Source organism: Kibdelosporangium aridum (assembly GCF_900176515.1).
GTDB classification, from domain to species: domain Bacteria; phylum Actinomycetota; class Actinomycetes; order Mycobacteriales; family Pseudonocardiaceae; genus Kibdelosporangium; species Kibdelosporangium aridum.
In genome coordinates, this window is record NZ_FWXV01000019.1 from 57,672 (window position 1) to 99,975 (window position 42,304).

Consider the following 42,304-nt stretch of genomic DNA (forward strand, 5'->3'; position numbering starts at 1 on the left):
GGATCCGAAGCACCCCGAGCCGCCTCGCCCAGACTGTTCAGCACCTCGATCTCGAACGTCCGGTTCGACCACTTCCGTGCGATCTCCAACGCCTGTGTCAGGTACTCGCGTGCCTCGTCATACCGCTCAAGCTGAGTAAAGGTCCGCCCGAGGTTGTCCAGCGCATGCCCTTGCAGGTAAGGAAGTTCGTCCCGCGCGATCGCCAAGGCCCGCTTGTAGTGGTGGATCGCTGCCTCGTGATCGCCAAGCCCGGCCAGCTCGATGCCGAGATTGTCCAAAGCGAACACTTCCAGGACCCCGGTTCCGGTCTCCCGTCCGATCTCCGCGGCTTGCCGGTAGTACGACATCGCCTTCTGACGCCGGCTGAACCACGAATGCGCCACGCCGATGCTGTTCAAAGCATGGCCTTCCAGTTGCCGTGCCCCGGTTTCACGGAAGATCCGCAACGCTTGTTCGTGGTGTTCAACGGCTTCCGTGTAACGTCCGAGCCGCTCAAGGCACATTCCCAAGTTGCACAAAGCTTGTCCTTCAAGCACACGTTCACCGGACTCGCGTGCCGCCGAGACAGCGCGCGTGTGCAGCGTCAGAGCCTCGTCGTGGTGGCCGCGGATATACAAGAACCGCCAGAGGATCGCCGACAACAGCGACGTGAACCTTCCGTCCCGCACTGCCAACAGGTTCGTCCGCTCCGATTCCAGCCATGCGGCGGCTTCCTCATATCTGGTCAACGTCGGAATCGGGGTGTCCGAGGACGGGACCGTCGCACGCCGGTGCCGTTCCTGAGGCGCGATCAAGTCCATCGCCACCGACGCGGCGTGCAGGTAGTAGTCGTACAGCTGGCCCAGCGCCGACGTGTCCTTCGCCAGTTGCGCCGCGTACGCCCTGAGCAGGTCGTGCATCCGGTATCGGCCGGGACTTGGTTGCTGCAGCAGGTGGACGTCCAGCAAGCCTTCCAGCAACCGGTCAGCCTCTGGCAGAGAGATATCGCCGAGTGCCGCCGCGGCGTGCACGTCGAAGTCCGGACCTGGGATCAGGCCGAGCAAGCGGAACAGCCGCTGGTGCGGTGAGTCGAGATGCTCGTACGACAGGCTGAACGCGGTCGCCACGCTACGGTCTTCGGCGTGCAATTCGGCCAATTGCCGTTGGTCCCGCAGGCGTCCTGCCAGGTGGGCGACCATCCAGCGAGACCTGTGCCGTAATCGGGCCGCCGCGAGCCGGATCGCCAGCGGGAGATACCCGCACAACCGCAGGACCTCCTCCACCGCGCCCGGTTCGGCGATCTGCCGTTCTTCGCCGATGATCCGGCCGAAGAGTTCCTTCGCGTCCCGCGGTGGCAGGACGTCCAGCGACAACACGCGCGCGTCGTCCAGGCCTGCCAGCCGCTGCCTGCTCGTGATCAGCACCAGGCATTCCGGCGTTCCCGGAAGCAGCGGCCGGACTTGTGCCGTGTCGGCCACGTTGTCCAGCACGATCAGCATTCGGCGTCCGGCCAGGCGCGATCGCCATAACGTCGCTCGTTCGTCGACGTCGTCGGGGATCGCGGAGACGCCGATCGCCCGCAGCACTTTGTCGAGCGCGGCGGCGGGGGAGAGCGGTGCGCTACCAGGCGTGTACGCGTGCAAGTCGAGGAACAGCTGGCCGTCCGGGTACTGCGGCGCGAGTTGATGCGCAAGCCGTACCGCCAACGCTGTTTTGCCGATGCCTGCCATGCCGTCGATCGCTGCGACACCGTCGGCATTCGTCAGCAGATAACGCAGTTCCGTGGTTCTGCCGGTGAACTGGGTGACGTCCCTCGGCAACTCGAACCGAGCTGCGGGCGTCGCGCTGTTGGTGAGGATCTGCTGACGGGTCCTGGTCAGCTCCGGGCTCGGGTCGATGCCCAGTTGCGCGGCCAGCGCGCGACGGGTTTCGTCGTACACCGCGAGCGCGCCGGACTGCCTGCCGGATTGGTGCAGCGCCAGCATGAGCTGGCCGGCAAGCCGTTCGTCCAATGGGAATTCCGCGGCCCGCGCGGTCAGCTGGGGGATCCGGTCGACGCTCAGTTCCAGGTCGTTGCGGTCCAGTTCGGCCGCGAGCCGTTCCCGGTTGAGAGTTTCCCGCACGTCCGCGAGCCACGGCGTGTCCAGACCGGCGAATGGCTCGCCACGCCACAAAGCCAGCGCTTGGTCGAACAACCGCACGTCACCGGTGTCCCGTGCTTCGGCGGCCAGGCGGCGGAACCGGTGCAGGTCCACCAGATCGGGATCCACGCTCAGCACGTAACCGCCGGACCGGCGCACGATGTCCACGTCCGGCAAGATCTGCCGCAGCCGGGAAAGGTAGCTGTAGAGCGAGTCACGGGCTCTGGTCGGCGGGCGTTCGCCCCACACCCGGTCGAGGAGCTGGTCGACCTGCACCACCTGGTCGGCCTCGACGAGTAACGTGACCAACACGCATCGTTGCCTGGCATGCCCGAGATCGACCAGCTGACCGCCCTGCTGCGCCTCGATCTCGCCGAGAAGCCTGAACTCCACCACGCGTATGGTCGCCTATTCAAGGTCTGTTCAAGGTTTCTCCATGATGGCACGGACAGCCGCGCGGCACTGGGGAATTGGGCGTGCGAGTGGCCCGCCGCCGCGTGGTGCGGTTAGCTGGTCGGCATGCGCGTGATCGTGGTCGGTGGCGGCATTGTCGGTGCTGTGGCGGCGTATCGGCTGGTTGCCGAGGGTGCGGAGGTCCTGCTCGTGGACGCGGGACACGAAGGCCAGGCAACGGCGGCGGGCGCGGGCATCGTGTGGCCGTGGCCGATCGGCGAGCCTTCGCTGGGCACTGCGGACTTCTGGTGGGCCGCGGCGGCGCAGTACCCGGTTCTGTTGAACCAGTTGGCCTCCGACGGCGAACCGGAGCCGGGTTACGCGCAGGTCGGCGGAATCACCATCACCGACGACGAGAGCGGCCTGCCCGAAGCGGCCACGATGATCCGCGCCATCCAGGAACGCGACTCGTCCGTCGGCGAGTTCGAAGTGCTGCCCACCGGGGAACCCGCACGGCGTTTTCCCGTTCTGCGCCAAGATCTCGCTGGTCTGTACGTCAGCGGAGTCGGGCGTGTCGACGGTCGCGCGATGCGGGATTCGTTGCTACGTGCGGCCGAACGGCGTGGCGCGCGCCAGATTCGTGGCGAGGCCAAGCTTGTCCGTGCACTGTCCCGGGTGACCGGTGTCGAGGTCGGTGGTGAGGTGATCGGCGCGCACGCTGTCGTTGTGGCAGCGGGTGCTTGGACGGCCACGCTGTGTGAGGAGATCGGTGTCGAGGTCGCGGTCGAGCCGCAGCGCGGCCAGATCGCGCACCTCCGTCTGTCCGGAGTGGACACTTCGGAGTGGCCGGTGATCCGCTCGATGAGCGATCACTACCTCGTGGCGTTCCCTGGCGGGAAAGTCGTGGTCGGGGCGACGCGGGAGACCGGATCCGGGTTCGGCTTCCGGCAGACCGCCGGCGGCGTGCACAAGGTCTTGTCGGACGCCCTCGGTGTGGCGCCGGGACTTTCCGACGCCACGATCGAGGAGATCCGGATCGGCTTCCGGCCGTTGAGCACCAGCGGCCGTCCGGAGATCTCGTCGCCGGCTGACGGCCTGGTCATCGCGACCGGGCTGGGTCCTAGCGGGCTCACTTTGGCTCCGTTGACCGGGACCATCGCCGCCGAACTGGCGCTTGGTCGTCAGAGTTCCTTGGCCAGCAGCGAGACCAGGTAGGTCCCGCCCTTGGTGCGTTGCTGGCCGACCTCGACGAACCCGATCCGCTTGTGGAACCGCAGGCTGCCGGGGTTCGGCGGCTCCAGGTTGACCTCGCACAGCACGCGCGGGGCGTCGTGTTCCTTGGCGTACTCGCTGACGATGTCGTAGAGCTTGACGCCGATGCCGCGATTGCGTGCCTCTTCGCCGACCACAATCCGGTCAACGTAGATGAACCGGTCGTAACGCTCGCTGAAGAAGCGGTAGTTCTCGCTGGCGTAGTCCACGCCCGGCGGCAGCGTGAGCACGAAGCCGAGCACGGTGTCGCCGTCCTTGAGTGCCACGGTCAGCTCGGACATCTCGATCAACGCGGCGAGTTCGGCCTCGGTGGCCTCGTTCACGTTGGGCACCGCGGCGTTGTTCATCGCCAGGATCATCCCGGCGTCGGTCGGCTTGAGCATCACGCTTTCCATGGCGCGATCTTGGCACATGGGTGATTGCAAACGTTTGCAGGCGTCCTGACCGGCTCGCGCTCACAGCGGCCAGGCAGAATAGACGGTTGGAACGGTTTTCGAGGAAAGGGCGACGGGGTGGCACTGGGTGATTTGCGTGGGGTTATCGCGCTCGACGGCCCCTCCGGCACCGGCAAGTCCACCGTGGCGCGGCGGCTGGCCAGCACTCTGCGGTCCGGCTACCTGGACACGGGTGCGATGTACCGGGCGGTGACGCTCGCGGTGCTGCGTACCGGCGGTGACCCGGCCGAGGTCGCCCGCACCGCGCGGGTGGAGATCGGGACCGACCCGGTCAGCCCGACGGTGTTGCTGGACGGTGCCGACGTCGCCGCCGAGATCCGTGGCCCCGAGGTCACGCTGGCCGTGTCCGAGGTGTCGGCCGTGCCCGAGGTCCGGCGGATTCTCGTCGAGCAGCAGCGCGCGATCATCGCCTCGATCGTGAACACGCAGGGCGGAATCGTCGTCGAGGGGCGTGACATCGGCACAGTCGTCGCACCGGACGCCGAACTGAAGGTGTACCTCACCGCGTCGGCCGACGCGCGTGCCCAGCGCCGTACCCGCCAGGACGCTGCCGCAGGGCGTACCGCGACCGTCGAGGCGACGCTCGCAGATGTGCAGCGACGTGACGACTATGACTCCTCGCGCGCGGTGTCCCCGCTGCGCAGGGCCGACGACGCGGTCGAGCTGGACACGACCGAGCTGGACCTGCCCGGCGTGCTGACGTCCCTGTTGGCCATTGTGGACAGCCGAGGGCTGCGCACCGGCCAGGCGGTGAGTCCGTGAGCAAGGCCTCTGACCTGCCCGAGGACGCGATCCCGTGGTTGCACGAAGTGGGCAGGGTGATCGGCCGGTACCTGTACCGTCCCGCGTTCCGGTTCCGGGTGCACCACATGGACCGCATCCCGATGGACGGTCCTGTGGTGCTCGTGGCCAATCACAGCTCGATGATCGAGCCGCAGGTGCTGTTCGGAATACTGCCGCGACGGTCGGTGTTCCTGGTCAAAGGTGAGCTTTTCAAGGGGATAGCGGGCCACGGCCTGCGGGCGATCGGGCAGTTGGCCATCCGCAGGGGAGAACCGGACCGCAAACCGCTGCTGGCCGCCGTGCGCGTGTTGCGCGGTGGTGGTCTGATTGGCGTGTTCCCCGAGGGAACCCGTGGTGAAGGTGACGTGCTGAACGCTGAGCAGGGCGCCGCATGGCTGGTACGCCAGTCCGGTGCGACCGTGCAGCCGGTGGCCGTGCGCGGAACCCGCCGGCCCGAGGGATCGGGCAGGCGCTTGCGGCCGGTGGTGGACGTGCTGGTCGGCAAGCCCTTCGAGCTGACCGTGGGACCTGGCCGTTCCGGGCTTGCCGCCGGAACCGAACAGATCAGGACCGCATTGGCGGACCTGGTCGGTGAACTGGATCGAATGCGAGACTTGCGATGACTGAGCTGGACGGTACCTGGGTTGATGAGTCCGATTGGGACATCAGCCCTGGCGCCGATGATGAAGCCGAGGGTGCGGCGTCACAGCCGGTGCTGGCGGTGGTGGGCAGGCCGAACGTCGGCAAGTCGACGCTGGTGAACCGGATCCTGGGGCGCCGCGAAGCCGTGGTGCAGGACGTGCCAGGCGTGACGCGCGACCGCGTGGCGTACGACGCGTTGTGGAACGGCCGGAAATTCACGGTCCTGGACACCGGAGGCTGGGAGCCGGACGCGGCAGGACTGCAGAAAGCCGTTGCGGCCCAAGCGGAATACGCGATGTCCACAGCGGACGCGATCCTGCTCGTCGTCGACGCGTCGGTGGGCGCGACGGCAACGGAAGAAGCGGCGGCCCGCATCCTCCGGCGTTCGAAGCGCCCGGTGATAGTCGTAGCGAACAAAGTGGACGACGACAGGCTGTACGCGGACGCGATGGCCCTGTGGAACCTGGGTCTCGGCGAACCGTTCCCGGTGAGCGCATTGCACGGCCGAAACTCCGGAGACCTGCTCGACAAGATCCTCGAGGTGCTGCCGGAAACGCCGCGAGACGACTTCAACAGGGTAGGCGGACCCCGCCGAGTGGCCCTGGTGGGCAAGCCGAACGTAGGAAAGTCGTCCTTGCTGAACAAACTGACCGGCGAAGACCGCGCGGTGGTCGACTCGGTAGCGGGGACAACGGTGGATCCAGTGGACTCCATGGTGACCCTCGACAACGAGGTCTGGCGCTTCGTAGACACCGCGGGCCTGCGCAAACGCGTGAACACCGCAAGCGGCGCGGAGTACTACGCCTCCCTGCGGACAAAGGCAGCGATCGACGCGGCCGAAGTCGCGATTGTGTTGCTGGACGCCTCGACCCCGATCAGCGAGCAGGACCTCCGAGTCCTGACAATGGTGGTGGAATCCGGCCGAGCCTGCGTGATCGCAATGAACAAGTGGGACCTGGTCGACGAAGACCGCAGGCACCAGCTAGTGCGTGAACTCGAACGAGGCCTCGTCCGCATCCCCTGGGCAGAACGCGTGAACATCTCGGCCCTAACAGGCCGATCAGTCCACAAACTAGCGCCCCACCTAAGGACAGCGCTGAAGTCATGGGACACCCGCGTCCCAACGGGACAACTGAACTCCTGGCTGAGCGACCTGATCGCGGCAACACCCCCGCCAGTGCGCGGAGGCAAACAACCCAAGGTCCTCTTCGCAACCCAAGCCCAAGCCCGCCCACCGACACTGGTGCTGTTCACCACCGGCTTCCTGGAAGCAAGCTACCGCAGGTTCATCGAACGCAAGTTCCGCGAAGAGTTCGGCTTCGTCGGTAGCCCCGTGAGGCTGTCGGTGCGGGTCCGCGAGAAGCGCAAGAAGTAACCCGGTGTAAGCCGCCCGGGGGCGTACGCTAAGCTTCTCCTCGCACCGGGCAACCGGATGCGACCGGGACGTGGCGCAGTTTGGTAGCGCACTTGACTGGGGGTCAAGGGGTCGCAGGTTCAAATCCTGTCGTCCCGACGGTCGCAACAAGCCCGCTGACTCTGGGTGAACATCCAGGTCAGCGGGCCTTTTTCGTTGCGCGGGTTGATCTTGTGTGATCGTTGTCGTGGTAGGTGTTGATCGAATATGGGGTGAATATGGGGCACGGTGCCCCATATTCGATGTTGGTGTTGTGGCCTGTATCTGGTATTTGCGCTGGTCAGGGGAACCGTGTGGCTCGTGTGGTGGGGGTGCTCCTTGAGGGTGCTTGCGGGGTTCAGGGTGTGGTGAGGTGTCGTCGGATGTAGCCAGTGCGGGGTGTGACGGGCGGCGGTATCGGTTGCTGGGCGAGGGTGTGTCGGGCGTCGAGCCAGGCGTGTTTGAGCGCTGTCTGGATGTGGGTTTCGATCTGGTCGGCGATGTGGCTGTAGACCTCGGTGATGCGGTTGTCGAGGCGGTGGCCGAGTCTGCGTGCTTGGGCGATTTCGGGGATGCCGGCGGCGATGAGCCAGGTTTTGTGGCTGTGTCGCAGTTCGTGGAAGGTGAGTCCGGGGCGGATGGGGGATAGGCGGACGGTGGGGTGCGGTTGATCGTCGTTGCCGTCGAAGGCGGGGTTGAACACGCGGGTGCGCCAGGTGTGGCGCCAGAGGAAGCTGCCGGTGTCGCTGGCGAACACGGCGGGGTGGTCGTGGCTGGCGAGGTGGTGTTTGAGCAGGACAGCGAGAAATGCGGGCAGGGTGATAGTGCGCGCGCTGGCGGGTGTTTTGGGCGGCCCGAGCCACTGCCGGTGAGCGGTTTCTTTGAGCGCTCCGGTGTCGGGGTCGATGACGATGGTCCGGTCGTCAGCGTGGGTGTTGTGGCGTTGGAGGGCGGCGAGTTCGCCCCATCGGCATCCGGTCCACGCGGCGGTGATGATGAGCAGGGCGCTGGTCCGGTTATGGAAGAGCTCCGCCTGTCGCGCGCCGCGGAGGACTTCTTCGGGTGTGGCCCAGAGCATTTCGTGGTGGATGCGGAACGCGCGAGTGCCGCGGTTGCGGTGTGGGTGGATGGGGTTGGCGGGGATGAGGCCGTCTTCGACGGCGTCGCCGAGGATGCGGCGGAACAGGCTGACGATGCCCACGATGGTGGAGTGCTGGTAGCCGGCGATGTGCAGGTCGGCGGTCCAGGTGGTGATGTTGCTGGCGCGCAGTTCGCCAAGTGGGATGTGGCCGAAGCGGGGGGTGATGTGGGTGTGGATGAGGTAGTGGTAGTTCTCGAGGGTGGTGTCGTCGAGGGTGAGGGTGGTCCACCAGCGTGGTAGCCACTGGTCGACGGTGGTGTGTCCAAAGGTGGGGTCGTAGAAGGTGCCGCGATGTTGGTCGACCTCGATCTCCTGCGCGCGGGTATGCGCGGCTGTTGGGCTGATGAAGCCACCTTCGGAGGTAACGGTGCCGTCAGCGTGGCGGTAGCGGACTCGCCAATGTTGACCGCTGGTGTGTTCGACCCATGCCATGACCGACCTCCCGCCCACGAAACTCAGGCGAGGCACACGGGTCGAATTCCATGTCCGAGGGACCGATCGGGGCCGTCGTGCGCTCGGCCTGCTTCCAGTGTGTGCCTTCTGGGCGGCGAACGCGATCCGAGACCTTGTGCGCTGGTGCTCGTGGGAGAGGTGGCTTGCATAGAGCACAGCTGTGCCGCTTGACCTGCAGCGATGAGTTTTCGAGCGGCACAGCCACGTTTGCTGCGCTGTGGGCGAAGGCCCATGGGATCAGCGATGGCCTTCGCGGTGCGCGCCCGGTGGCCAAGGACATCTTGCGCGACCCGAACTGGTTCGTGCTCGGCGCCGTGTCGAGGTGCACGGCGACGGTGGTGACCCGGACTGCAAGGAGTACCGGTTCTCCAGCTTCGCGAACGAACTGTCGTCCGCTGACGTCGGTCGCGAAGTGCCATGACCGCTTACCAGACCAGGAGCGGGAAGCCCACGACGACCTTCTATCCCTCGAAGCAGTTGGCGCAGAACGATCTCGGCATGCTGCTCGGGTTCTTCGGCTCGGCGGTGCTTGCCATCGGCGGGCCGATCGCAGTGTGGCCGCGCCGCCGGAAGTCACTGGACGGCGCTCCGCTCAACACCTAGGTTCGCCACGCCGTCGGCGGCACGGCCGACTGCGTCGCGTGCTCCTACCACCGACGACAGGTCTGGTTTCGGTACTCTCGAACCGCCTGACGGAAGGACACGGGTGGACGACTCGGCAAAGGTCGGTAGGCATGCTCGCGCGGTGCTGGCCGCCGCCAAGGCGTTCCGCGCCGAGGCAGCAGGGGTGCGCGCGGAACCGGATCGGCTGCTCGCGCTCGCCGCCGCGAAGTACCAGGAGGTCCGGGACTCGCTGGTGGCCGACCAGCTCCGGGACATGCCGGTGGACAAGCTCCGGGACACGAAGGCGAACCTGCGGCTGAGCACGCTGAAGGCCGCCGGGTACCGGACCGTCGCCGACGTCGCCAAGGCGCGCCCGGAACAGCTCGATAGTGTGCCCGGAGTGGGCAGGCAGTCCGCCGAGCAGATCGTGCGGGTCGCCCGCGCCGTCGTCGATGGCGTCGCGCGCGACACGACGGTCCGGCTGAACCCCGACCGTGCTGACCGTGCCCAGACCGAGCTGCTGCAGCTGCTGTCCAAGCTGCGCAGGGCGAACCAGCTCGTCGGTCCGCTGCGCGAGCCGCTCGGAGACGTGCTGGGCAGGGTCGACGCCGATGTGCGCGCCGCATCCCGTGCCTGGAGCCGGGTGCGGATGTTCTTCTCGTCGCGGAAGAACCGGCAGGCCGCCATCGATTCGCTCGGCCGGCTCGAGGCCCTGCTGGCCAGTCGCGATGTGGCGGCGTTGCGCGCGGTGGGCACGCAGCTGCGCGTGCCGGACCTGGATCACCGTGCGCTGCGGCGCGACTACGAGCTCGACGCGGCCGCCTACAACACGCTCCTCGCCGACCTCGCTGGTGCGGACGCGATGCCGGATCGCAGTGCCGCCAAGGGTTTCGTCCCGGCCGACATCGAGCACGAGGTCGACGCGACCACACTGGACACCAGCCTGCTGAAGGTGTCGCTGCGCGGATACCAGGTGTTCGGAGCCAAGTTCGCGCTGGCCCGCAAACGCGTCATCATCGGCGATGAGATGGGACTGGGCAAGACGATCGAGGCCATCGCGGTGATGGCCAGCCTCGCCGCCGGTGGGCGGCGTGGGTTCCTGGTGGTCTGCCCGGCGAGCGTCGTCGTCAACTGGGTCAACGAGATCGCCAGGCACAGCGACCTCGTGCCGCACCGGATGCACGGCGCGGGCCGCGACGGCGCGGTCGGCAAGTGGTTGGCGCAGGGCGGCGTCGGCGTGACGACGTTCGGCACGTTGCCGAAACTGGTGCTGCCGAAGAGGTTCCGCGCGGCGCTGGTCGTGGTCGACGAGGCGCATTACGTGAAGAACCCGGACACGCAGCGCTCACAGGCGGTCAACACGATCGTGCGGCGCGCGGAGCGGGCAGTGCTCCTCACCGGCACGCCGATGGAGAACCGCGTCGAGGAGTTCCGCAACCTGGTCGCCTATCTCCAGCCGGGCGTCGCGGCCCGCACGGGCGCCACCGACGCCGTGGTGGGAGCGAAGGCCTTCCGCCGCGTTGTCGCACCGGTGTACCTGCGGCGCAACCAGGAGGACGTGCTGGGGGAGTTGCCGGAGCTGCTGGAGATGGAGGACTGGGTCGAGTTCGGCAAGCAGGACCGAGGTGCGTACCTCGACGCGGTGCGCGAGGGGAACCTGATGGCGATGCGCCGCGCCGCCTACGCGCCGGGCACGCCACGCGGCTCGGCGAAGCTGGAGCGGCTGCTGGAGATCATCGAGGAGTCGAGGGACAACGGCTGGAAGGTCGTGGTGTTCTCGTACTTTCACGACGTGCTGGACGCGGTCGCGAACCACCTCGAAGTCTTCGGTCCCCTGACCGGCGCGACGTCGGCGCAGGGCCGTCAGCAACTGGTGGACGCGTTCACCGCGTGCGAGGACCACGCGGTGCTGGTGGCCCAGATCGAGGCGGGCGGCGTGGGCCTCAACATTCAGGCCGCGTCCGTGGTGATCATCGCCGAGCCGCAGTGGAAACCGAGCACGGAGGACCAGGCGATCGCCCGTTGTCACCGGATGGGCCAGGTCCGCAAGGTCCACGTGCACCGGTTGCTGGTCAAGGACAGCGTGGACGCACGGGTGCAGGAGATCCGCGACCACAAGACCCTGCTGTTCGACCACTACGCGCGCGAAAGCGACACAAAGCACTCGCACGCGAGCGCACTGGACTCAGCGGTGTCGGTGGAGCAGCGAGTGGTGCAGGCCGAGCAGCAGCGCCTTGGTCTCTAGGATCTGGACGCATGCCGGACGTCGCCGAGTTGCAGAAGCGGTTGTTCCGACCTGTGCCGCTCGAAAGTGATCCCTGCACGTCACGCGGCGTATCTGTACTCGTTGATGAACCCGCCGAGGATCCGGTGTGGAGCTGGAGCTGCGCGTTCTCCTCCGTCTCACCACGGAGCAGCACCGACGCGGCGGACAACAACTTCCAAGTCACCTTGTACAGCAAAGACACGACCACCTGAGCATGCTGTCAGCCTGAGAGAGATGCGCTGCCACGTTGTGGCGATTACTTTCGAGCGGCACAGGATCGGCGCAGTAGCCATGCCAGCGCCGGCTGGGCTGGCGTTGCGCGGTACTTCGTAGCCAGCGAGTCAAGCAGACCACCGGGTACAGCGTGTGTGCCGGTTGCGAGAGGCGCGCACGGCACGAAGGCGATCTTGGTGATCTCGCAGTGACGAAGCACGTCTTCGAACACGCGGTCCGAGACGTAGTACTTGTTCTGCACCGCGGCGACGTTGATCAGTTCGCTGGCCTTGTGAACCTGGCTCATGTCCACGTTGGACAGGCCGCATGTTGGTCTTCCATCGGCACTGCCGGGTCGATGCGGTGGAGATAGTACAGCTCAATCCGCTCGACTGAAGCCGCCGTAGGCTCATCTCCACGCACTGGCGAAGGTAATCCGGGCGACCGCAGGGCGTCTATTCGTCAGGGCCGTGGCGAGTCAGACCACCCTTGGTGGCGATGACCCAAGCCGTCCGGGTACGGGTGCAACGCCTTGCGGATGTTGTGCCGCTCAAAAACTCATCGCTGCAGTTCAGGCGGCATGGTGGTACTCGTTGATGATGCCGCCGAGTAGGCGCTTGCGGACGATCTGATGGCTGCTGTGGTTCGGGATCCGTGGTGGCGGGGATGTGGCCTCGGGCGGTTGTTGGTTGCGGGCTTGATGTGGGCGATGGTGGTTGTAGTGGTGTGCGTATTCGGTGAGAACACGGTGGGCGTGGGTTGTGTTGACGACCAGGATGTGGTCGAGGATTTCGCGGCGTAGGGTGCCGATGACTCGTTCGCAGTGGGCGTTTGTCTTGGGTGCTTGTGGCGGTGTCTTCAGGATCTCGATGTCGTCTGCCTCGAAGACGACATCGAACTTGCGTGTGTACTTGGTGTCGCGGTCGCGGATGAGGAACCGCAGGGATTCCGTGCGGGTACCGAGGTTGTAGGCCAGGTTGCGGGCTTGTTGGGCGACCCACTCGCCGGTGGGGTGCGTGGTGACACCGGCGACGTGGAGGCGGCGGTTGCCGTGTTCGAGGAACACCAGAGCGTAGAGACGCTGCATGCCAATGGTATCGATGTGCGCGAAGTCGCAAGCGATGATGCTGTTGGCTTGAGCGGCAAGGAATTCTCGCCATGTCGGACCGTTGCGGCGCGGTGCGGGGTCGACGTCGGCCGCGTGCAGAATGTTCCAGACGGTGGATGCGGCGACGGTGTGGCCGAGCCTGGCGAGTTCGCCGTGGATCCTGCGGTGTCCCCATCGGCTGTTCTCGGCGGCAAGCCGCAGGACGAGCTGGCGGATTGCGGGAGGTGTCGCCGGTCGGCCCGGTTTCGTACGTCGGGCCGTGTAGTCCCATTTCCGGGCGATGAGTCGGCGGTGCCAGGACAACAAGGTCGCTGGTGTGACGGGAAAGACCGATGCCCATCGGCGGCGGGGGATGAGCCTGGACAAGGCGCTGAACCAGAGCCGGTCCGCGGGCTGATAGCGCAGGCGCTTGCCGAGTTGGCGGCGGAGGATCGAGTTCTCGTGTCTCAGGACCAGGAGCTCGGCGTCCCTGGTGGTCTCACGGCACAGCAGCGCTCCGGGAATCGAGAGCAGGTGCCGAGTCACGTGGTACAGCAGCGAGACGATCATGCAAGGATTGTCTCGACCTGACTAGCAGGCCCGTTGACCAGCAGCGATGAGTATTTGAGCGTCACACGCGAAAATACGGGCGCTGCAGCACGAGGTCGTCGTGCCGCAGCGCGTGAATCCGCGACCGCGCATGTCCTGGGCTGATCGGGCGGTGCTCGCCGCGTTGGCGTTCGTCATCGACATCAAGACACGCCGGGTTCACCTGCTCGGCGTCACCGCGCGCCCGACCGCGCAATGGCGCAATGGACCGTGCAGATCGCTCGCAATCTTGTCGCCGACCTGGAGGAGACCGGGCACCGATTCAGCCATCTGACTCTCGACTGTGATGCGAAGTTCGGTGCCACCTTCGACGCGGTCTTCGCCTTCACCGGGATCGATGTCGTGTTCACCGCGTCCCAGGCGCCGCGGATGAACGCGTATGCCGAACGCTGGATCGCTTCCGTCCGCCGTGAGTGCACCGGCCCGGATCCTCATCGTCGGAAAGCGCCATCTACGCCGCGTGATGGACGGCTACATCGTCCATCACAACGCTGGATGCAGTCACCAAGGCGACGGACTGGAGCTGCATGCCCCCGACGACGAACAGAACGTGATCCCGTTCCCCACGCCAGCAGACCGGATCCGACGACGGCGCGTTCTCGGTGGACTGCTCAACAAATACCAGCAAGCTGCGTGAAACCCCAGGTCACAGCCAGTAGCAGGGGTTTTCGACCAACACAGCCCTGATCAACGAATACGAACCCCCTGCAGTCTAACGCGCAGGTCACGGCCACAGGGTCGACTTCTGACACCCCATACGCCTCTGACCAGCACAGATGAGGTTCCCAGCACGCGCATCCTGGAAGAACCGACACGACCACGTCCACATCCCTGCTGACCGTCCAGCGGGTTATCGTGTGAACATGGCCTCACCTGCCACGCCGTCACCGGACCCGCACCCGGCTCCTGCCCTCCTATCAGCCAACACCCCCCAAGCGATCCGCGACGCCCTTGTCGGCTCCGAGCGCAGCGAGTTCGAACAACGCTACGCCGAGGAAATGGCCGCCGCCGCCCACACCCTCAACCTGACCGGCGTACTCACCGTGCTGGACACCTATCGCAAGATCGCCGACATCACTCAACGACAAGGACCACACGCACACCAACGCATGCTCGACCAAGTCGCCCGCCTACAAAACGGACAAGACGTACCCACCGTGTCCGGCCAAGAACACAAAGCACAGATCAACACGAGGCTGGGCCACTGACCAGGTGTACTCCTACGAAATCCTGCCCGAGGCACGAGACCAGGTCGACGGGCTCCCGATCGCAGCGCTGCCCTTCTACGCCGAACTCATCGCATTCCTCGAATTGACCCCGTGGGACGCTCCCCCATACCGCGACGACAACCCCGACGGAAACCTGCGCAAGATAGTGTTCGGCCCCACCGCCGAAGGCATCGCCGTATACCTCGTCCTGGAAGACCAACGCCGCGTCGTCGTAGTCAGCGTCACCTGGATCGGCTAACCCAATCGGCCGCAACGACAGCCGATATGTGGTGTGACGTGCAGCGATGACTTTTCGAGCGGCACAACCTAGCCAGGGCCGTGTGCTCGACAACGGCCACGCAGTAACTGGTGAACCGGCTTATCCACGAGAACGTCGAATCAACAGCCTTCCCCTACCTGTGGACGCCAAAACTGTGCACTGACACGCTGAGCTGCGGTAATCGTGCACCATGAGCCGTTGTGCTTGCCGAAAATGTCATCCGCGCAGGTCAAGCGGCGTGGTGGTACTCGTTGAGAATGCCGCCCAAACGTGGGCGCCGGCGGACGTCGAGCCTGGTGATCTGGGCTGGATCGGTGATCGACTCTGGCAGTGGTTGAAGTGGTCGGGCGTTGGCGATGCCTTGGTGGGGTCGGTGCGAGTTGTAGAAGCGTTCGTATTCGCGGAGCGCGTGGAGTAGGTGTCGCTGGTTCCAGGTCAGTGTGCGGTCGAGGAGTTCGTGTTGGCAGGTCTGGATCCAGCGTTCGACGATCGAGTTCATCCTGGGCATCTGAACACCGCTCAGCACGACTTTGATGCCGGCGTCGGCGAGGATGGTGTCGAACAGGTGAGGGAATTTGCCGTCTCTATCGTGGATCAGGAACCGTGTTCGGGAGTTGGCGTCCTCTAGATCCATAGCGAGGTTGCGAGCGGCCTGGGTCACCCATGCTGCGGTCGGATGTGGTGTGGCGCCGAGGATGCGGATGCGGCGCTGCGCGTGCTCGATCACGACCAGCACGTACATGCGGACACCGGTGAGAGTGACGGTTTCGAAGAAGTCACAGCCCAGCAGGAACTCCGCCTGGGAGCGAAGGAACTGGGCCCAGGTGCTCGACGCGCGGTCGGGAGCAGGATCGATCCCGGCGTCGGTCAGGATCTGCCACACGGTAGATGCGGCGACTTTGACGCCCAAGACAAGAAGTTCGCCGTGGACGCGCCGGTAGCCCCAGCTCGGATTCTCCTTCGCCAGGCGCTGGACCAGGACTCGCACGGATCGAATCGTGCGAGGCCGACCTGGACGGTTCGGTCGGGACATCCTGGCATGGTGTCGGCGCATAAGGTCACGGTGCCAACGCAGAATCGTATCCGGGCGCACCAGCAGACGGAGTCGATGCAAGGCCTGGCGCGGCAGTCGATGCAAGAGCGCGGCGAGTAACGCCCTGTCAGTCGGACTGAATCGCACCCTGGTATCGCTGAGTTGCCGTTGCAGCACTGTGATCTGGTGTCGCAGCACCAGGATCTCGGTGTCCTTGTCCCGGTCGGTCATCGGGAGCAAACGAAGTAGGGCGAAGGTGTTGATCAGGCCGAGGTAGGCCAGTCGCAGTAGCACGGCCAGCCATCCTGCCGTGCTGATCCCTGAGCGTATGCGGCGACAGGGTTGATGTTGGTGACACGGCCTGACCAGGACGGATGAGGTTTTCGGCAAGCGCAGGGTTCGGGAAGTGACTTGTCCGAAGTGCTGACCATGGGGATCGGGTCAGCCGCGCTGGAGTCAGGAGCCGCCCCCATGTGTCCTCCCGGGCCTGCCGCCCCGCGGTGGGCGTCGCGGACCATGACGCGGTAGACGATGTCGGACAGGCGGCGTTTGAGGCACCGCATGGCCTCCATGTTGGTCTTGCCGTCGGCGAGCTTGCGCCGATAGTAGGCGCGGCCCTCGGTGTCGTGGCGCAGTTGCACGATGGCCATGATGTGCAGGACCCGGTTGATCCTGCGGTTGCCCGCCCGCGACAGCCGGTGGCGTCGTTGATCGCCGGAGGAGGCTTCCAGCGGTGCGGTGCCGTTCCAGGAGGCGAAGCGGCCCTTGTCGGCGAACCGGCTGATATCACCGATGTCGCCCAGCAGACGGGCGGCGCCGGATGGGCCGATCCCGGTCAGCTCCAGCAGGGTGCTGCCGGTGGCGGCGACCAACTCACGCAGCTCGGTGTCTGCGGTCTTGATCCGTTTGTCGATCCGGTCTAACTCGGTGATCAGGTCCGCGGCCAGGCGTCGACGGGTGCGGCTCACGACGTCTCGAGGTCGCACCGAGGCCAGCAGGATGCGGGCCTGAGCGGCGGACAGGAACTTTTTGGCCCCACCCGGCAACAACTCCAGCAGCAGACGGTGCAGACGGTTGACCGTCTGGGTACGGGCATGCCCGAGTTCGTCACGGTGATCGACCAACAAACGCAAAGCCGCCGTGGTGCCATCGATCTCCACCTGGCGCAATCCCTTGGTGCGTAAGGCAATTACGGCCACCGAGTGCGCGTCGACCGGGTCGGTCTTGCGGCCCTGACCGGTGGCGAACACCCGCACCCGCGCCGACAGTTTTGCTGGTACATCGACAACGGTCTGCCCATCAGCGACCAGGCGCTGCGCGAGATGGCGGCCGATGCCTTGGGTGCCTTCGACCGCCCAGACCCGCTGCGGATGCGCATGGCCGACCGCCAGCATCCGCTGGTAGCCGTCCTGGTCAGTGCCGAACCGTCCGGTACGCAGGACGTGTTCCCGATGGTCGATGATCTCGATGGTGGCCGACCGTTTGTGGGGGTCCATGCCGATGATCACTGATCCCACGCTGATTCTCCTCGCCGGGGAAAGGGTTGGTATTAGGCGAGGTGGGCAGCGCTACTTCGAGCTGGGCAGACCCCTCTTGAGCCACACTCCGCCACGGTGCTCGACGGGGCACGCCATGAGTGAGCCACACCCAACAGCACGGTGGGCAGCCGATGAGGGAGCCACCCGTCGAGCACCTCGACCAAGCCTGGCCGGGCATCGGTCGTACCGCCATTCAACAAGTAGCCGATGAGCTGGCGGATTTGGGTGACTGTTCGGCGCTGAGGGCCCACAGTCAGGCGCGTGTGTCCGGAACGCTGTCGGGATGTCCCGAACGTCGGCTTGCGGAAAACCCGGCAAGGCCGGCAATGTTGGTGGCCCTGCGACCAGGAGGCTTGCCGATGACCGGTACTGGCACGGAACGTTATGGCGAGCGCATGTTCTCCCACGGCCACGACGCGGAACTGGACCGCCTCCACGGGCTTGCCGGTGCCCTGGACGACGGGTCGTTCCGGCGGCTGGCGCGGCTGCCGATACGGGAGGACTGGCGTTGTCTCGACATCGGTGCCGGGCTCGGCACCGTGACCCGGTGGCTGGCGCGACGCTGCCCGCGCGGCCGGGTGGTCGCGATGGACCGCGACATTCGCCTGCTGTCGGTGCTCGACGACCGAACCGGTTGGGAGGCAGTCGAAAGCGATGTCACTCGCGAGGACTTCCCGGCGGGTGGCTTCGACCTCATCCATGCCCGTTGGCTGTTCGCTCATCTGCCGAGCCGGGACGCCGTGCTCGAGCGGGTGGTCCGGTGGCTCGCGCCGGGGGGCTGGTTGGTGATCGAGGACCTCGCCCGCTTCCCGCTCGAGTCGTCGCCGCATCCCTTGTATCGCAAGGTGAGCCTCGCGATCTGCGATGCCGTCATCAACCGTATCGGCACCGACCCCGCTTGGGCGCGGACGTTTCCCGCACCGTTGCGCCCGTTGGGCCTGACCGACCTCGGAAGCGAGACCTCGCTGCCGGCGGTCGGGCCGACACCGATGGGCCGATTCTGGCGGCGCAGCGGCGAGCAGCTCGCGGCCGACCTCACCGGCCAGCTGGGTATCACCGAAGCCGAACTCGCCGAGTTCGGCGAGCTCGTCGAGAGCCCGGACTTCCACGACCTGTGCCTCGCCACCGTCGCGGCCTGGGGCCGCCGACCCGAGTAGCGAAGCACCGCCAAGCGGGGAGGCCACGCGTGCTCAGTAGGCTCCCCTTTATGTCATGAGGCAGCCGAGACATGAGGGCGCGGTAGAGGGCAAGATCTCTGAGTGATACTGCAGTCGAGTCTGCAGCTCTTGCCCTCGCAACCTATCTCACCGACAACCCGCTGCATCCAATACCGCCATTGGCCTTCGTGTCTCTCTGGGGCTGGCATACCCGCCCGTATAAGGAAGTCTGGTGATTCCCTGCACGCAGCGATCACCACGGCACCAAGCCACACCGCCGCCGAGCCAACCAATCGGTGTGCAGAAGCTGGTCAGCTGTGCCGTTAACACGAATGCTGTCGCTGCCGCGGTCGAGCCTCGGTATTGGTCAGATTGGTGGCAGCCGTTGTGGCGGGGCGAGAGTGTTTCGACGGCAGTAGCTCGGGCAGCCTTATGGTTGACGTGGGACAAGGGACGGAGCACGTCGCCAGCGGACTCGGGAGATTCCATAGAGCGCAGGGGACATATCTCGCGGCCGACTGCGCGGAGCGCCTGACGGCGGGGGAGTCCGCCGCACGGTCGCCGTCGTCACATGTTGCGCTGGGTGCGTCGTCGGTAGTGGTCGTGCACTAGGAGCGCACCCAGGGTGAACGCGATAACCCCGAAGAGGATCCCGATAGCGATCGGCAGCGAGAACAGTGACGCGCCGGCGTTGGCCGCAACGGCCAGAATCAGCAGAACCCACACGGGCCCGCGTGGCAACCTGCGAGGTGCCGCGTTCGCGACAGTCGTGCCGGTGGTAGCGGTGGTGGGGGGTGTGCGGTTCTCGGTGGTCATGACTGGTTCCTTCCTGGTCGTGCGGGCGGCCGGTGGCTGTCCGATGGGATCTATCGTGGCTGTCTGGCGGGTGTGGGCACATCGGTGAAAAGGTGACAACCGGTCGTGTCCTACTTTCGATGCAAACTGGGCCGTCGATAGCGGTCGGCGTACCGTCGTGACCGAAGATGGGCTGGTCACTGTCCACCGGGCGCGACGTCGGTTACCCGCGAGGCCGGGCTGGGAGCGTGGCAGATCCTGCTGGTCAGATCCGTGGAGGCCGATATGTTCCCCCTTACCTGGGTGTCGCACGGGTCCCGACCGTTGCATCCGGGGGCCGCGCTGGGTAGCGGTGTGGCCGCGATCGGCATGCTGCTGTTTCTCCCGAGCGCGGCCGAGGCCAACCCGGACCTGGGCTTGGTGCCCGGCCTCGGGGGCGCGGCGTGGTGGATGGTCGCGGTGGTACTGCTGGTGCAGGCTGTCGCGGTCGCCTGGACTGGTCGGGCACCCGAGGTGGTGGTGCCTGGGTTGGCCGCGGTGGCGCTGGTGCTGATCCCGGTGGAGCCAGGGCCGGCATTCACGTTCACCGCCGTCGCCGTGTTGGTCTCGGTGTTCCTCGCCGTCGTCGCCCGTCCGGCGCGACGGTTATGGGGACCGCTGCTCGCCGCGGGGGTGCTGTTAGCCACGGGACAGTTCCTGACCGCAGACCCTCGCGGCGTTTCCGGGGTGGGCGCAGCCGGCACCGGTGCGGCGCTACAGGCGTTGCTGGTTATCGGGCTGCCGTTGCTGTTCGGCTCGGTGACCGCAGCACGTCGGGACGCGCACGAGGCACGTCGGCTGGAACTGGCGGCCCTGCGTCGGGAGCAGGACGCGCTCCTGCAGGCGGCGATCTCGCGACAGCGCACGGCGCTGTCGCGAGAACTGCACGACATCGCCGCTCACCATCTGTCCGGTATCGCGATGCTGGCCGGGGCGGTCGCCCGGCAGATCGACACCAACCCCGCGACAGCCAAACATTCGGTGGCCCAGATCCGCGAGCAGAGCCGTGCCGTGCTGGCCGACCTGCGACGGCTGGTTGGACTGCTACGCGAGGAGACCGACGCGGCCCGTCCGGTGGAGACCCTCGACGCGGTGGCCGGGCTCGTCGAGGCCCGGCGGGCGGCGGGCGCCGAGATCGAGTTGCGCATGCCGCTGCGCGGGGAGGCGCCGGGCCCACTGGCGCAGCTCGTCGCCTACCGGATGGTGCAGGAGTCACTGGCGAACGCGGCGGTGCACGCACCTGGTGCGCCCTGCACGGTCGAGATCGGCGAGCCACGTGAGGGATGGCTCACGATCAGCGTGCGCAATGGCGTGCCCACCAGCCCCGATCCGGGTCCCGGCAGCGGGTTCGGCTTGGTGGGCATGGCCGAACGGGCTCAGCTAGTCGGAGCCGATCTCGACCATGGCCCCACTCTGGACGGTGGTTGGGAGGTGCGGCTAAGGCTTCCGCTCGGGGAGACGGTCAGTACGATGTGCGCGCCCGCGACCCTTCCGGAGGTCTCACATGATCCGCGTGCTCATCGCCGATGACCAACCCCTGGTGCGCACCGGACTGACGGCGCTGCTGACTGCCGAGCTGGACATCGAGGTCGTCGGCGTTGCCCGGGATGGGACGCAGGCGCTGACCATGGCGCGTGAGTTGGTGCCCGACGTGGCCTGCCTCGATATCCGGATGCCTGGCCGCAGCGGCATCGAGGTGGCCAGGGAGCTGTGCGCGCCGCATGCCGACCCGCAGGTGCCGGTGCTCGTGCTGACGACCTTCGACCTCGACGATTACGTGTTCGGAGCGCTGGAGGCCGGGGCGTCAGGATTCTTGCTCAAGGATTCCGAACCAGATGACATCGTATCTGCGGTGCGGCAGGTGGCCGCTGGGCGGGGAACGATCGACCAGACGCTGACCCGGCGCATTCTGAGCGAGTTCGTGCACCGGCGACGGCTGCAGCCGGTGGCCGGGCGGCGGGTAGAAGAGTTACTCACCCCGCGTGAGCACGACATCCTGTTGCTGCTCGCGGAGGGTATGTCCAACGACGATATCGCCCGCAGGCTGGTCGTGGAGGTTTCGACGATCAAGTCGCACCTGGCCCGGATGCTGCCCAAGCTCGGAGTGACATCCCGACTACAGGCCGTTGTATGGGCTTATCAGAACCACGTTGTCGCCGTGCCCGAGCAGGAGCGCACGCACTGACGTGCATTGGCGGGGGTCTTGTGTGTTTTCGTGGGTGTGCGCGTCGGTGGCGTGTTCAGGGTGGTGAATATCGGCGGGCGGGACGTCACAGCTCGTGTGGTCTGGTCACCGTTATCCGTTCCCGGTCCGGCAATGCATGGGCTCCGGCGCGAATCTTGCGTCTTTAGATGGCATCTGAGGGCTTCGGTCGTTCGCATCTCGTGACCGACTTCGCTCGTCTGCAGGATTTCGGTCATGACGACTTCGAACCACACCCCGCCGCTCACCGACCCCAGTTCCCGGCCTCCAGATCCGTCCCGTGCCGGTGGTGTGTTCGGAATGATGCGCCGCCATCCGCTGCTGAGCTTCTTCCTGCTCGCCAACTTGCTGAGCTGGCTGGCCTGGACGCCCTACATCCTCTCGGAGAACGGGCTGGGCTGGTGGGCTTACCGGTTCCCGGAGGTTCTCGGGACCAGCCAGTTCGCCGGAGTGCTGCCCGGCGCCTATCTCGGCCCCATCGCCTCGGCGCTGGTGGTCACCGCAGTCGCCGACGGGAAGGCAGGGTTGCGGCGGTGGGTGGGCCGGATGTGGCGTTGGCGGGTTCGCTGGCACTGGTACGCGATCACACTGCTCGGCGTTCCGGCGGCGATGCTGGTGACCGGGTGGGCGTTTTCCGGAGGGCAGATCGCGGTGCCCTCGATGATGGCGGTCGCGGCCTACGTGCCGGCCCTGCTACTCCAGATGATCACCACCGGGCTTGCCGAGGAACCGGGCTGGCGGGACTTCGCCCTGCCGCGCATGCAGCGACGGTTCGGCCCGCTGACCGGAACGATGATCCTCGGTCCACTGTGGGCAGCCTGGCACCTGCCGCTGTTCTTGACCGAGTGGGGCGGTTGGCCAGATGCGGACTGGACCCGCCCGGTCGCCTTCGCGGTCTTCTGCATCGCGTTCAACGTGGTGATGACATGGGTGTTCAACCGCACCAGGGAGAGCCTGCCCCTGGCGATGCTCCTTCACGTCAGCGTCAACAACTTCGCCTCGGTCATGTGGTCGGAAACGTTCCCCAGCATCGACGGGGACCGGGCAATGCAGGCGATGGCAACAGGTTCGGTCGTCGCCGCGGTACTGGTCCTGCTCGGCACCCGCGGACGGCTCGGTTATCGCCCACCGACCGAATGATCATCTGTGGTGGCAGCGTGAGCATGGTGTCCGCTGCCGGGCTACGCGCCCTGCTTCGTGTTCGCGACGCTGCGAGGCAGAACGCCACGGCGGTGCGGTGATGGGAGGCCTAGCTGTTGCGGGTCATGAGGTTGTTGACGCCGGTGAGAGCCTGAGGATGGGGACGGGTCTTCCGGCGGCAGGATACGGAGGGTTCTGATGACCCGTTCGCAGTGCGCGTTCATCCGCGGTGCCTGAGGTGCGCTGGTCAAGATGCCCATGTCCTCGGCTCGGAAGACGGCGTCGAACGCCGTCGAGTACTTCGTGTCGCGGTCGCGAGCAGGAAGCGGAATGGGTTCGTGTCGAGACCGGTGGTGAGATTGCGGGCCTGTTGGGTGGTCCAGTGCTGGGTCGGGTGTTCGGTGACGCCGGCGATGTGCAGTCGCCGTGTGCCGTGTTCGAGGAATACCAGGGCGTAGAGGCGTTTGCCGAGTGCGGTGTCGATGTGGAAGAAGTCCGCGGCGTGGGACCAGTTCGGCGTGGAGCGGGATCGATCCCGGCTGAGCTGAGGATCTTCCATACGGTGGATGCTGCGATTGGGTGACCGAGTCGTTCCAGTTCGCCTTGGATTCTCCGGTGGCCCCAGCGCGGGTTGTCGTTGGCCAACTGCAGGACGAGCTTCTTGATCGTGGCGTGGGTTGGCGGCCGCCCGGCAGGGCGTCGGCGTGTGCTGTTGTCCCATTTCGCGGCGATGAACCTGCGGTGCCAGGCCAGATCGTTGCGGGTTGGATGGGGAAGATCTCGTGTCAGCGGCGTCGGGGGAGCAGTGAGGACAGTGCGGCGAAACCAGAACCGGTCCGCGGGCTCGTAGCGGACCTGACCGGTGATCTGCCGGCGGAGGACGGCGTTTCGTGCCATGATCTCAATGCCTGTTGTCCTAGCGCCCTGACCAGGCGCGACGACTTATCGAGCGGTACAGGGCCAGTTCGAGCTGACTCCACTTGGTTGAAGCGGTCTCAAGAGGCGAGGTGTGGCATGACGTTCTCCGCGCTGGCCCCGATTGGTGGATACACGGTGCTGGCGGTGTGGCTGACCGATGACCCGTCATCGGACCCAGCCCCGGGTGTCGGAGCGGAAACACCGAACGCGAAGACAGTTGTTAGAGGTCATCAGTTGTTGTCGATGGTGGCGAGGTGGGCGCGGAGGTCGTCGGCGTCGGTGGTGCCGAGGTGGGTGTAGAGGGTCAGGGCGTGTTGGTAGTGCTGGCGGGCGTGGGTGGGGTTGGCGAGGGTGTGGTGGGCGTGGCCGAGTCCGACGTGGGCGCGGGCCTGTTGGTCGAGTGCGCCGATGTCGACGGCGATGGTGTGGGCGGCGGTGTGGTGGGTGACGGCGTCGGTGGGGCGGCCAGCGGTGTAGGCGGCTTCGCCGAGCCCGTTGAGTGCGTAGGCTTCGCCGTCGCGTTCGCAGGCCTCGCGGAAGATGGCCAGGGCCTGCTGGTAGTACCCGGTAGCTTCGGAGGGCTGGCCGAGGTGGATGTGAAGGACGCCGATGCTGTCCAGTGTCCAGGCTTCGCCGGCGCGGTTGCCGAGCTGCCGGTACAGGGTCAGGGCCTGCTGGAGGTGGTCGATGGCCGGCTGGATGCGGCCGAACTTGACCTCGACGTCGCCGAGGCCGTTGAGTGCGTAGGCTTCACCGGCCCGGTCGCCGGCCTGCCGGACCAGAGTCAGGGCCTGCTGGTAGTGATCGGTGGCCGACTGGAAGCGGCCGAGCTTGACCTCGACGTCGCCGGCGCTGTTCAGTGCGTTTGCTTCGCCGGCTTGGTCGCCGGCCTGCCGGTACAGGGTCAAGGCCTGCTGGTAATAGTCGGTGGCTGGCCGATAGTGGCCCAGCCGCGCCTCAACGCGGCCGAGGTTGTTCACGGCGCGGGCCTGACCGGCCGGGTCGCCGGCCTGCCGGTACAGGCGCAGGGCCTGCTGGAGGTGGTCGGTGGCCGGTCCCGGCTGGCCCAGCTGCGCGTGTGTGGCGCCGAGGTCGGTCAAAGCCCGGGCTTGCCCGGCCGCGTCGCCGGTGGATTGGGCGGCATGGCGGGCATGACCGTGGATGGCCAGGGCGTCGGTGAAGTGCCCGCCGTCGAGGTAGCGGAACAGGGCGGTGGACAGTCGGGTGGTGTGGGTGGGCCAGCCGTGGGCGGCGGTGTGGGCGGCGACGGCGACGAGGGTGGGGCGTTCGGTGTCCAGCCAGGCGAGGGCGGTGTCCGGGCTGGTTAGGGCGGGTGTGGGGGTGCCGGCCGGGGGAACGGAGGGCCGGCGGTGCGTCTCGGCGGGGTGCAGGGTGTCTATGGCGGCGGCGGTGGTGGCCAGGTAGTAGTCGAACAGGCGGGTGAGGGCGGCGATGCGTTCGGGTGGGCGGTCTGCGTCGCTGGCCCGGCTGACGGCGTAGCCGCGGACCAGGTCGTGGAAGGTATACCGGCCGGAAGTGCTCTGTTGCAGCAAGTGGTCTTGGCGCAGGTGGTGCATGTGGTTCCGGGCGGTGGGCAGATCGGTGTCGGCTAGCGCGGCGGCGGCGTAGGCATCGAGGTCTTGGCCGGGGTGTAGCGCCAACAGCCGCAGCAGCCGTTGCTGGTCGGTGGAGAGGTGCTGATAGGACAGGTCGAGGGCGAGTTCTACCCCTGTGTCCAGTCGCCGGTCACGGTGGCGTTCATCGAGCCGGTCGGCGTGATCGGTGAGAGTCCAGCCGGGTGTGCTGCGCATGTGACCGGTGAGCAGCCCGAGGGCGAGGGGCAGGTATCCACAGCGCTGGGCGATCCGCGTCGGGGCGTGCGGGTCTCGGCCGACGGGAACTTCGGGTGCGGCCCTGGTAAGGAATGTCACCGCCTCGTCGGGGGTGAACACGTCCACCGCCAAGTGCGCCGCGGCGGGCAGGGCGGTGAGCCTTCGCCGGCTGGTGATCAGTGTGAGGCAGTCCGGGGTTTCGGGAAGCAGCGGGCGGACCTGGTCCTCGTTGGCGGCATTGTCCAGCACCACCAGGGCGTGGGTGCCGGCGAGGCGGTCGCGGTAGGCGGCGGCACGTGCGGGCAGGTTGTGCGGGATCTGCTGGCCGGGCACCCCCAGCAGGCGCAGGAAGCCGTCCAGGACGGCAGCTGGCTCGGCCGGCGGCTGGGCGGGGTCGGGGTGGAATCCGCGCAGGTTGACGAACAGGACCCGGTCAAACGACTTCTCCCGGATCAATTGGTGCCCGGCGTGGATGGCAAGTTGGGTTTTGCCGACCCCGGCCATCCCGGCGATCGCGGAGATCACCACCGCGCCGCCGACCTGCTGACTGTGGTGCAGGACCTGGCGGAGCCGGTCCAGTTCGGCGGCGCGGCCGGTGAACCCGGACAGATCCTGCGGGAGGCAGTCCTGCACCCGGACCTGCGACGCCGCCCGAGCCTCCCCGCCAACCACCTGCAGTGCCTGCCGCCACTGCGTCACGTACCCCACGTCCGGGTGCAACGCCTGCACCACCGCGATCACGAGGTCGGTATTCAGCCGTCGCCGACCGGGTTTGAAACAGTCCACAACTGTGGCCTTCTTTGTCAATTCACCTGCCGGGCGACCGGCCGCCGTCCAGGCCTTGTTAATGCGGCCGGTGATCGACTCATAGGATGGGTCACCTGCCCACACCTTTAGTGACCGTAACCCTTCGACGAGCTCATCGAGGTTCCGGACCCGACCCGGGTCCGGAATCACCGCGAACGTGTGGTCCGGTCGCACACCAGCCATAGATCATTTCCCCCGGGGATGACCATTAACGGGATCATTAATCATAGCCCCCGCAAACCCGTCGAAGTCAGGGCAATGCCCGATCCGCCCAGGGAGCATGATCGGAACAGAATTGATATTCCCACGTGGGGAATCCGCATGGGATTACCCAGCCCGTCGCGGCACCGCGGAAGGGCCAGTTGGCCACTGTCGTCACGCAGCCCAGTGGCGATCAGCAGCTCGCAGTGCTGCGCCTTGTTGAGCTACCGCACGGTTGTGCCGCACGAAGTAGTCGGTGCCGGGGCCCAGGAGTCGATCTGTTGGCCCAGGCGTCTTGCTGGCCGGGGGAGGAAATGCCGCCCGCCCAAACCTTCAGCGACCGCAGACCCTCGACGAGCTCATCGAGGGTGCGGACACCGCCCGGGTCCGGAATCGCAGTGAGCGGGCGGTTTGGTCGCGAAGCTGTCATAGATCTCTCCACCCAGAGATGGCCAATAGTGGGCCGCTCGTCGTAGCCCTGCAACCCTCGCCGAAGTCACGTTTCACTGCCCGCGATCTGGCTCACAGACGCGATTGAACAAGTTGATCTCTCCGTGTGGGATTGTGTGGGATCTCCCAGCCCGCTCCGGCCAAGCGGAAAAGTTGCCAGCAGACCGACACCGTCAGACAACCGGCGGCCGGGCCGTTCCACCTATCAAACGAAGGTTATGAAAAAGCTTGAATCCCGTCTGGGAAGTTTAACCAGTGCGGATTCGACGACTCTCGGAGAAAACAATATGATGATTACATTACGACGTCGGGCCACAACTATCGTGGCGATGCTTGTGCTCGCAATCGGTAGCATCCTTGTCGCTCCAGCATCGGCCAGCACGCAGGCGTCCGCCACCGCGCAAGCCGTCTGCACCGGGGCGGGTTCCTGCTGGTTCAGCTGGGGGCCCATCAGGGCAGGAGACTGCACAATGGACCGCGCGAAATGGACCCTCAATCGCGACGGCAGCGCAGTATTTGAGGCAATAATTGTCAGCAGTAGCAGCGATGACGCGTGGTTGATGTGGGTGAATACTCTGGATAGCGCTGGCATCGTGCTAGGCCCTGTTCACCATGGTGGTGACCCCAAGTTTGTCAGGGGTACGGTCAAGAACGAGTGGCACTGGTGGTTCGACAGTGGGACGTTCGACAGCCGGCTTTTCGACCGGATTAACAGCATGCGGATGACGAGTCACTGCTAGTCCGCCGATTCATGATCGGTCGGTGACACGCGGGATTAAGATGAGGAAAGTGCCTGCCCTGTAAGGGAAGATGGGCTTGTTGAGGGTCCATGTTTCGTTCACGGGTAGGCACTTTCCGAGTGCAAGTAGTGCTTTCGATTGCTGTCCTTTTCGCGCGTACATGGAGGGCTGTGGGGTGATTCAACTTCCCGGCAAACAGCTACTAATTGGATATTTCGGGGCGCTATCCGGGCCGCAAAGAAAGATCACCTCGATTGACACCGTTCGAGTGCCGTCGCCGTGCTCCCAGCAGAGGTCTGATCAAAAAGGACGGGCTGCCCTCAACTCCACCTCCCTGCTACGGCAGGGACAAGCGGTGAAGGTCTCCCACCTTCACTCGAATCAACAGCGTCTCACTGCGCAGACGAACTTTGGGCCAGAGCCAGAACGACGGCGATCGGCGCCGATAGTTGCCCGCAGGGTGTGACGCCTTGTGACGCCACGCCCTGCGGTTACAGCTCAACTGTTCCCCGACGGGGCTCGACCCCGTCCTACCCGGTGCACCTATCCAACCGCGCCACTCTCATTGCCACCCTGCTCCACAGCGGGTGCGACCTCGAGTACGAAAACACATGTGGGGCGACTGTGAGGAGATCGCCAGCACGCTGCCCACTCCGAAGTCCGCTCATACCAGGTAACTCGTCGGTCCGCCACTTGCATGAACCGAAAGACACTTGAACAACGATAATTCGGGCAGAGTATACGAGCGACCCGATTCCCCAATGGCGGTTTTCAGTAGACTGATTCGGCCACTCCTTGACCAGTCCCACGGAGGAATGCCGTGCGAACGGTAGAGCTCGCCAAGGTAGCCACCGAAATCAACGTCAGCCCCCAGCAGGTGTGGGCGGTGCTCACCGACTTTCCCCGCTATCCCGAATGGTCCACGTACATCCAGGAGATCGACGGGCGTGCGGATGCAGGCACCAATCTGAGGATTGTCATGAGGCTGCCGGGTCAACGTCCCATTGTGGCGCGTCTGCCCCTCATCGAAGCCACACCGGGAGTCAGGCTGGCGTGGGCGGCCGTGATCCCCGGCGCGGCGTGGCTACCCAAAGCCATCTTCGGCGGTGTGCACGAGTTCATACTGACCGCCCTGCCGGACGGCGGAACGAGATTCCTGCACCGCGAACACTTGAGTGACCGAAGTTCTCATCGAGTCGACGTCGATATTGGCGCACTCTCTCAGACTGAAGTATTTCGGAAAGTTTATTCTTCGACAGATCGCCGAGAGTCCACTCGGGCCCTAGGGGACGTCCATACCGGTCTATAGCCCAAGGTGATGCCAGGAGCGTCCCGTCGGTTAACAGCCCGAATGACTCTCTCACAAGATCGCAAGGGTTGACCCCCTGATTATGATGTCGATCTTGGTTGAGGCGTGGGCGCATCAGGGACCACCGAAGGTCGCGCAGAAGCACAAGGTGTTGGCCGACGCCCTCAAGCTGCTCCATGTCGCTGCGGGCTTGCCGGTCGCGCCTCGGCTGGTGTTGTGCCTGTGCGATTCGGAAGCCGCCTACCATTTCACCGCCGCACGATCCTGGGCAGCCCATGCCCTGCGCACCTTCGCCATCGACATTGCCGTGGTCGAACTACCCGCCGAGCTCAAAGCCGCAGTCCGTACCGCACAACAGCGCCAATACCGGTAGGACACCACGACGACCAACGCTCTAGGTCATGCCGCGATTGGAAGAGGTGCACGTGGTGTCTGCGTATCGCCTGCCACAAGCAAGACCTGGCAGGTGACAACCATGGTGACGGTTGGATCGATGAGATCTGACGGCGTGAGAAAATCGTTGCTCGTCACGCAGCTTGGAGGTGATCGATGACCAACGCCTCGGGCCCACATCACTATCCGCCTGACCTGACTGCACTCCTGGTGGACGTCATCCCGTTGCTGCGCCGTTCAAAGGCCGACGCCGTGGATTTCTTCCGTGCGTGCGGCGTCAGCCCAGAGTACCTCGCTGACTTGCAGCGTCGCGTCGACACGGACCGCGCCTCGATCAACAAGTACGAGATTGTTCGAACAGTGATCAAGCGAATCAACGAACAAGGCGATGCCGGGCTGAACGCTCGGCGGCTGGTCCTACGCCGTGTCGTCGAATGGAAAGACTTCTCCACCTGCTGGTCAGAAGATGCGCTAAAGGCTCAGGGCCTAGTAGCCAGCGTGCGCCAGATGGTCAACACCAAGGACTCGTTCACGCGGATGCAGCAGGAACGCGACCGTGAACGCGAAGAACGGATGCGTCCGCAACGGGAAGCCGCCGCAGCGGCGAAGTTGAAGAACGAGCGGCGGCAGGCGCTCTGTCGCCGCCTGATCTCGTTGTTTCCCATGGCTGATCCCGGAAGCGTGGTGTTCAAAGCGCTGCTCAACGAGATACAACCTCCAGGGTGTGATGTTGATGTTGCGGAGGCGTCATTGTGCACTGTGGATCGGTTTGACCTGTGAGGACAGGGGTGTGGTAGCTGCTTTGCTTTTCGGTTGTCTGTTGGCGGCCACGAGAAATCCGTTCGGGGCGTTGGTGACGAGGACTGAGGGGCCTCTGGTTAGCGCGATCGGCGGGTGTCGCGGATGTAGCGGATCCCTCGGTGGATACCGACGAGGAACGCGATGACTGCGGTGGCGAAGCGCAGGGTGGCGCTTCCAGCGGCATCGCGGCCGGGGTCGGCAGCCGGAAACGCTTGCCCCGCCACATCACGGCAGGACCACCGGCAGGGGCGGGTTTACGGGTCGCTTCGGCACGTTGGCTGGTGCTCACTCGGGTGTCTCCTGTCTGGTCGTGCTGGTCGGTTCGGGTGTGGTGGTCAGTAAGGCGCGCAGGATGAGCGAGGCGGTTTCCAGCCGGACAGTCAGCGGCGAGGCCCGCGGCCGGGTCCAGCCGTAGCGGGCGGCATCCGCTCTGTCGCAGGCCCGCATGTACCCCTCGGACGCCTCCACGGTCAGCAGGACGTCCACCAGTTCCTGACGCTGCTTATCGGTGAACTCCGACATCAGCTCGCCTTGCCTGCTGTGAGCGCGGGCGGGGTTGCCAGCACGGCGGGGTCGTCGGTCAGCCACACGCCCAGCACGGTGGACCCGCCGACCGGCGCCAGTGTCGCGAAGGTCATGCCCCACCGGTTTTCCTGGCTGCGGGACCATTGGGCGTCTTCGGTTTCCGACACTTCGGCGCGGGGCAGGTAGAGCCGGTGGTGGTAGATCTCGGTGTCGCTGATGAAATCGGTCCAGTCCACACACAACGCGCGCACGTCACTGCGTGGGACGCTGGAGATCTCCGCGCGGTACTTCTTGCTGCCCTGCGCGGTTTCCACAAAGGTCATGCCGCCGAAGTAGACGCCGAGCACGACCGCTTTGGACTCCTGGAACGTCGAGGCGACGGTGAGTTCCTGGCCCTGGTAGATGTAGCGCGCCGGGGTGAGTTGCTGCCAATGCTCGGTGCCCTGCTTATCCACTGAGCGCCGCGCCGTCACACCGTCCGAGGTGGACAGACCCAGACCGGTCCATGCGGCGGGTAGCGGGGTGGTGGCGTCCGGGGGTTCCGGGGTGCCTGCCTTGGCCAGGGAGATTTCGCCGGTTCCGGCGACACGGACAAGGGCACTGTTGAGTGCCATGAATAGATGACCTCCACAAGGATCGTGCAGAGGTCATCCCCCGTATGGCGGAGGTATGAGCCTCCATTGGGACGGACGACAGCGGACGCGCTCTGGTGGTGGGGCCGCTGCCGGAATGTGCGGGATAGGGTGACGCGCGAGGAGTTTGTTACACCACGTGAACGGGTGTAACAAAGCGTGACGTTATGTCGTGGCCCGGACGAGAGTGACCAAGCCGTGTCGAACAACCAAGAACCAGGACTCGTGTGGACGGTCGAGCCCGGTGAGCACGCCACCGTGGTGCACATCAGCGGCGAGATCGACATGGGCTCGCAACCCGAGTTCGCTGATGCAGTGAGTGCGGGTCTGGACAGCGCGGCACTTGTGGTGATCCTGAACCTGGGTGAGGTGGCGTTTCTGGGATCGGTCGGGCTGCGGGTTCTGGTCCAGGCCGATTACGAGGCTAAGCAGGCCGGGCGCCAGGTGCGCGTGGTCGATGGGGCCACGATTGTGCACCGGGTTATCGAAGTCACCGGGCTGGATCAGGTGCTCTCGCTCTATCCCACGATCGAGGATGCACGCTCGGCCTAAGTCGTCACCGACCGGTTAGCGCGAAATCCGGTGGGTATGTCCCCTTATGGGAGCCAATGACGCCATTCCCGGGGCGGGTGACGACGCGCTTATGATCGAGGACCATAGTTCCCTGCCGATAGTCACCCGCCTGCATGCGTGGGCCGCCACGCTGCCGTCGTTCGCCGCTGAGGTGGTGTCGCGGGCCGATATCACCCGGCCGCACATCTACACCCAGTTCGCCGCCGTGCCGGATCAAGTCCAGGTGGCGCGCGCCAAGGTCACCGACTGGATCCAGCGGATCGGTTTATCGACCGCCCAAGGGCAGGATGTTGTCCTGGCCGCCGACGAGGCCGTCAGCAACGCCGTCGACCACGCCTATCCAGACGCCCCGGCACGCTGACACTGTTTGCGGCCTGCACCCGTCTAGCCGACGCGGCCCGGATCATCGTGTCCGATCACGGGTGCTGGCGTCCACCCTCAGCCACGTCCGGGATGCGCGGGCGCGGCCTGCCCATGATGGAGCGTCTGTCGGACGTGTTCCGGCTGGCACACACCCCGCGCGGCACGACGGTGCTGCTCGGCTGGTCGCTGCCCGGCTAACCCGCCTCAGCGGGCGTGCGCACCCGAAGCGCAACCGCGGCCGGGGCCAACGGCGCGTCGGTGGACGGATCAATCCCGGCCAACGGCCCGGTAACCGGCTCTGCCGTCCACGGTCGCGACGAGCCAGGAGCGCAGAGCACGCCCAGGGCAAGCCCGGCGAGGGCCTTGCTGCTGTGCGGGGTGCGATGCCAGCAGGTCAGGCGAATCATCGCCCGCTGGACAGCGGGCCACGCCCAGGTGTGGCCGTCCTCGGCGACCAGCAGCCAGGGCAGCGAGGGCGGGCCGCCGTTCGGGCCGCGCCCGGTCTCGGTCGACACCTTCACCCCCGCCACGACCGGTTCAAGACGCCCGGCCAACAGGCCCCGCAACGCCCGCACCACCAGCTCGGCCACGTCGACCGGGACAGCCACACTCACGAGTCGGCCCCGTCCAGGCCGTGCACGTCCAACCCGGCCGCTGTGGCAGCGCGCTTCAGCACGCCGTGGTGGGCCTCCATGCCGACCCCGGCCGGGTGACGGATCGCCACGGTGGAACCGGCCCGGTCACGGCCGGGATCGCTGAACACCTCGATGGGCAGGAGCTCGCCGGACGTGACCCGGTGGCCTTGGGCGCGGGCGGTCTCGGCGACCTGTTCGGCCAGCTGGTGCACCGCTTCGGTGATCTCGGGCGAGGACAGGATCTCGGCGACCCCGGCCCGGTCGATCTGAACGCCGTCGAATGCCGACATGTTTGTCATCCCTCCACAGTGGTCAGTGTGGCTTCGTGCGCGCAGGTTCCCCGTCGATCTCCAGGACACGGCCGTTCCACTCGACTCGCTCCCGGGTGGCGATGGGCTGGACGGTGAACAGCCGCCACGACTTGGTGACCGGCACCCGACCAGGCTCGGCGGTTTCGGCCGACGCTGTGGGTTGCAGCAGACCCCAGACGGTGCGGCGGGGCGCGGCCGGGCCGTAGTCCAGGGCGGGGGTGGGGTTGTCGTACTCGTCGACCAGTTCGGTCGGGGTGACCAAGATCAGCCGGTGCGGCAACTGCATCAGCCATCACCTCCAGCCGGTGTTGGCGGGACGGTCCATAGGCACCACGTTGGTCTTGCTTACGACAATCTCACCTATCCAACAGCCGATCCCAAAGTCCAATATGGTGCGAACCCCGGACCAGGACGCGGAAGTCACCGTCAGCTACGAGTGGGATCTCCGCACTCAGATCAACACTATGTACCGTCGATGGCGGTTCGCTGATGGCGCCGAAGCGCAGGATGTCATCCGCCGTCGCGTCCTTTTCCCTCGTGAGATTGAGCTGTACCTAGCTTCGGCAGGCTTCGACCTGCTTGAGATCTTCAATCCTGTGGCTCCGCAGGCCGAGGAGCTCGCCGGCCCTTCTGCATGTGTCGCGGCACGATACGTTGCAGATCAGAGTCGTCGTTCTTCAGTTACTTGATCAAGTCACGTGGCCTGTCGACCAGTTGCGTCAAGTCGGGGCGATCATGTGGTTCTGTCAGCCGTCGAGGTGTGGTGCCATCACCAGTGACGTTCTCTGCTACTCGATTGCGCTACTAGGAGGCGGGGGCGCGACGGGTAGTTCTTGTTGAGGTGGTCGGACGGACCGGCGCGATGCGACTTCAGCGTTGTGACCCCGAGCAGGGTTGTACTGACCGGTCACGAAGATCGCCACGATAACAGCCAACCCGGGGGTAGCCACGATGCCGGCCACCCAGGGGTGGCCAATCGCGGCGAGCGTCACGATGGTTGCGAGCGTGATGATCAGTGCGCCGAACCCGAGAATCTGCCCCCGCTTCACGATCGCCAACAGCTCGCGAGCTTCCGCATCCTCGCGTCGCGATGGGAATGTCGGACGGCGCCCATCATGACCACCCCGGCCCGGAACGGCAATGCCCGTGCGCCGTCTCCGACCTGCAGGAAGATTCTTCACACTCTCGTATACTGCCCAGATGGGACATTGGCATTGGTCCGAGAGCCTCGTCGAAGAGCTCGCTCAGGAGATCGGTGGCAACCCTGACCGTCGCATGCTGAAGGACGCGCTCGTCCAGAGCGGCCGCGACATAGACATCTTGTCCGGCCGTAGCTTCGGTCCACCCCGCCTGGCGACCGAGGTCATCGAGCCCAACGGCTTGCCCTTCGCGGACATCCCGGATTTGCAGCTTGGTTCGATGGAACCTGTGGAGGGAGCATGGGCGATCCCCGACCCGGTTGGCCGCCAGAGAGCGACTGTCATGCAGGTCTTGTCCTTGGCTGCCCCAGCACCGAAGGCCGCACGAGTCGCCGAGGCACTTTGGTTTGCTGGTCAATTCGTAGCCGAAGCGTCGCAAACGGGGCGCCTGTCGAGAGACTATGTCGTCCATTGGCTCGGAACATCTGTGGACCGCGAGCAGCGAATGAAACTCATGCGCCGGGTCATGGATCCTGCCGTTCGACTTAGTGTTCCGATCCTTGGGGTCTCTGTCGCTGGGTGGTGGATCCAAATCACTCGCCGTCTCATCTGGGTAACGAACGAGCACGAGGACGACGGACGGCTCATCGAACTGCTTCTGGACGACACCACGACAGGCGGCGAGCTCATACCGCTCGCAGCCGTCGAGCCCACCCTGATTGTGGCCCGGATGACACAACAACCAGCAGACTGGGCGTTCACAGCGCGCATCTGGCCTGAGGGGGGCCAGCGGCCCCACAATCGGCGGTGGAGCAAGTTCTCGAAGGCAATCCATAGCCATGGTGTCCCGACCATCACCCTGGACTCCATCTCGACTCCACAAGAGATCGCGTGCCAGGTGGTCTTGAAGGGGTATTGGCACGGCTACGTCGGGAGCGACGAGCCAGCACTGGCGAATGCCGTCGCGAAGGCGTATCCGCGTCAGGTCGAGCGCATTCAGCGTGGAACCCGTGCTCCGAACAGTGCGTCTGCAGCCGCGACGCTGCTCGAACAACTGATCCGCCCCGGATTCGACCCGGCTCAAGGCGCCGAGGCAACCCGTCGGTACGTGCGACGCAAGGCGAACATCGCCGTCATGGAGCACAGGAAGGCGGAGGCGCCGGAAGGTTACCCGTGGACACAGATCGGGATCAGCGAACGCCGCTACTACAAGCTTCTGCCGCGGTTTGCTCAGAAGGTCAACGGTCGCTATGACCTCGACCACGACGACGTGGTGGCGCTTATGAAGGCTCACCTGGACGACCTAGACCGCGAGCGGACCATTCGAGCAAATGCCATTGACGTCCTCCGGTCACATGGCTTCGGGGAGGCGGCCGCGCGCAAATGGCTACAGCGGCACGAACCTAAAGAGGCCGTAAACGCGTGGCCGCGGGGACAGCGGCCGTCAGGTCCGCAGGACTGACCAGCGTTTTCCGGGTCGGGTGTGTCGGCATGCGAACTACCAGTTCAAGATGGGACATCGATGACTAGGTAGGTTCTTCTTAGCGGCCATCTTGCGCTGGCGCCTCGTCGAGGGCTGTACCGGGCTTGCGATGATCTTCCGGAAGTCGAAATGTCTTCAGCCGCATCTGTTTCGCGCGCAGGCGCATGCCGACGTCGTCGGTCAGTACTCGAACTCCGGTGGTCGGGTGGAGGGTTTCTAGGTCTGCGGCGCTCCGAAGAATTGACAGATCCGCATCTTCACCACGGTCGTCAGTGTCCACCCAAATCTCCAGAGTGGTGTCCTCGCGCAATCGGACTGCCTCACCTGGCTGGCTGTTCTTTAGAACGCGCTCGAGGTATCGGATCGCAGTCGCCGCCTTCCGTGCGAGATCGCCTTGTCCGTACTTTTGCCGGTCGAGTTCATCGATGACACGGAGGGGTATGACGAGCCGCGTCTGTGGGACGTTCTCGCCTGCGGCTTTGAACACGTCTCTCCACCGGATGTCGCCGGGTTGTCTCCAGTGGTTCAGCATGTTCGTGTCGTACACGATGGGCAGACCTGGCCGTGCGGCGAGCTCCTTCCAAGCGTCAAGCTCGACGCGTGCCTGCTTCAAGGCTTGGACCTGGGACTCGATCTCGGTGATGAGTGCATGTCGTACCGTAAGATCGGCCGGCTCTCTCATCACCCTGGCAAGAGGACGGTCAACTGACCTGTCTGGCGCCATGCTACGGATCGCCACGAGCTGCCAGTACGCCGTCGAATGCAGACCAGCACTCAGGTCTGGTGACACGAAGACCTGCTTGAGGGTGGGGAAGGTGTCACGAACTGCCTCAACGTAGGCGCCGTAAAGCTTCCCTGAACCGCGCACGGCATGCCAGATCGTCTCTGCTCTGCTGAGCACGTCGTCGGCGTAGTCGAGGGCTGTCCCGGGTGTCAGTCTCACAACTCGATACTGGCAAACGACCGGTATTGGCTCAGTGCGCCGCGCCCTGGTGCACGGCGATGGAGGCCGCGCACACCAACCCGACCGTGGGCCAGATGTGGGCGCGGTACGCCGAGGCATGCGACTACGTGCCGATCGCCGAGGTTCCGGAGGCCACGCAACTCTTCTCGTCTTTCACCCCACTCCACGACGAGTGATGCCGGCCCTTCGTGACTGGGTACGCCCCTCTCTGGGCGAACGTCCGCTCGTCGGCTACGAGGGCGCGCCGCGGTCACGTCACGGCGCGGGGTCCGCACCGGTCGGATGAGCACTTCCGGACCATCTGCCAGCACTTCCTGGTTCTTATGCTGACATGTTAGGTCCACACAGGTCACTGACCAGCGGTTTCATGATCAAAATATGATACCGCTCGAACCAACCCGGGGCCCGATCCCAACCAGCGCGGTCAAGCACGGTTGTCGACTGCGCCGGTGCTCAACGCTCGCTCAAGCAGCGTGAGCGGGTTCCGCGCCTATTGTTTGGCTATGAGCACTACTCGTGGCCTGAAGATGGGCAGCTTGGCGAGCGGGCGCGCCTGGCGTGGCCTGCGACAGTTGCTGCCTTGCCCCTGGGGACCCAAGTTACGGGTGAGGTCATCGCCCGCCAGCCGTTCGGAGTCTTCATTCGTATTGATGGCACACCTGATGCAGTGGGCCTCGCCGAGATCACTGCGATGCCGCAAGGCGCTGAACTTCCCGCGGTGGCTGCGCAAGTCACCGGTGAGGTGATCTGGCACGCTGAACACAACCACCAAGTCAAGATCCGTCTTACTCGCATGTGACGCCGCTCGCAAAACAGCGAGACTCTAGGCGGAGAGCCATCAACGTTCGCTCATCGCATATCAGGTCTGAGCTGGTGTTGTGGTCAGGTCCTTCTCCGGAGTGCGACCGGCTTGATCACCAGCTCTGGCCCCTGAGCTGTGACTTCCTGGTTCTTATGCTGACACGTTAGGTCCACCGGTAGTTCGATTTTTGCGTTCTGACCTGCGGTCCTGTACGCAGAGTAACCCACTCGCTAACGACATGAGCGAGAGGGTTTTTGCTGGCCAGCGGCTGTTCCGGGTTCTAATCCCGTAAGGTGTTGTGTTTATTGGGGCTGGTGTTGTCTAGGTCAGGGGTGCTACTGGCCACGGCTCGTGGTCGGCGTTGCCGAAGCCGAACAGGACGGTGAGGCCGACGACGACGCCGATGATCACGGTGACGGCCTTCACGACGATGGCCCCATCCGGACCTGATCGAGTTGTCGATTCAGCTGCGGGTCGGGTCATCGAGGATCACCCGCTTCGGTGCGCGGGCGTCTGTGGGTGTCTCGGGTGGGGACACCATGTTCGCGCAGTGTGGTCAGCACGGTGGTGTGGGCAACGCCCAGGTGTCGGCCGACTTGCGCCAGGGATCAGCAGAGGTTGTAGAGGTGGATGGCGTCGTCGACCCGGTTGGGCGAAAGGCCGCGGCGGCGCATCGGCACGCCGTGCCGGTGGAGAACGTTAAGACTGAGAGCACAAGTAACACCATTCACAAGGACGATGTGGACCAGCTCGGTGGGAGCGTCCGGTGGGCCCGGAAACGGCACCCGGGCGTCATCAGCGAGTTGGTCATGCTCCACCCAAGCAGCTTGGTGAGCACGCAAGCGACCCCAGTTTCGGGGATGCGCGGATCACGCCGGAGAAGCTCGATCAGTTCAAGGACGCGTTGCGGGCGTTCGCGGTGGAGCTCGCGAGCGGCCAGGGCAACTGGGGCGACGAGGAGGCGGTCGCGGTCCAGTTGAAGAAGCGCAAGCTGACCCGGGCAACTTCGTCGACACCTACTCGGTGGCGGCCCGACTGCAGGCCTGAACACATCGTCGCCGGTGCCACCTGGTACTTTCGGGAGCGATCGTCGATCTGGCCAGCGTCGATGATGGTCCGCAGTGGACGTAAATGTCTATTGTGGATGGTGCTGACCGTCGCGTATGCGCGTGCTGAAGGTGATCGGGGCGCACGGGGCCCGCATTCCCAGGTGTTCTCTGCCAGTGCGACCACGGCCGGGATCCTGTGGCGAGTTGGGCCGATCGCGTTGGCATTCGGCAAGCTGACGAAGCAGAGAAGGCCCCGGGGACGCGCGGCGCCTTCCTGTTGGGCGGCCGTCAGCGTCCTCGGTGTTCGGCACGCCAGAGATCATATCGGGCATCAGGTGCATCTCAAGATCAGGAGTTACACCACTCGTTCCAGTGTCATGCTGGTCATGAGTGTCATCGTGGGTCCGACATTCCTGGTCGGTCCGCTGAACGCTAATCGACGACTTTACGTTCGAGGGCGGATGGCTCTGAGCGGAGCGTTGTCGGCGGTATTCGACGGTGTTAGCTTGCGGGTGGGTTTTGGTCGTTGTGTTTAAGGGGTTCTGGTCGGTGTGTAGGTCCGTTCGGGTGTTCCAGTTGGATTGATCATCCATCGGACCTGCCTGTTGTGAGTTTGCCGTGACTAATTGCTCTGGATGGAGTCTTTGCCGGGATCTGCTCCTGGGCCAAGCTTCCTAGGTCAGGGTGGGATGTGCGTGGCGTCGGGGCTGCGCGTGAAATCGGGCCAGGGGGTCCTTCGACGTCATGGTGCGCCACAAGTTGGTGCGCGGCTTGAGGCTGCGCACATTTTCCGCGTGTGTTGGTGTTCTGTTGGGTGTGTCGGTGTTGTCGGTGCCTGTGGCGTCAGCGAAGTTTGCTGAGCAGGTGGTCACGCGGGCTGCTGATGAGGCGTCGGCGTCGGCGGCTGCGCGTAAGCAGGGTTCCGCGGTCGAGGTGGAAGATCGCACGTCGGAGACGACGCGGGTGGTTGCTGAGCCTGATGGGTCGTTTTCGATGGAGCAGTCTGTGCTTCCGGAGCGGGTGCGTCGTGGTGACCAGTGGGTTGGCGTGGATACGGGCTTGCAGACTCGGCCGGACGGGCTGGTGGTGCCGAAGGCGACGGTGTCTGATGTGGTGTTCTCCGGTGGGGGAACGGGTCCGTTGGTGCGGATTGCCTCGGGCGGCGCGGTGATGGCGTTGAGTTGGCGCGGTGTGTTGCCCAAGCCTGTGTTGGCAGGGGATTCCGTGACGTATCAGGATGTGTTGCCGGGTGTGGATTTGCGGGTTCGGGCGACGTTGCTGGGTTTCGGTCATGACTTGGTGGTGAAAACGCCTGCTGCGGCGGCGAATCCGGCGTTGCGGAAGATCTCATTCGATCTGGCCACGACTGGTGCGACAGTGTCGGTGGACGAGCATGGCAACAGCAAGGTGGTGGACGCGAGCGGGAAGTTGGTGTTTTACGCGTCGCCGCCGAGGATGCGGGAAACCCCTGCTGTGAAGGCGAAGGGGCACGAGCAACCGCCGGCGAAGTCGGCTCCGGTGGGTCTTCAGGTGGCGGGTGGCGAGTTGTCGTTGGTGCCGGATACTGGGCTGATGACCGATCCGGACGCGGGGTTTCCGTTGGTGATCGATCCGGATTGGAGCGAGACGACGTCGTTCCAGTCGGGGTGGACGTTGGTGCGTAAGGCGTTGCCGAACGATGCGCATTTCAACATCGCTGCTCGGGATGAGGACGAGCGTGTGCTGGGTGTGGTGCGGGTGGGGCGTGCGCCTGACTGGCCGGCGCAGTGGATTGATCGGTCGTTGTTCCGGTTCGATACCCGGTGGGTTGCTGGTGCGCGGATTGATCACGCGCGGATCCAGTTGTTCCAGTTGTGGAAGAACTCTGACTCGTGTAACCCGGCGGATGTCGCGCCGATGGAGGTGCGCAAGACCGGTGAGATCGGCCCGTCGACGACCTGGAACAATCAGCCTGCGTGGGGCTCGGTGCTCGATTCGATCCAGTCGATATCCAAGCTGGGTAAGTGTGATCCGAAGTGGGAGAGTTTGACGGTGACTTCGGCGGTCCAGGAGACCGCGGATGCCCGGCAGGACAACGTCACACTGGGGATCAAGGCGACTGACGCGGACGAGGCGTCCGCGAACCCCAACGGGTGGAAGCGGTTTGAGAACGCGCTGAAGGACAATCAGCCGTATTTCCCGAAGTTGTGGATGAAGTACAACCATGCGCCGTATGCGCCGAGTGAGCTGTCGACGGATCCGCCTTTGCCCGCGCCGTGTTTCCACTGCGCTGGTGTGTCCTATGTGAACAATGATCGGATATTGCTGAAGGCGCGGGTCACTGATCCGAATGGTGGGCAGGTTCGGGCGATCTGGGACATCGCGACGATCGGTATCCGGGAGCAGTGGCTGGCCAGTGGTTCGGTGTTCGGGACAGAGGTCGTGCTGGGGCGGCACCAGCAGGGGACGTTCACCTGGAGTGTGCGCAGTAACGATGGTCTGTTGGACGGCCCGACGGTGCAGGGGTCGACATTCGCGGTTGACCGTGTTGGTCCTGACAAGGCGCCGACCGTGACGGCTGATCTGTATCAGGCGGACAACGCGTGGTACGGCGGTGTGGGGGTGCCGGGAGCGTTCCGGTTCGACCCGAGCGGTGTGCCTGATGTGGACAGATATCGGTATTGGTTCACTGGCGGCAATCCTGTTGAGGTCAATGCGGTGACGTTGGGTGGTGGGGCCTCGGTGCTCGCGGCGCCACCGAAGGACGGCCCGATGGCGTTGTTTGTGCAGAGCGTGGACCGTGCGGGACGCCCCAGTGCCACCACGGAGTACCACTTCAACGTTCGGCCGGGCAATGGTCCGAAGGCGAACTGGCCATTGGACGGCAACGCGAAGGATGAGGCGTTGATGGGCCAGCGGGACGGCACGGTGGTCGGTGACGTGACTTGGACTCCAGGGGCGTCTGGGGCAGCGGCGAGGTTCACGGCTGCGGGTGGGCATATCACCGCGGCGAACACTGTCCGTACCGATGAGGGTTTCTCGGTCGCGGCGTGGGTGAGGCTCGACCGGGCGGACGTGAAGTCCTATGCGGTGGTGAGTCAGGACGGCCAGAACACGTGCGGGTTGTGCCTGTCGTATGAGGGCGGGACCAAGAGTTGGGCGTTCGTCGTGCCGCACCAGGACTCGGAGAGGCCACAGATCAAACCCGCCGTCGTGCGCGCCCCCGCCGCTCACCATGGTGGTCAGTGGATACACCTTGTCGGTGTCTACGACCGCGCTGAGGGCCGGATTCGGCTGTACGTCAACGGTTCGTACGTCGGCGAGGACCAGCGGTTCCCGTCAATGAACGCCACCGGGCTGCTGCGGATCGGTCATCAGATGGGCAGTGTTCCCAACCAGTTCGAGGGCGCGATTGACGACGTGCGGGTCTATGACCGGGTGCTGAGCACGGACGCGGTCCGAGCTTTGGTGGCCAAGGACGACATCCAAGCCGCGCATTGGCGGTTTGACGAGGAGTCGGGCAACACGGCGAGCAACGCGGTCGAGGGCGGCGACGCCGCTGTGCTGCGCGGCGG

At 65.3% G+C, this 42,304-nt stretch carries 44 protein-coding genes and 1 tRNA gene (1 of these 45 running past the window's edge); 27 read left to right on the top strand and 18 right to left on the bottom strand.

All coding sequences use genetic code 11. The features are described from left to right. Positions 1 to 2,513, bottom strand: the 5' portion of a protein-coding gene (locus tag B9C43_RS52095) for an AfsR/SARP family transcriptional regulator (protein WP_143447214.1). Its footprint begins 220 nt before the window's first position; the window shows 2,513 of its 2,733 coding nt (coding positions 1–2,513); the start codon lies at positions 2,511 to 2,513; its stop codon lies beyond the left edge, outside the window. Positions 2,514 to 2,639: 126 nt separating this feature from the next. Between B9C43_RS52095 and B9C43_RS52100 the strand changes: the two genes are divergently transcribed. Next, positions 2,640 to 3,728, top strand: a complete 1,089-nt coding sequence (locus B9C43_RS52100; RefSeq protein WP_084434642.1) for an NAD(P)/FAD-dependent oxidoreductase — start codon at positions 2,640 to 2,642, stop codon at positions 3,726 to 3,728. Here the strand turns inward: B9C43_RS52100 and B9C43_RS52105 are convergent. After that, positions 3,695 to 4,180 (bottom strand): GNAT family N-acetyltransferase, encoded by a 486-nt coding sequence (locus B9C43_RS52105; RefSeq protein WP_051896332.1) that lies wholly within the window; start codon positions 4,178 to 4,180, stop codon positions 3,695 to 3,697. The two genes, B9C43_RS52100 and B9C43_RS52105, sit on opposite strands and share 34 nt — an antisense overlap. Positions 4,181 to 4,297: 117 nt before the next feature. Between B9C43_RS52105 and cmk the strand changes: the two genes are divergently transcribed. The 4 genes from cmk (at position 4,298) to B9C43_RS52125 (ending at position 7,178) form a co-directional block, all read left to right on the top strand. Further along, positions 4,298 to 5,002, top strand: coding sequence for a (d)CMP kinase (gene cmk, locus B9C43_RS52110; protein ID WP_033386209.1), 705 nt, complete (start codon positions 4,298 to 4,300; stop codon positions 5,000 to 5,002). Further along, positions 4,999 to 5,646: a lysophospholipid acyltransferase family protein gene (locus B9C43_RS52115; RefSeq protein ID WP_033386206.1), complete on the top strand. Its 648-nt coding sequence runs from the start codon at positions 4,999 to 5,001 to the stop codon at positions 5,644 to 5,646. The genes cmk and B9C43_RS52115 overlap by 4 nt, the downstream gene beginning before the upstream one ends. Then, positions 5,643 to 7,040 carry a ribosome biogenesis GTPase Der gene (gene der / locus B9C43_RS52120; protein WP_084434644.1) on the top strand — a complete coding sequence of 466 codons (1,398 nt, stop codon included), beginning with the start codon at positions 5,643 to 5,645 and terminating at the stop codon, positions 7,038 to 7,040. Before B9C43_RS52115 ends, der begins: the two co-directional genes overlap by 4 nt. A 64-nt stretch (positions 7,041 to 7,104) precedes the next feature. Continuing rightward, positions 7,105 to 7,178 (top strand) — tRNA-Pro (locus tag B9C43_RS52125). A gap of 238 nt (positions 7,179 to 7,416) precedes the next feature. Here the strand turns inward: B9C43_RS52125 and B9C43_RS52130 are convergent. Then, positions 7,417 to 8,631, bottom strand: a complete 1,215-nt coding sequence (locus B9C43_RS52130) for a tyrosine-type recombinase/integrase (RefSeq protein WP_084434645.1) — start codon at positions 8,629 to 8,631, stop codon at positions 7,417 to 7,419. Positions 8,632 to 9,069: 438 nt separating this feature from the next. On the opposite strand from B9C43_RS52130, the gene B9C43_RS52135 reads away from it, so the two are divergent. The 3 genes from B9C43_RS52135 to B9C43_RS52145 all read left to right on the top strand — a co-directional run bounded on the left by B9C43_RS52135 (position 9,070) and on the right by B9C43_RS52145 (position 11,733). After that, complete coding sequence (locus B9C43_RS52135) at positions 9,070 to 9,255, top strand: hypothetical protein (protein WP_084434646.1); 186 nt, start codon at positions 9,070 to 9,072, stop codon at positions 9,253 to 9,255. Positions 9,256 to 9,358: 103 nt separating this feature from the next. Further along, positions 9,359 to 11,500 (top strand): DEAD/DEAH box helicase, encoded by a 2,142-nt coding sequence (locus tag B9C43_RS52140; RefSeq protein ID WP_084434647.1) that lies wholly within the window; start codon positions 9,359 to 9,361, stop codon positions 11,498 to 11,500. An 11-nt stretch (positions 11,501 to 11,511) separates the two neighbouring features. Then, positions 11,512 to 11,733: a hypothetical protein gene (locus B9C43_RS52145; RefSeq protein ID WP_084434648.1), complete on the top strand. Its 222-nt coding sequence runs from the start codon at positions 11,512 to 11,514 to the stop codon at positions 11,731 to 11,733. Positions 11,734 to 11,777: 44 nt separating this feature from the next. Here B9C43_RS52145 and B9C43_RS58025 read toward each other — a convergent pair whose 3' ends face one another. The 3 genes from B9C43_RS58025 to B9C43_RS57260 all read right to left on the bottom strand — a co-directional run bounded on the left by B9C43_RS58025 (position 11,778) and on the right by B9C43_RS57260 (position 13,626). After that, positions 11,778 to 12,041 (bottom strand): aldo-keto reductase family protein, encoded by a 264-nt coding sequence (locus B9C43_RS58025; protein ID WP_200826097.1) that lies wholly within the window; start codon positions 12,039 to 12,041, stop codon positions 11,778 to 11,780. A gap of 264 nt (positions 12,042 to 12,305) precedes the next feature. Then, a complete protein-coding gene (locus tag B9C43_RS52155) occupies positions 12,306 to 13,391 on the bottom strand; it encodes an integrase core domain-containing protein (RefSeq protein ID WP_084434649.1) in 1,086 nt (361 codons plus the stop codon). Between the two features lie 61 nt (positions 13,392 to 13,452). Next, complete coding sequence (locus tag B9C43_RS57260) at positions 13,453 to 13,626, bottom strand: hypothetical protein (protein WP_160097349.1); 174 nt, start codon at positions 13,624 to 13,626, stop codon at positions 13,453 to 13,455. A gap of 183 nt (positions 13,627 to 13,809) precedes the next feature. Here B9C43_RS57260 and B9C43_RS52160 point away from each other — a divergent pair, with 183 nt between their 5' ends. From B9C43_RS52160 to B9C43_RS52170, 3 genes are all read left to right on the top strand, one after another. Further along, positions 13,810 to 14,067: a transposase gene (locus B9C43_RS52160; protein WP_200826098.1), complete on the top strand. Its 258-nt coding sequence runs from the start codon at positions 13,810 to 13,812 to the stop codon at positions 14,065 to 14,067. Positions 14,068 to 14,293: 226 nt separating this feature from the next. Further along, positions 14,294 to 14,638: a DUF6247 family protein gene (locus tag B9C43_RS52165; protein ID WP_143447215.1), complete on the top strand. Its 345-nt coding sequence runs from the start codon at positions 14,294 to 14,296 to the stop codon at positions 14,636 to 14,638. 4 nt (positions 14,639 to 14,642) lie between these two features. After that, positions 14,643 to 14,897 (top strand): hypothetical protein, encoded by a 255-nt coding sequence (locus B9C43_RS52170; RefSeq protein WP_084434651.1) that lies wholly within the window; start codon positions 14,643 to 14,645, stop codon positions 14,895 to 14,897. Positions 14,898 to 15,147: 250 nt separating this feature from the next. Here the strand turns inward: B9C43_RS52170 and B9C43_RS58030 are convergent, their stop codons facing one another. Continuing rightward, positions 15,148 to 15,906 carry an integrase core domain-containing protein gene (locus tag B9C43_RS58030; RefSeq protein ID WP_235039349.1) on the bottom strand — a complete coding sequence of 253 codons (759 nt, stop codon included), beginning with the start codon at positions 15,904 to 15,906 and terminating at the stop codon, positions 15,148 to 15,150. Positions 15,907 to 16,214: 308 nt separating this feature from the next. Beyond that, the gene (locus B9C43_RS52180) at positions 16,215 to 17,468 is read right to left on the bottom strand and encodes an IS110 family RNA-guided transposase (RefSeq protein ID WP_200826099.1); all 1,254 of its coding nucleotides are present in this window, start codon (positions 17,466 to 17,468) and stop codon (positions 16,215 to 16,217) included. Positions 17,469 to 17,848: 380 nt separating this feature from the next. On the opposite strand from B9C43_RS52180, the gene B9C43_RS52185 reads away from it, so the two are divergent. Then, a complete protein-coding gene (locus tag B9C43_RS52185) occupies positions 17,849 to 18,646 on the top strand; it encodes a class I SAM-dependent methyltransferase (protein ID WP_160097351.1) in 798 nt (265 codons plus the stop codon). Between the two features lie 567 nt (positions 18,647 to 19,213). On the opposite strand, the gene B9C43_RS52190 is transcribed toward B9C43_RS52185, so the two are convergent. Beyond that, positions 19,214 to 19,462, bottom strand: a complete 249-nt coding sequence (locus tag B9C43_RS52190; protein ID WP_084434654.1) for a hypothetical protein — start codon at positions 19,460 to 19,462, stop codon at positions 19,214 to 19,216. A gap of 264 nt (positions 19,463 to 19,726) precedes the next feature. Between B9C43_RS52190 and B9C43_RS52195 the strand changes: the two genes are divergently transcribed. From B9C43_RS52195 to B9C43_RS52205, 3 genes are all read left to right on the top strand, one after another. Further along, on the top strand, positions 19,727 to 21,010 hold the full coding sequence (locus B9C43_RS52195; protein ID WP_143447216.1) for a sensor histidine kinase: 1,284 nt from the start codon (positions 19,727 to 19,729) through the stop codon (positions 21,008 to 21,010). Further along, positions 20,985 to 21,665: a response regulator gene (locus B9C43_RS52200; protein ID WP_084434656.1), complete on the top strand. Its 681-nt coding sequence runs from the start codon at positions 20,985 to 20,987 to the stop codon at positions 21,663 to 21,665. Before B9C43_RS52195 ends, B9C43_RS52200 begins: the two co-directional genes overlap by 26 nt. Before the next feature lie 234 nt (positions 21,666 to 21,899). Continuing rightward, on the top strand, positions 21,900 to 22,823 hold the full coding sequence (locus B9C43_RS52205; protein WP_235039350.1) for a CPBP family intramembrane glutamic endopeptidase: 924 nt from the start codon (positions 21,900 to 21,902) through the stop codon (positions 22,821 to 22,823). A 247-nt stretch (positions 22,824 to 23,070) separates the two neighbouring features. Here the strand turns inward: B9C43_RS52205 and B9C43_RS58035 are convergent, their stop codons facing one another. Further along, positions 23,071 to 23,382: a hypothetical protein gene (locus B9C43_RS58035; protein WP_200826100.1), complete on the bottom strand. Its 312-nt coding sequence runs from the start codon at positions 23,380 to 23,382 to the stop codon at positions 23,071 to 23,073. Positions 23,383 to 23,971: 589 nt separating this feature from the next. Continuing rightward, a complete protein-coding gene (locus B9C43_RS52215; protein ID WP_084434657.1) occupies positions 23,972 to 26,563 on the bottom strand; it encodes a tetratricopeptide repeat protein in 2,592 nt (863 codons plus the stop codon). Positions 26,564 to 27,501: 938 nt separating this feature from the next. Here B9C43_RS52215 and B9C43_RS60330 point away from each other — a divergent pair. The 4 genes from B9C43_RS60330 (at position 27,502) to B9C43_RS52235 (ending at position 30,253) form a co-directional block, all read left to right on the top strand. Further along, entirely contained in the window at positions 27,502 to 27,771 is a 270-nt protein-coding gene (locus tag B9C43_RS60330; RefSeq protein WP_407657187.1) for a DUF6294 family protein, read from the top strand. A gap of 820 nt (positions 27,772 to 28,591) precedes the next feature. Next, entirely contained in the window at positions 28,592 to 29,080 is a 489-nt protein-coding gene (locus B9C43_RS52225) for an SRPBCC domain-containing protein (RefSeq protein ID WP_084434659.1), read from the top strand. 94 nt (positions 29,081 to 29,174) lie between these two features. Then, complete coding sequence (locus B9C43_RS52230) at positions 29,175 to 29,453, top strand: hypothetical protein (RefSeq protein WP_143447217.1); 279 nt, start codon at positions 29,175 to 29,177, stop codon at positions 29,451 to 29,453. A 176-nt stretch (positions 29,454 to 29,629) separates the two neighbouring features. Further along, a complete protein-coding gene (locus B9C43_RS52235; protein ID WP_084434661.1) occupies positions 29,630 to 30,253 on the top strand; it encodes a hypothetical protein in 624 nt (207 codons plus the stop codon). Between the two features lie 306 nt (positions 30,254 to 30,559). Here B9C43_RS52235 and B9C43_RS52240 read toward each other — a convergent pair whose 3' ends face one another. Both B9C43_RS52240 and B9C43_RS52245 read right to left on the bottom strand, forming a co-directional pair. Continuing rightward, positions 30,560 to 30,796, bottom strand: a complete 237-nt coding sequence (locus B9C43_RS52240) for a hypothetical protein (RefSeq protein WP_084434662.1) — start codon at positions 30,794 to 30,796, stop codon at positions 30,560 to 30,562. Further along, the gene (locus tag B9C43_RS52245; RefSeq protein ID WP_084434663.1) at positions 30,796 to 31,413 is read right to left on the bottom strand and encodes a phage tail tube protein; all 618 of its coding nucleotides are present in this window, start codon (positions 31,411 to 31,413) and stop codon (positions 30,796 to 30,798) included. The genes B9C43_RS52240 and B9C43_RS52245 overlap by 1 nt, the downstream gene beginning before the upstream one ends. 243 nt (positions 31,414 to 31,656) lie before the next feature. Here B9C43_RS52245 and B9C43_RS52250 point away from each other — a divergent pair, with 243 nt between their 5' ends. The 3 genes from B9C43_RS52250 to B9C43_RS56325 all read left to right on the top strand — a co-directional run bounded on the left by B9C43_RS52250 (position 31,657) and on the right by B9C43_RS56325 (position 32,565). After that, a complete protein-coding gene (locus B9C43_RS52250; RefSeq protein ID WP_160097353.1) occupies positions 31,657 to 31,983 on the top strand; it encodes an STAS domain-containing protein in 327 nt (108 codons plus the stop codon). Between the two features lie 91 nt (positions 31,984 to 32,074). After that, positions 32,075 to 32,365, top strand: a complete 291-nt coding sequence (locus tag B9C43_RS52255; protein WP_160097355.1) for an ATP-binding protein — start codon at positions 32,075 to 32,077, stop codon at positions 32,363 to 32,365. A 2-nt stretch (positions 32,366 to 32,367) separates the two neighbouring features. After that, entirely contained in the window at positions 32,368 to 32,565 is a 198-nt protein-coding gene (locus B9C43_RS56325) for an ATP-binding protein (protein ID WP_407657188.1), read from the top strand. Here the strand turns inward: B9C43_RS56325 and B9C43_RS52260 are convergent. The 3 genes from B9C43_RS52260 to B9C43_RS52270 are packed head-to-tail and all read right to left on the bottom strand — an operon-like array spanning position 32,562 to position 33,599. Next, complete coding sequence (locus B9C43_RS52260; protein ID WP_143447219.1) at positions 32,562 to 32,981, bottom strand: hypothetical protein; 420 nt, start codon at positions 32,979 to 32,981, stop codon at positions 32,562 to 32,564. The genes B9C43_RS56325 and B9C43_RS52260 overlap by 4 nt on opposite strands. Next, the gene (locus tag B9C43_RS52265) at positions 32,978 to 33,292 is read right to left on the bottom strand and encodes a hypothetical protein (RefSeq protein ID WP_084434667.1); all 315 of its coding nucleotides are present in this window, start codon (positions 33,290 to 33,292) and stop codon (positions 32,978 to 32,980) included. Before B9C43_RS52265 ends, B9C43_RS52260 begins: the two co-directional genes overlap by 4 nt. A gap of 22 nt (positions 33,293 to 33,314) precedes the next feature. Then, positions 33,315 to 33,599 (bottom strand): head-tail adaptor protein, encoded by a 285-nt coding sequence (locus B9C43_RS52270; RefSeq protein WP_084434668.1) that lies wholly within the window; start codon positions 33,597 to 33,599, stop codon positions 33,315 to 33,317. 914 nt (positions 33,600 to 34,513) lie between these two features. Between B9C43_RS52270 and B9C43_RS52285 the strand changes: the two genes are divergently transcribed. Beyond that, positions 34,514 to 35,914: a hypothetical protein gene (locus B9C43_RS52285; RefSeq protein WP_084434671.1), complete on the top strand. Its 1,401-nt coding sequence runs from the start codon at positions 34,514 to 34,516 to the stop codon at positions 35,912 to 35,914. Between the two features lie 79 nt (positions 35,915 to 35,993). Here the strand turns inward: B9C43_RS52285 and B9C43_RS52290 are convergent, their stop codons facing one another. Beyond that, positions 35,994 to 36,878, bottom strand: a complete 885-nt coding sequence (locus B9C43_RS52290; protein WP_160097357.1) for a PIN domain-containing protein — start codon at positions 36,876 to 36,878, stop codon at positions 35,994 to 35,996. 59 nt (positions 36,879 to 36,937) lie between these two features. Here B9C43_RS52290 and B9C43_RS57265 point away from each other — a divergent pair, with 59 nt between their 5' ends. After that, positions 36,938 to 37,075: a hypothetical protein gene (locus B9C43_RS57265; RefSeq protein ID WP_160097358.1), complete on the top strand. Its 138-nt coding sequence runs from the start codon at positions 36,938 to 36,940 to the stop codon at positions 37,073 to 37,075. A gap of 404 nt (positions 37,076 to 37,479) precedes the next feature. After that, positions 37,480 to 37,698 carry a S1 domain-containing protein gene (locus B9C43_RS52295; RefSeq protein ID WP_200826101.1) on the top strand — a complete coding sequence of 73 codons (219 nt, stop codon included), beginning with the start codon at positions 37,480 to 37,482 and terminating at the stop codon, positions 37,696 to 37,698. A 324-nt stretch (positions 37,699 to 38,022) separates the two neighbouring features. Here B9C43_RS52295 and B9C43_RS57270 read toward each other — a convergent pair whose 3' ends face one another. Beyond that, positions 38,023 to 38,184 carry a hypothetical protein gene (locus B9C43_RS57270; RefSeq protein ID WP_160097360.1) on the bottom strand — a complete coding sequence of 54 codons (162 nt, stop codon included), beginning with the start codon at positions 38,182 to 38,184 and terminating at the stop codon, positions 38,023 to 38,025. Positions 38,185 to 38,467: 283 nt separating this feature from the next. Between B9C43_RS57270 and B9C43_RS56330 the strand changes: the two genes are divergently transcribed. Together B9C43_RS56330 and B9C43_RS52310 are read left to right on the top strand one after the other, a co-directional pair. Continuing rightward, a complete protein-coding gene (locus B9C43_RS56330) occupies positions 38,468 to 39,286 on the top strand; it encodes a hypothetical protein (RefSeq protein ID WP_143447220.1) in 819 nt (272 codons plus the stop codon). A 469-nt stretch (positions 39,287 to 39,755) separates the two neighbouring features. Further along, positions 39,756 to 42,304 (top strand): LamG-like jellyroll fold domain-containing protein (locus tag B9C43_RS52310; RefSeq protein WP_160097362.1); only part of this gene is annotated, 2,549 nt, incomplete at its 3' end.

Bases quoted from the DNA above. Each gene is read 5' to 3' on its own strand.
- B9C43_RS60330 (WP_407657187.1), top strand. From the start codon at position 27,502: ATGGACCGCGCGAAATGGACCCTCAATCGCGACGGCAGCGCAGTATTT.
- B9C43_RS52185 (WP_160097351.1), top strand. From the start codon at position 17,849: ATGACCGGTACTGGCACGGAACGTTATGGCGAGCGCATGTTCTCCCAC.
- B9C43_RS52195 (WP_143447216.1), top strand. From the start codon at position 19,727: ATGTTCCCCCTTACCTGGGTGTCGCACGGGTCCCGACCGTTGCATCCG.
- B9C43_RS52135 (WP_084434646.1), top strand. From the start codon at position 9,070: ATGACCGCTTACCAGACCAGGAGCGGGAAGCCCACGACGACCTTCTAT.
- B9C43_RS52105 (WP_051896332.1), bottom strand. From the start codon at position 4,180: ATGGAAAGCGTGATGCTCAAGCCGACCGACGCCGGGATGATCCTGGCG.
- B9C43_RS52165 (WP_143447215.1), top strand. From the start codon at position 14,294: ATGGCCTCACCTGCCACGCCGTCACCGGACCCGCACCCGGCTCCTGCC.
- der (WP_084434644.1), top strand. From the start codon at position 5,643: ATGACTGAGCTGGACGGTACCTGGGTTGATGAGTCCGATTGGGACATC.
- B9C43_RS52285 (WP_084434671.1), top strand. From the start codon at position 34,514: ATGGGACATTGGCATTGGTCCGAGAGCCTCGTCGAAGAGCTCGCTCAG.
- B9C43_RS57265 (WP_160097358.1), top strand. From the start codon at position 36,938: ATGGAGGCCGCGCACACCAACCCGACCGTGGGCCAGATGTGGGCGCGG.
- B9C43_RS52200 (WP_084434656.1), top strand. From the start codon at position 20,985: ATGATCCGCGTGCTCATCGCCGATGACCAACCCCTGGTGCGCACCGGA.
- B9C43_RS52190 (WP_084434654.1), bottom strand. From the start codon at position 19,462: ATGACCACCGAGAACCGCACACCCCCCACCACCGCTACCACCGGCACG.
- B9C43_RS52155 (WP_084434649.1), bottom strand. From the start codon at position 13,391: ATGATCGTCTCGCTGCTGTACCACGTGACTCGGCACCTGCTCTCGATT.
- B9C43_RS52240 (WP_084434662.1), bottom strand. From the start codon at position 30,796: ATGTCGGAGTTCACCGATAAGCAGCGTCAGGAACTGGTGGACGTCCTG.
- B9C43_RS52205 (WP_235039350.1), top strand. From the start codon at position 21,900: ATGACGACTTCGAACCACACCCCGCCGCTCACCGACCCCAGTTCCCGG.
- B9C43_RS52160 (WP_200826098.1), top strand. From the start codon at position 13,810: ATGCCGAACGCTGGATCGCTTCCGTCCGCCGTGAGTGCACCGGCCCGG.
- B9C43_RS52245 (WP_084434663.1), bottom strand. From the start codon at position 31,413: ATGGCACTCAACAGTGCCCTTGTCCGTGTCGCCGGAACCGGCGAAATC.
- B9C43_RS57270 (WP_160097360.1), bottom strand. From the start codon at position 38,184: ATGACCCGACCCGCAGCTGAATCGACAACTCGATCAGGTCCGGATGGG.
- B9C43_RS52235 (WP_084434661.1), top strand. From the start codon at position 29,630: ATGACCAACGCCTCGGGCCCACATCACTATCCGCCTGACCTGACTGCA.
- B9C43_RS52100 (WP_084434642.1), top strand. From the start codon at position 2,640: ATGCGCGTGATCGTGGTCGGTGGCGGCATTGTCGGTGCTGTGGCGGCG.
- B9C43_RS52130 (WP_084434645.1), bottom strand. From the start codon at position 8,631: ATGGCATGGGTCGAACACACCAGCGGTCAACATTGGCGAGTCCGCTAC.
- B9C43_RS52215 (WP_084434657.1), bottom strand. From the start codon at position 26,563: ATGGCTGGTGTGCGACCGGACCACACGTTCGCGGTGATTCCGGACCCG.
- B9C43_RS52270 (WP_084434668.1), bottom strand. From the start codon at position 33,599: ATGCAGTTGCCGCACCGGCTGATCTTGGTCACCCCGACCGAACTGGTC.
- B9C43_RS52145 (WP_084434648.1), top strand. From the start codon at position 11,512: ATGCCGGACGTCGCCGAGTTGCAGAAGCGGTTGTTCCGACCTGTGCCG.
- B9C43_RS52265 (WP_084434667.1), bottom strand. From the start codon at position 33,292: ATGTCGGCATTCGACGGCGTTCAGATCGACCGGGCCGGGGTCGCCGAG.
- B9C43_RS52255 (WP_160097355.1), top strand. From the start codon at position 32,075: ATGATCGAGGACCATAGTTCCCTGCCGATAGTCACCCGCCTGCATGCG.
- B9C43_RS58035 (WP_200826100.1), bottom strand. From the start codon at position 23,382: ATGGAAGATCCTCAGCTCAGCCGGGATCGATCCCGCTCCACGCCGAAC.
- B9C43_RS58025 (WP_200826097.1), bottom strand. From the start codon at position 12,041: ATGAGCCAGGTTCACAAGGCCAGCGAACTGATCAACGTCGCCGCGGTG.